Origin of the sequence: Campylobacter sp. RM16192 (genome assembly GCF_004803855.2) — a bacterium.
GTDB lineage: Bacteria > Campylobacterota > Campylobacteria > Campylobacterales > Campylobacteraceae > Campylobacter_A.
In genome coordinates this window covers 170,490-228,160 of sequence record NZ_CP012552.1, presented here as the reverse complement: position 1 = coordinate 228,160, position 57,671 = coordinate 170,490, and the positions used below count along the sequence as shown (strand labels likewise).

Below are 57,671 nucleotides of genomic sequence, written 5' to 3'. Positions count from 1 at the left end.
TTGTCTTTGTTAGTTTTATATGGATATTTTTTGTAACAGATTTTATCGGAATGTTAAGATTTTTAAAAGCAATAAGTACAAATTTAGAAGGCGATCGTCTAAATATTATAGCTGTTTTTGCCATAGCCTTTTTATTTACTTTTATATATTCAAAAATAAATTTAAAATCTTTGCTGTTTACTTTTTTTCAAAAAATCAATCTATTTTTTAGTACAATTTTTTTGGCTATATTTGGATTGATTGTATATTTTTTAATGCCTAGTGGTATGCCAAATTTTATATATCAAGGATTTTAATGAGATCTTTTGCGGTAATATTTATAGCATTTTTTATCGTATTTATGGTCTTATTAAATCCATTTTCAATATATTTTGAAACAAAATATCAAAAGGATTTTTTTTTAAGTAATACAAAAATTGATAAATTTAGCATTTTTATTATAAATTTTATTAATAAACAATTTGATAATATAAATTTTATTAAAGAAAAAACATATTCACCTATTTCAAGGATACAGACTAATTTAGAAGAAAATTTAACACAAAGGAAATCTACAATATCAGAAAAAAATGATCAAAATTTAACTACGATATCCAAAGATGCAAATAAAACACAAATATCAGAAAAAAATAAAACAATATTGCAAAAAAAACCAATTCAACAAAAAAAGGTAAGTCTAGAATCAAACTCAACTATAATTTTAGTAGGAGATTCAATCATGAGAGGTTTTGGATGGGGGTTTGAAAATCTTTTAAAAAATAGACAAATAAAAGTAAAAAATTTAGGAAAGGCAAGTACTGGACTAATTAATAAGAAATTTTATGATTGGCAAAATGAGCTTGATAAAATTTTAGAGGAATACAAAAACGAAAATACTATTTTAATAGCAGCTTTTGGAGCTAATGATACTTACAGCTCTGCTTTCGATAAAAAAATAGAACAATTTGGCACAGAGGATTGGATAAATGGGTATAAAAATAGAGTAGAAGAGATATACCAAGTAGCACAAAAGTACAATACCGACATAGTTTGGATTGGACTGCCCTGTATGAAAAACCAAAAATATAGTGATAAAATACAAAACCTAAATCAAATTTTTAAAAGTATTGCTGATGAAAAAGGAGTGCAATTTATATCTCTAACAGATGCGATATGTAAAAATGGGAAATTTATAAAAATAGACAATAACAAGAAAGTATTAAGAGATGAAGACGGAATACATTTAAGCATGCACGGTTCAATACAAGCTGCAAAATTTGTAATAATTGAGATTTTAAAATAAATGCTAAAGAGGATAATATGACAGAAGAATATTTTAAAAAGTGGGCTTTAGGCTTTAGCGGATGTGATGGTGGAGATATAGGGTCACCTGAGAATCCAAGCACGTGGCTATGTGGCATAGAGTGGGGAATAGGTTTTAACGAAGATGAGTTAGAAAATATTTTTAAAAACAACGAGGAAAGCATACCTAAAGGCTATGAAAACAACGAGGAAAATTTAGCCTATCAATTTAATCAAAAAGCTCTCAAACTTTTAGCGTCTTTAAACGGATATGCCGACATTTTAAAGTTTAACGAGGAAGTAAAACCGTTTGTTATCAATTCAAAAGGTTATTTTAAGCTAAATTTATATCCTTTGGCTTTTAAAAATACTGACTTTGCTCTCTGGAATAAGCAACTTAGCATCGCTACAGGCTTTAAAACCAAGAACGAGTATATACAATGGATACAAGAAAACCGCTTTAAAGAGATGAGAAAAAGGGTAAAAATTTACAAACCAAAATTAATAATATGTGTAGGAATAAGCTATAAAGATGACTTTATAAAAGCGTTTGGCGATGATAATGTAGATATTAAACAAAGCGAAGCCGGAGGAAAGAAATTTTACTACTTTAAAAACAAAGATGGGATTTTGGTTATAATAACGTATTTTCTTGGCAACAGATTTGGCCTAAGCAGTGATTTAATGCTTAAGGAAACAGGCAAAGAGATAGCCAGACTACTAAAGTTTACTTTATAATAGATTCAGGGTTAATAGCCCCTGAATTTACTCTATCCACTTTACGACATCACTCATATCACGGCGATATTTTGGAGGTTGTTCATTTAGTCTATAGCCAAACGGCACGATGATAGCTACGCGGTGCTTAAGCGGGTCAATGCCTAAAATTTTACCTACCTCTTCGCGCTCAAAGCCCTCCATAGGGCAACTATCCACCCCAATACTTGCCGCCGCATTCATCATATTTAAAGCCGCAAAAAGACACTGTTCGTGCGCCCACTGAAAGATAATCTCATCATTATCTTGAAGCTTTTGCGCTAATTTGGTTTTATAAAACTCCTCTTTAGCTGCGCGCTCTTCAGGCGATTTAAAAGGAAATCTATCTATCATCTTATCTATATACTCGCTACCGCTTTTTAGCTCAGAGATCTTTGCAAGGACAACTACAAGATGAGAACAAGTAGTGATTTGAGTTTGCCCCCAAGATTTTTCTTTTATCTTCTCGCGCATAACAGGGTTTTGGACAACTATAAAATCCCATTGCTCAAGCCCAAGAGAGCTAGGACTTAATCTTCCAGCCTCTAAAATAAACTGGAAATCAGAACTTTTTATCTTCTTTTTTTCGTCAAAAATCTTGCAAGCATGACGAAAATTTATAATTTCCAAATAGTTTTTAGAATCCAAATGCTCCATAAAATCTCCTTTTATGATAGTTATTTTATCTATTCTATCTTTTAAAAAGCTTGATTAAAGCGGGCATAATCAAATTTTTATCTATAAAATTTATCAAAGCATCGGCAATCCTGCCTTGATTTATAAATTTAAGCTCGCGAGAGATGTCAAAGCCAGGATCGTTTAACAGCATCCTAAGCTTTGCCTCTTCGAGCCTTAAGCGCTTTTTGTTTTTATCCCTTCCCTCAAGCATAGCGACGACTACACCCAGCTTTTCTCTTGTCATCTTGCTTTCCATGAAGCTACCTTATATATGATAAATGCGGCTATAAAAGCGACAAAAGAGGTCGATAAATACGCTGCAACCTCACCTATTATAGAAACTAAAAGTATATTTAACCCGACAAGGAAAAATATAAATCCTATGATGGCTAATACAGTCGCCGTAACAGTCAGCAAAAAGCCGCTGGCACTCTTAAAAAAAGAGTGCCTTATATCATCAGCCTGAGCCTCGACAAGCTCTACAACAGAGACTATGAACTCAGATATATTTGCCATTATTTTTTGAGCAACCAAGCTAGCACGAAGCCAACTCCAGCAGCTATGGCAACGCTTTTAATAGGATCTTCTTTGATAGTGTCATTTACGCTATCAATGCTATCTTTACCTTTTGCTTTTAGCTCGTCTATATATTTTTTGATCTCTTCGACATCTATCTGATCTAAAATTTTATCCTTGCCAGCCTCAACTTTAGAAACTCCGATATCTTTAATTGATTTTACAATATCTTTTAAATCTGATTTTAGTGGATCAATATCGTTTTTTAAATCCTCTAGGTTAATCTCTTTTGCAGCCATTTCTGCTCCTTGTAAAATAAATTAGGCCTTGCTTTTTATAAAAAAATCCTTAAAATCCACTTTACTATATATTTGATAACAGGTATTAAATATAGTTGAAATTCAAATAAATGACCAAACAAACTTTATAAAATTAAAAAGATTAAATTTCTATCCATAAAGCTTTATAAACTACTCTCAAGTCTAAATGGACTTTACAATACTTATCAATTTTTAAAATTTATCCTAAATTAAATTTATATTATTTGTGTTATTTTTAGTAACAAAACCCACTATAGAACTCATCTCATATCCGACATCTTTTAAGCGTTTAAGCGCTAAATTTGCTTTCTTTTCATCAACTGCAAGCAAGAGTCCGCCTGAAGTTTGAGCATCATAAAGCAATATATCAGCCTCTTTTCCGCTTACAAATTTACTTGCAAATTCGCGGTTTTTATAACTTCCCGCAGGCAAAAGTCCCATACTCGCCATCTCTTTTGCACTCTTTAAGATAGGCACTTTGTCGGCAAAAATTTCAAAGCCTATATCATCTCTTAACATCTCGCTTAAATGCCCCAAAAAGCCAAATCCCGTTATATCGGTAGCCGCAGAAACACAGATTTCACTCATGGCACCCACGGCATAAAAATTTAGCTGAGCCATATAGTTTGCAGCCTCTTTTATCTGATTTAACTCCAGCATATCAGCCTTGATCGCAGTGCTTAACGCACCCATTCCAAGAGGTTTTGTTAAGATTAGCACGTCGCCAGCGCGTGCTGTATTATTCGCCCAAAATTTGCTTGGATGCACGCTTCCCGTTACGCTAATTCCGTAGTACATCTCCTTAGTCGCGATACTGTGTCCGCCCACAAGCGCACCGCCGCACTCGCGCACCTTACTTAGTCCGCCTTGCAAAATTTCGCTTAAAACTTCAGGCTCAAAGTGGCAGCTATCAAAGCCTACGATATTTAGCGCGTTTATAACCTTTGCACCCATAGCAAAGATATCGCTAAGAGAATTTGCCACGGCTATTTGACCGTAAAGATATGGATCATCGACAACTGGAGTGATGAAGTCAAGTGTCTGCACGAGCGCAATCTCATCGCTTAGCTTAAAGACGCTAGCATCTTCGTTCGTATCCACTCGCGTAAGCAAATTCTGGTGCGCCAGATCAAGTCCGCCAATGCTTTTGTGTAGACCCGACGGGTCCAGTTTGGCAGCTCAACCCGCAGCGGATACAAATTTAGTGAGTCTTTTATCGTTATACATCATAGCTTTATCACATCATATTTATCAAGCAGACTCACGACTTCATACGCGTTTGTCATCTCGCCGATACTTAATTTATCAACCAGTTTATAAGCCTCCAAACAGCTTCCGCAACTTAGAATTTTTACGCCTGCTCTTTCAAGCTCTTTTAGAGGAGTAAAGCTGACATGTCCGCGGTCAGTCGTCATTTTAACTGCGTTATTTACGCAAATTACCGCATAAGGCTTCGTTTCAAGCTGAAGAAGAGCGCCTATAAATTTTGACATAAGCCCAACGCCCACGGCTCCGCTTCCTGCGTACTCTTCGTTTATATACACAACTTTGCCTGCCTTGCTAGGCACATTGCAGATAAACTCATCAAAATTTTCGGCTTTTATACTAGCTCCGCTTTTAACGGCTTTTATCGTGGTTTCATTGCCGTTTTCAAAGATGCTAAATTTGATATTTTGACTAGTTAAAAAACGGCTAATGTTCTCTTTTGGAGCTACGGCATTTACTAAAATTTCTAAAATTTCGCCCTCTTTTAGCTCGTTTAAGGCGTTTTTAGTGTTTATAACCGGTTGCGGGCACTCTAAATTTCTACAATCTATTTGCATATTTTTCCTTTTTCTTGTCTCTTCAAACGGACTCTAGTCGACAAACCTTGAAGCTTAAAGGAGATTATATCATTTTAAATTTTAAAGAGTTAAAAGCAGAGTTGAAATTTTCGCAGAAGTGAAATTTTAAAAGTTACGGCGCCTAGATCTACTAAGCGCCTTTTGTGGTTGTTATTTGTTGACGAAGTTTTTCTCAAGCCATTCGATAGCTTTTGCTTCGCTTTCGAATTTTCCGCTCTTTGCAACTTGGTTTTGACCCTCGTAGAAGCGGATTCTGATACCGTCTTGCACGCTATCAACTTTTACTCTTGTGATCTTATCTTTATTAAGATAGACTCTGTCGTTTAGTTTGATATACATATTTTCTCCCTTGTATAAATTTGATTGCTATTTCTCTTCTTTTTTTATAAACAGCTCTTTAAAACGCTTGTTCGCGTACTCTTCGATGTCGGCCTGAAGCTACTTATAAGCGTTAATAAGCTCATAAGCTCTTTCATTTAGCGTGGTTCCTGCGTTATCTCCGCCGCCTTGCTTTGTATTTACAAGATCTTCTTTCATGTTTTTTTGTAAAATTTGCAAGTGATTCCAGCACTTTTTATAGTTCATTCCTAAAATTTCAGCCGCTTTAGAGATAGAGCCAACCTGAGCGATCACCTCAAGCACCTCAGTTTTACCCTTGCCAAAGATTAGCTCGCCTTCGGCATTTTCTATCCAAGTTTTAGTTTTTACTACCATTTTTTTACCCTTTTTCTCTTTAAAACAGCCTAGCTTACAGTATTTTACGTCGATCTTATAATCTTTTAAAGTTGAGCGAATTTTCTTTAACCCAACCCCTTTAGCCACGTCTCTACCGTCAGCGCAAAATATCCTTCTTTTTTCATCCAAAAACGGCTCAAGCTTAGCTAAAACCTCTACACTTCCGCTTTCACAATCAAGCTTTCCAAACTGCCCAAGCTCGCAGTTATCTATCTTAACGCCGATGTTTGAAGCTATTTTGCCGACTTCTTCGATAGGCGTTTTTGTCTTGGCTGAAATTTTAAAAGCCGAACCACAATCAAGTCTGCCGTTTGAATTCAGCAGATCATTTATCAAATTTTCGACCTCTTTACTCATCCTATAGTCCTCTCAAGTCCGCTATAAACATTCATATTTTCACCCCTTGCAAATCCGCAAAGAGTAAGGTTAAATTTACGCGCTATCAGCACTCCAAGGCTAGTCGGAGCCGTGCGCGAAACAAGTGCAGGCAAACCGTGCATAACAGCCTTTGCTACCATTTCAGAGCTTAATCTTCCGCTAACCATCAAAAATGTCTTACTCAGATCAACTCCTGCTAAACAGGCCTTGCCTACTGCTTTATCAATAGTGTTATGCTGAGCGATATCCTCTCCGATAAAGAAAGTATTTTCATCCACATAAAGCTTTGCCGTATGCACACAGCCCGTCATCTCATAAAGCTCGCACTGCGTGTAAAACTGCCCCATCTGCTTTAAAATTTCATCTTTTTTAAATTTGACATCGGCTTTTACGACTCTTGCCGCCATCGCCTCCGGATCGATGTTGGCGGTTTGTCCTCTACCGCATCCGCTTATGATGATAGCTTCTTCATCAAAGCGTTTCATACTCTTTTCATTTACTTTTGCGGATATTTTGACCATAAGTCCGTCATCCTCAAGCCTAACTTCGCTTATATCTTTTGGACTAGCTATTATATTCTCGCTTATAAGATAACCTACGGCAAGTGCTTCTTGATCCACAGGTGTCGCCATCATAACACCGAAGCGTTTGTCGTTGATCTGAATTTCAAGCTTGATCTCACGAACCAAAATATCATCTTTTAAAATTTGCTCATCGCCTTTAAATTTGGTGATTTGCGTAGTATAAATCGGTTGCATCGACTTCCTTTAAATTTTAATAAAACATAGTTATTCTATTAAAATTTACATTTGAATTGTATTAGATTTTAACTTAAATAAAGCATAAAACTTAAACTTATTTTATATCGTAATATTGGGTATCTTGAAGCTATTTGTTATGATTTTTTAGCACATTTCTTAAATTTTAAATTTAAAGGGAATTTGAATCCAAATTCCCCTGTTTATAAATTTTAAATTTGACCTTTACTTTGAAGCTCTTTATACCAATAGCTATGAAGTATAGCCACCTCTTCTTCCTCTTTATAGCCCGTAACCATAGACCAAATCGCTCCGTGAATAGCGATTGCCGCCATGTAAATATGCACAAGGAAGAAAACAGCACACACGATACCTAGGATATTGTGGATGATAGCTGAGAGCCTAAGAACCTCTATCTGGCTCATGCCAAGCATTCCTGCAACGTTTGGAGTTGAGAAGTCTAAGAAATACATCGCAGCTCCTGTTGCTATCATAACTACTCCGCCAGGGATAGCTATCCAATACCATGCCTTTTGTCCCGCGTTAAATTTGCCAGCTGGCACAGGGCGCTTAACCTTTGAAAGGTAGCCACCCACTATCATCATCCATTTGATGTCATAGATCGCAGGAAGCATTCTTTTTGTCCAATATAAAATCATAGGAGGCACAGAAACCGCAAATATTATAGTAGATATGCCGTGTAAATTTTTACAAACCCTAACAAATGTTCCGCCGCCAAAAAGATCACCCCACATCATAATGATACCGGTTGGAACAAGAATTACCCAAGATACTGCCGCAAGAGCATGAGATACACGCTCTATCACTCCGAAGGCGTAAATTTTCTTGCCATCGTGACTAAAGTGTTTTGGACCTATAATTAAAAAGTGCAAAACAAAAGCAAATACAACGGCAGCAATTATTGCAACAACGCCAAACGCGAAATAGTCATTACCTTGAATAAATGTAAAGAGTGGCCCAAAGCCATCTTCATAAGGCTTTATGTTTTCAACCCTGCCTGCAGCCCAAACATTACTTTCGTATTGATTTGTGCCGTCAGGTAAATTTAGAGCAAAAGCGCTTATAACAAACGCAAAAAGAGATAATATTTTTCTCATAATCTATCCTTTGTGTAATAGGCTATCTTCCAAGTTGGGCTCTGCTTGATATCTTTTATACCGTAACCTCTAGCGTTTACCCTGTCTTGATAGATTTGTGCAATTATAGCAGATTCCCCCACAAGTAACGCTTTTGTTGAACACATTGCGGCACATACCGGCACTTTGCCTTCAGAAATTCTGTTTTGGCCATACTCTTCAAACTCATGTTCGCTATTTGTAGCTTCAGGACCGCCTGCACACATAGTACATTTATCCATAGAGCCTTTAACTCCGAATACACCACTTTTTGGAAATTGTGGAGCACCGAAAGGACAAGCATACAAGCAATATCCGCATCCTATGCAAATTTCTTTATCGTGAAGGACGATTCCGTCGTTTCTGATATAAAAACAGTTCACAGGACATACAAGCGAGCATGGAGCATCTTCGCAGTGCATACAAGCAATAGACGTAGAAATTTCTTTGCCCTGAATTCCTTCATTTAATGTGATAACTCTGCGCCTTCTAACGCCTATAGGTAGCTCGTGAGCCTCGTCACAAGCTACTGCGCATCCGTTGCAATCAATACATCTATCATCATCGCAATAAAATTTTAATCTAGTTAAATCGCTCATATTACGCCTTTTCTATGCGGCATAGACCGCCTTTTGTTTCTGGAATTTGAGTTACTATATCATAGCCGTAGTTAGTAACCGTATTTGCACTCTCTCCGGATGCGAAAGGTTTAGTTCCGTCCGGGAAATTTCCAGTCAAATCAACGCCCTGCATAACTCCTGCAAAGTGAAACGGTAAAAATACCATATCAGGAGCCACAGAATGAACTATCCTTGTTTTTACTTTAATTCTAGTTCCCTCAGGAGAGTAAATCCATATCATATCGCCATTTTTAAGCTGATATTTTGCAGCCAAATCAGGATGCACATCAGCAAACATCTCAGGAGTTAAACGCGCTAGATATTTGCTAGCTCTATTTTCCATTCCAGCTCCATTTAGATTTACTAAACGTCCGGTAACCAAATTTACAGGGAAATCTTTAGCAAAATCTGTGCTTTGCTGCAAGCTCTCGTATTTTGTAAATACGCGGTAGTGATTTGGTTTATCTTTAAAGCTTGGGTACTTCTTGGCAAGATCTGTTCTTGGCGAATGTATTGGCTCACGGTGTTGAGGAATTTGATCTGCAAAAGTCCATACTATCGCTCTTGCTCTTGCATTTCCGTAAGGAGCGATACCCTTTTCCATACATTTTTCGGCTATTATACCGCTACTATCGGTAGCCCAGCTTGCGCCCATTTTGGCTCTTTCTTCTTCTGTTAAAGTTATGCCTAAAACTTTTTCGATGTTTTCTTTTGTAATTTGAGGATAACCGCCACTTGCAACTCCACCAACCGGTGCAGACCCCTCTCCTGCTAGCTGATTTACGCCGTTATGCTCTAAACCAAAGCGATTTCTAAAGCCCATACCGCCCTGCATAACAGGTTTATTTATATCATATAAATTAGGGCTTCCAGGATGCTTAGTCGTCCAGCAAGGCCAAGGCAATCCATAATATTCACCCTCAACTGCAGTTCCAGGCTTACCAATAAGAGTTTGATCGTCAAATTTATCCCAATTTTCCTGATGTCTCTTTAATCTCTCTGGAGTCCATCCCGTAAGACCTATACTCTTTACTATGCTTGAAATTTCTCTAGTAGCGGCTTCCGGCCACTCGATCTTACCGTTTTCATCACGAATAGTTCTGGTTAATTCGTCATAAAATCCTATACGTTTAGCAAGTTCAAATAAAATTTCTTGATCAGGTTTGCTCTCATACATTGGCTCGATAGCCTGAGATCTCCACTGCCCTGAGCGGTTTGTGGCTACAACCGTTCCGCTTGTCTCAAACTGAGTAGCAGAAGGAAGCAAGAATATATTATCTTTTTTATTTGTAACAATACCCGCTTCATTTACGAAAGGATCGGCTAGGATGAGAAGCTCAAGATTATCAAGACCCTCTTGTACTTTTGCTTGTTGAGCTGTGGATGTGATACCGTTTCCTATGACAAATAGCGCCTTTAGGCTTGCTCCTGCGTTATCTATAGGATCGTTTCCATTCTTTCCGTCAAGCGGTCCAGCCCACCATCTAGCAAGAGTAAAGCCCGGTTTAAACATCCATTCAGGCTTAACGAAATTTCCTTGCAACCACTCGTAATCAACCTTCCACATCTTGGCAAAATATTTCCAAGAGCCTTCGTTTTTAGCATAATATCCCGGTAAGCTATCAGGAGCATTTGCCATATCGCTTGCGCCTTGAACGTTATCGTGTCCGCGAAGGATGTTGCATCCGCCGCCACTTACGCCCATGTTGCCTAGTATTAGCTGGAGGATAGGAGCTATACGAGTGTTTGAGCTTCCTATAGTGTGCTGAGTTAGTCCCATAGCCCATACAACGGAGCCCGGTTTGTTTTTAACGAAAACTTCGGTTATCTCTTTAAGAATGCTAGCTTTTACGCCCGTTACATCCTCGACCACTTCAGGAGTCCATTTTTTAGCCTCTTCGCGGATTAAGTCTATACCGTAAGTTCTATCTTCTATGAATTTTTTATCTTCCCAGCCGTTTTCAAAGATCAAATTCATCATTCCGTACATAAAAGGAATATCCGTTCCCGGGCGAATTTGAGCGAAATAATCAGCCTTAGCCGCAGTTCTTGTATATCTTGGATCAACCACGATAAGCTTAGCGCCGTTATTTTCCTTAGCTTTTAAGAAATGTCTAAATCCAACAGGGTGATTAACCGCCGGATTTGCGCCTATTATAAATATAGATTTTGCGTTTTGGATATCTCCAAGGTGGTTTGTCATAGCGCCGTAACCCCAAGTATTCGCCACACCGGCGACTGTTGCACTATGTCAAATTCTAGCTTGATGATCTAGGTTGTTCGTTCCAAACATAGCAGCAAATTTGCTTATATAGTAGCTTTGTTCGTTGCTAACTTTGGCAGAACCTAGAAACATCACTTGTTCCGGATTTTCCTCTCTATATTTTTTAAGCTGAGCGCCTATTCTGTCAAACGCTTCAGTATAACTTATGCGTTTCCACTTGCCATTTTCTTTAACCATAGGGTACTTTAAGCGACAATGAGAGCGAATCATATCGATCATATCGCTACCCTTACAGCAATGACCACCTGCACTTACTGGGTGATCTTGAGCAACCTCTTGACGAACCCAAACACCATTTTCAACCTCTGCAATAACTCCACACCCCACAGAACATGCTGTACAGATGCTCTTTACGATTCGAGAATTTGGAAATGGATTCTTTTTCTCTTCACTACTAGCCTCTCTTGTAACTCCGCTTGCGGCAAGTCCGCTAACAGAGCCTATGGCAGTAGCAAGCGATGCCATCTTCAAAAACGATCTACGACCGATTTTGCTTGGCGCAATACCTATATTAGCTTGCGACATCCTAGCCCTTTCTATACCTTATTAAATTTACTTTGCTTGTTGATAGTAAAATTCCCATGTTTTGCTTCTTGTATAAAGCACCTCATTTTTCTTACTTTTCCCACTTTTTAAATTTGATCCCGCAGAATATGCAGCAGTTGCAGCTACAGCTGCTGCACTTCCGGCAAAACCAAGTTTTTTGAGAAATTCACGTCTTGTTTTTTCCATTATTCCTCTCCCTCAAAATTTTTAGCTGTCATTTTTCTAACTCTATTTTTCTCTCTTCTAATCATCTCCGAACGAGATATATTGTCATAAGATTTCTTGCTTGACTCGTCACGAACTGGAGGTTTTGATAACTCATAGCACACTCTTTCAAACTCTATGAAGCTTTGAAGAAGCGTTACTACATCTTTATAAATTTTAGCCTCTTCGTGCATAAATAATTTTTCACAAAATTGATCTATATATGGATTTATTATCTCTTTAAATAGCTGCCCGGCAAGCTCTTCATACTTACTTTCTCCTATGGCAGCTCTATTTACAAATTCGCTCATAAGAGTAAAAACAAATCCGACACTATCTTCATTCTCTTTGAAATTTTTCTCATCCCTCCTAATGTCCGTATGCGCCAATATCTTTCTTATCTTTGCGCATACATTTCCTATCTCAAAACCCTCATCATAGTAAGAGAGGCTATTTCTAAGTGGTTTTGGAGGGGCATGAAATATATTATCGTATTCATCTATTATATTTTGTGGATTTTTCTCATTAAAATTTGAGCTAAGCCTCATTATGGCAGCGGCAGAATTTTCATCAAAGTTAGCAGTAGTCATCAAAGAGAGCATTTTTGAAACGCCATCAAATCTATCCTCTTTAATACTAAAGACAAAAAGTCTTGAAAAAAGCGAATAGTAAAGCGCTCTAGCAGCTGCTATTTCCCTCATACTTGCCATCTTTATTTCCCTTTTAATCTCAAATGTCGAAAGTGTTTATCTAAATTTCGACAATGAAACTATACTACGACTAAGCTTAGCAAATATACTTAAAAAAATATAAGACCAAAAAGTTAATTTTAGCTTAAATATGCCTTAATTGCATAATTAAAACTCCCTATTTTTAGGGCTTTTAGAGCTATTCCTGAAAACAAATTTTTACTATTTTTTATTAGAAACAAATCTCAAAATCAATTTATATTATTATCAAAATAGTATAAATTTTAAAAAACTAGAATTAAGTATGATATTTTTATGAATTTTATTGTTTTGTTTTAGAAATTGCCAAATTTATCTTATCATCCATCTCATAAAATTTATATATCAAATCAACACTTTTATAACTTATGCTTTTTTGGTTCCAAGGCTCTTTTTTTACTTTTTTTAGCTTTTTAATCATTTTTGATAGCTCTTTTTTAATAAGGCTTTTTATAGACATATTCATGCCATGTTCTAAATTTTTAATAAATTTACCGTCTATTTCACTCTCATCTTTTATCATATTTAAAGTAGCATCGAATCCAAACTCTCGAAGTATTTTATAAAGCTCCGCCTTGTCGCTTGCTGGAGCAATACTAGTATCTTTTACGGAGTGATAACTGACGTAAATTGGCTTTGGATACCCACTTTGTATTTTTAAGTGATCCAAATTTAACAAATAACGTATCTCCTCCCTTGCTTCAGAGAAATAGTTTGGCGAATTTTGATTTAAGGTCCAATAAGTCTTATCAGAGCAAAAGATATTAATATTATTAAAAAATAGTGTAGTTGAAAAGCCATAATATTTTTTATAGTCAACCTCTTTGCCAAATCCTATAAAAGAAAAAGGATTGTTTGCATAACAACTATTATCTATCACTCCGTCAATTAACCATGGGGCAATTTTTGCAGCCATGTGAGCTAAATATCCACCATGTGAGCTACCCAGCATAATAATATTAAGATTATCCGTATTTGCTCCAAAAACTTTAAATGGCGGAGAATTTTTAATAAAAAGCAGTGTGTTTATGAGATCTTGAGCTTGCATAATACCAAAATTTTGATATTCATTTTTAGTTGGCTGAATAGTTACGGAAAGTTCCATTAAATAATCATCAGGAAGTTCTCCTTTGGCTTTTTTGTCAGATAGTGTTTGATTAAGACCAAGCAAAATGCTTTGTGTCATTTGATAACTCTCTAAAGAGCTTAGATCTCCACTTAAAGGAATACCTATCTCTTGGCATTTGGCAGCTAAATAGTACTGATCAATTCTATCCATACAAAATACAGAACCGACTTGAGGTCTATTTCCGATACAATGATAATTCACAATTACAACAGCCACACCAAATTCCTTTACAGCAAACTCGGCCAGATGCTGTTTGTAAGATGAATCTGCATCGCCGCCAAGTCCTGACACTACAAATAGCACAGTTTCTATCTCGCACTCGTTATCATAACTTATACGAAATTCCAAAAGTGAATCTCGCTTGATATTAAGCTCTACATCATCACATGAAGCAATTTCATAGCTTTTATTAACTATCATTTTATCTCTTTAATTCCTATCCTTATATTGCTCGTATCCAAATTTTCTAATTGTTTTTATTTCGCCGTTTTCTTTAAGAAGTAGCAGATCAGGCAGTTTGATTCCGTTAAAAGTCGTGTTTTTTACGATAGTGTAGTGGATCTGATCTTCAAATATCACTGTATCGCCGATCTTTAGCTCGCTATCAAATTTATATTCGGCATTGCCGGCGTCAATCCCCACGATATCGCCTGCAAGACAGGTATTGCCGCCAAAGCGATAGCTAAATTTGCCGTTTTTACTCTCGCCGCGCACAGCCGGACGATAAGGCATTAGTATGGTATCAGGCATATGCGCTTCAGCTGATGTGTCTAAGATGGCGATATTTTTCTCGTTTTCAACGATATCTAGCACGCTTGATATCAAAAATCCGCACTGCCAGCCAACTGCCTCTCCGGGCTCCAGATATACTTCAACTCCATATTTTTGACGGAAATTTTTAACTAGTTTTATAAGTAGATCGACGTTATAGTCTTTTCTAGTGATATGGTGTCCGCCGCCGAAATTTATCCACTTCATCTTAGGTATAAACTCGCCAAATTTCTCTTCAAACGCCATAAGTACGGTCTCTAGGCTCTCGGCACTCTCTTCGCAAAGCGCGTGAAAATGAAGCCCCGTGATACCATCAAGCAGATCAGCTCTAAAATTTTTAGCGGTTATTCCAAGACGGCTAAATTTGCCGCACGGATTATACATATCAGTCGGCGCAACCGAACTTTCAGGATTTACTCTAAGTCCGCATATAGCGCCTTTTCCAAGAGCTTTATCCTTAAATTTTTGCCATTGATTAAAGCTATTAAAAACAACATGCTTTGAGATATCTAAAATTTCATCGATATCCTCGTCTTTAAACGCCGGCGAATAGGTATGAATTTCGCCTTTTATGTAATCTTTTGCAAATTTTGCCTCATGCAAGCCGCTGCAAGTAGCTCCGTCAAGATATTCGCTTACGATATCCATCACGCCGCTTAGCGCAAAGCCTTTAAGCGCTACTAGAATCTTCGCGCCGCTTTCATCTTTAACACGTTTTAAAATTTCTAAATTTTTGCGTAAAAGCGCCTCTTCGCAGACATAAGCAGGTGTTTTTATACTATTTATTATTTCTTTCATTTTTTCTCTTTGAGTTATAAATATAAGTTTACTAGTATATCTAAATTTAAAAATTTTAGGCTAAAATGGGATAAATTTTTAAAGGATGTATGATGGTAGAAATTGAGTTTTTAGGACCTATAAAGCTTGATAATATAAAGCTTGAAGCCTCAAATTTATCTGAAGTTAAAGAAAAGCTAAATAAATATACAAATTTTGAATTAAACAAGTGGCTTAAAATTTGTGCTGTAGCTTTAAATGACGAGATAGTTAGCTCTCTTGAGGCACCACTTAAAGACGGCGATAGAATTTCTATTTTGCCACCTGTTTGCGGAGGTTAAGATGGAAATTTACGAAGGAAGCTTGGAAGTAGAAAAGATCACAAACGCTTGGTATAACGAGTTTAAAGATAAAAATTGCGGTGCGTTTATCACATTTGTGGGCATCGTGCGCGAAGAAGGCGGCATAAGTGCGCTTAGCTTTGATATATATGAGCCGATTTTAGCAAAATGGCTAAAAGGCTGGGAAGAAAAAGCGGCAAAAGAAAATGCTCACGTCCTCTTTGCTCACTCAAAAGGCGATGTGGCTGTGCATACAAGCTCGTATGTCGCAGGCGTGGTAAGCCCTCAAAGAAAGGTTGCACTAAAGCTAATCAACGAATTTGTCGAGGACTTTAAAGCAAACGCCCCTATCTGGAAATACGATGTGATAGACGGCGAAAGAATTTATGCCAAAGAGCGAAGCCAAGCGATAAAAGGCGCAGGGCTTTTAGCATAACTTATTATTTTGTCCAAACTATGCCATATACAGCGTAGTTTGGATAAATTTATGCCGATCAGGCAACTTTCTTATGGAAAAATCCAACATATACAGCGAATATAAATCCTATCGCTACCGCCCAAGGTGCTGCCGCAGTTATTCCATTTGGAGAGCTCGCTAATAAAAAGTTATGCGCCACTGCCGCACCAGCCATCATGCCTATAACAAAAATCACAGAGCTTAAATTTCCTGCACCCATTTGAACTAAGTGCTTACCAGGACATCCTTCGCTTAAACTAAAGCAAAGCCCGGCAAGAACCATACCTAAAAAATTCCATATATAGTTATTATGCGCTATAGGCTGAGCCTCGAAGCCAAATTTATACTGCCCAAGAGCCATATTTGCGATAGTTGCAAATACTATTATGCTGATAATTCCACTAAACATCGAAAAGTCTTTGTGAAATAACCTACTAAATGCTCCAACACTACAAAATTTACTCTTATGCATCAAAGCACCAATTATAATACTTAAAACAAGTGAGGCAATTATAGGAGCATGCTGAGATCCAGGACCTTTAGCCGACTCAAATAAAGGCGCATTATCGCCTAGCTTTAGCCCAAGCACTAAAGCCAAAAGCATAATCACTCCTATAATAGTAGGCAAAAATCCCATAGCCGCAGGAAGTCTGTCGCCTTCCGTAAGTGCATATCCGCGTTTTTTAAAGAATATTCCTATACCAACTCCGGCAGCAAGCCCTACAAATCCAGCTATTGCGGTCATATCACCACCGCCTAAACGCAAAAAAGCTCTCCAAGGACATCCTAAAAAAACAAGACATCCTATCATCGCAAAAGCACCTAAGAAAAAGCGAGTAAATGGTGACGAGCCTGTAGTTGCGGCAAATTCCTTAGTCCAAAACATACTGGCAATAAATCCACCTATTATTAGACCTATGATCTCAGGTCTTACATATTGCACGACAGCAGCTCTGTGAAACCCGAGCGCACCAGTTGTATCGCGCAAAAAGCAAGCGGCGCATACACCCATATTTCCAGGATTGCCAAAATATACTAAAATCGCGCCAAGTAGGCCCAAAGCACCGCCGGCAGCGATAAACCACTTATAATTTGAAAAATTCATTGAAGTTCCTTGAATAATTGTAAAATCAACCTGATTTCTTGTGTAAGATTTTACAATTGTGAAAATAAAAAGGTGATAAATTTACTACTTTATTTAAAACAAAAATGATAGAATATGCAAATTTTAAATAATACTCTAATCATACTAAGGATATATAATGAAAGAATGGGCTAAATATGATGACACTTTAAAAATTTTGCGCTCGACGATCATACCTTGGGATAAAGTTCAAAAAGTAGCCATCACCGAAGCACTTGATCGCCATATCGCTACCGATGTCGTTGCGGCAGATAACTACCCACCAAAGCCTACTTCTGCTATGGACGGATACGCGTTTAAATGGAGTGAAAATTTAAGAGAACTAGAGCTCATCACCGACCTTCCGGCAGGCACCGATAAGGGTATTATCGTAGAGAGCTCAAAGTGTATCAAAACCTTTACAGGTTCGCTTATGAGTGAGGGCACAGACACGCTTGTGCCTGTTGAAAACGTCGAAGTTGCAGGCTCTAAAATCATAATAAAAAAGCATGTAAATAAAGGCTTTGCGGTTAGAGAGGTCGGCGAGAGCTACAAAAAAGGCGAAATTCTAATCAAAAAAGGCACCAAAATAGGCTACGCAGAAGTTGCGCTTATGGCTGAGCTTGGGATGTTTCACATAAGCGTATTTGTGCGCCCGCGAGTTGCGATACTAGCAACCGGAAGCGAGATAAGAGATCTTGGCGAGCCACTTTTAAACTCTGCTCAAATTCACAGCTCAAACCACATCGCAATCGCCCAAATGGTGCGCAAAATAGGAGCCGAGCCGATCATCTGCGAGATCGCAAAAGATAACGCCGACACCGTAAAAGAGGCTATCATCAGTGCTTTAAAGAGTGCCGATATCCTAGTAACTACGGGTGGAATTAGCATGGGGGATTACGACTTCGTAAAGGGCGCGCTCGATCAAAACTTTAAGATAATAATAGACGGAGCGGCGATAAAACCAGGCAGACATATAAAAGTCGTAAAAAGCGAGGATAAATACATCTTTGCACTTCCTGGATTTCCGTATTCGGCGATGGTTATGTGCGTGCTTTACGTGCGAGTTTTGATAAACGCTTGGTTTGATCTGCCCGAGCCAAAGATAACAGCGATAATGGATGAAGACTATAAAAAACGCTCGCCGTTTTTGGAATTTACGGCTGTAAATTTAGTAAATCGCGACGGCAAAATTTACGTAAATTTAGACGGCAAAAAGCTTGGAAGCTCGGCTATCGTAAATAACCTCTTAAAAGACGCGGCTCTTTTAATCATCCCAAAAGAGACCGAATTCATCGCAAAAGGTGAAGTAGTCGAAGTTCTAAAGATGGTTTAGGCTGTAAAATCAGCCTAAACCTTAATAAATATCGTCTATTTTTCTTTTTAAGAAAAAAACGCCAAAAATATAGCAAAAACTATCAATGAAACTATTTAAAGCCTACTCATAATCTCTATACTAATGCCATGATTATCTAAAAAGTTAGCATTTGAAAGTTGTAAAATGTCGTTTGATACAGATATAATTGTAAAAAGAATTAAAAATGTTAAAACATACTGAATTGTTTTATCAGAGTTGGATTTTTCTTTTGCTCTCAAAGCATTAAGCATAAATATAAATTTGGACTCAGCATCGTTATAATCAGCTTTTTTCTGATCAAAATTTTCTATTGTTTTTTGATGAAATACACAATTCTCAACGCTGTTTTCGAAAAAAGAATGAAATAGTTTATTTTTTTGCAAAAAATAATTGTTTAGCCGATAGGCCTCTGATAAGTATTTTGATTTATATATTTTATTATCTAAAAATTTTATCTTATACAATAGTTCTATATAAATATTTTAAATTTTATTATATATTGAACTTTCATTCAAAATGTATGAGTCAATATCCAATAAACTAGAAATAGAATTTATATCTTTATCAAGACTATAAACATCCTTATTCCAAAAACAGTAGGTCCACAATCTCAAAAGATTATACGGGCTCAAAACAGCTTCTGAAAAATTTATTTTTTGATCATTAAATCCACGTCTTATTTTATAAAATTTACTACTATCTATAAAAAAATGAGTTCTTTGCAAAAAATAATCTTGTTTGTTGTTGAATTGTACATAATTTTTTTTCGTCTACTTTAATAGAAGGAAATCCATATTTATAGCCTTTGCTAAATTCTATAATTTTATTTTCTTCCAAAACTTTTGAAACCTCAATAACAAGCTCATACAGTTTATCTTTAAAATCTATTTGAAAATCTTCAATAGCAGTATCAATATCATTAGCAAAATCAAAATTTCGTTCAATATAACTTTCTATAGCAGCAAATCAATCGTGATAGAATTTAATGATAAAGCTTTTTATGCCGTATTTTTTTATATATAAATCCTCTACTGTGGACACTATAAATTTTATATATTTTGATTTTTCTTTATATTTATCAAACCAATACTTCTCAAAAAATACTTTATAATATTCTTTTAATTCTGATTGTAATTTTTTTATAAGTTGATTTGCAGTATCAGGATTCAGTACCTAATCTTCAAATAATTCAGTAATACTGTGCGATAAATAGAATCCTCGATTTTCAACTATTAGCAAAGCAGTCCTCCATCTTAATTAGTATTTTAAAAAATATTTTTTATTAATTATAATTTAACCATCTTTCAAGCCTTAATTCCAAACAATCAGACACTACTTTTGCGCTTGCAAAGGCAAAGTGTATGTTATAGCCGCCAAGCATGCCAGTAACGTCTAAAACTTCGCCTATAAAGTATAAATTTCTTTGTTTTTTGCTCTCAAAATTTTGATTTAGCTCGTTTGTTAGCACACCGCCTTTTGTAACCTCTGCTCGCTCAAAGCCAAATGTGCCAGCAGGTGCGAATTTGTACTCTTGCAGCTTTAAAATTTCGGTTTTTTCGGCTTGGCTATATTCATTAAAGCTATTATCGGCTAAATTTATTGACTTCAAAAACTCAAGAGTAAATCGCTTTGGAAGCGGTAAAATCGTAGAAAGCTGCTTTTTTGAGTTTAAATTTTTAAAGCTAAAATTTGGCAAAAAATTTATACTCATCGTGCCCTTTTGCCAAAATAATGAAGCGTTTAAGACCGCTGGTCCGCTAATGCCTTTATGTGTAAACAAAACATCTCCGCTAAATTTTCGCTCGGCTATATTTTTTGCGCTTAAAGAAATTTCGGCATTTAGGCTAACGCCGCTTAAATTTTTAAACCAAAACTCATCTTTTTGAACCGTAAAACCGACTAAAGCGGGAGCTGTTCTAGCTACTTGCATGCCAAAGCTCATAGCTATCTCGTAGCCTATATCACTTGCACCAAGAGCCTTGTAGCTAAGTCCGCCACTTGCGATGACAAGATGTTTGCAGCTGAATTTTTGCCCGTTATGAGTTAAGATTTCAAAGATTTCATTTTGTGAATTTGATAAACCATTATGGGCGTTAGCATCGCTTTTAGTAGGATCTGAAATTTTAGAAACACTTTTTACATCACAGTTGTAAAATATCTTTGCTCCGCTTTGCTGCGACGCTCTTAAAAGCACGCCAAGAACGTCTTTGGCCGAGCTAGCACAAAAAAATTGATTTTGTTTTATCTCTTTAAATTTAAGCTCGCTAAAAAACTCAAGCACTTCGCTAAAGTCTAAATTTAAAAGAGTCTTTGTGACAAATTCTTCATCGCCAAGATAGTTTTGCGCGCTTATATAGCGGTTCGTGACATTGCACTTGCCGCCACCGCTTGCGATGATTTTTTTGCCGGCGGAGGGATTTTTTTCAAGGATAGCTACACTTTTGCCGTGCAAATTTGCTGCCAAAAAGAGCCCGGCAGCTCCTGCACCGATGATTAAGATATCGTAAATTTGATTTGCAGCAGTCATCTTGCCAACCTCTAAAAATTAATATATGGCAAGATGACTAAAAAATTTTTAGAAACTATCTTTTAGCGCGAAAAATTTCTTCTCTTGCTCTGAGTCTAGGTTATGCTTCTCGTCGCGATTTATATAAAGCTTAAAGATTATATTATTGTCTTTGCCGTAAAAATGCAAACTATGTCCAAGCATACCCATAAATTTAGTACTTGCAAAGCCTATATTGGCTATCGCATCTTCTTTTAAATGTCCGCCTAAAAAGCCACTTTTACCGCAGAAATTTAAATATCCTTGAGCTTTTTTAGGGCTTGAAACTTTAACTTTAATCTCTATTATAAATTCAGGAGTATTTTTTATAAAATTCATCTCTCCCCAGCTACTAAGCTCTTCAAAAATTTTTTCCAAATGCTCAGAGCCAATAAGCTTAAACTCGTCCTTGCCTCTATGTTTTAAAACCTCGAACTCGCTAACTCCAAGTTGCTTTGCAGCCTCATAAACAGACATCTTTTGATCTTCAAAAAGCTTGTCAATTTTTTGTTTTAAATCACACATTGTTTATCCTTTAAATAATTTTGGTAATTATATTCAAAATTTAATAAAGAATAAATAAAATATTGCTAAATAAAAATTTAAGCTTTTAAAATCTCTCTGATTCTCTCTTCGGTAATTAGAGTTGAATTGTATTTGACGACAAAATTTGCCGAAGTCTTGTAATACTCTATCAAACCTTTTTCATCTTTAAGTAGTTCAAAGTCTAGACCTTGATCTAATCCAAAATACAAATTTTTAAATATCACAGGATTATCAAGCCATCTTAAAAGCACGAGCCAAATAATACAAAGTGCTATGAAAACAGCACAAAGAACATCTAAATCAAAATATTTTAGCAATACTCCAGCCCCGACTCCGCCTATGAAGCTACCCATAAAACCAGATGAGTTAAATACGCCAAGAGCAGCGCCCTTTTCGTTAGCCTTTGCAAATTTTGAAGCAATTGACTGCATTATAGGCTCATGCATGTTAAAGCCTACGAAAAACAGCACAACACCTATACAAAACACTATCTCGCTATTTGCCAAAGCAAAAAAGAGGTAAGAGGCTATAAATAGCACTATGCCAAGTATCAAAAGGTGCTTACCAAGACCTCTTTTTTCGCCCATTGCGCCACCTAAACCCATTGCGATAAATCCAAAAACCGTCGAAACGGCATAAATCTTCCAAAGCTCATCTTTGCTTCCGCCAAAATTATGAACCAAAGCGATAGGAATGATGAAAAAAGCTACAGACATCAGCATCTTTTGCATAAAATTTGTAGTATTCATAAGAAATAAATTTTTGTTTGAAAGTAGTTTAAAAAACGGAGTCTTCTCCTCTTCATGCCAGGTTTTGCTCTCTTTTGGAACGGCAGTGTATAAAAGGATAATACAAAAAAGACTCAAAGCGGCACTTAGATAAAATAGGCTAGAAAGCCCGAATTTCGCACTCATTACCGGAGCTACGAGCATAGATAGCGCAAAACTTATGCCGATAAATGCGCCCATTATAGCCATTGCCTTGCCTCGCACTTCCTCTTTTGTGCTATCGCTTATCATAGCAGTGGCAACTCCGCCTATAGCGCCGGCTCCTTGAATAAAACGACCCAAAATCATAGTGTAAATATCAGTCGCATTAGCGCAAATCAAAGCTCCAACGATAAATATCAAAAGCCCAAAAAGCAGAGTGATCTTGCGACCAAACCTATCTGAAATATATCCAAAAGGTATCTGAAATATAACCTGAGTAAGCGCGTAAACACCGATCAAAACTCCAACTAAAAATTCGTTCGAGTAGTTAAGCTCCAAGGCATATACGCTAATAACCGGCAAGATGATAAAAATACCAAAAAATCTACTTCCTATAATAAAAGATAGAGGCAAAACACTTTTTAACATATAAATTTTCCTTTTAAAAGAGAGATTGTAGCTTAAAATGGCTAAGATATTTTTAAATTTTAAATAGATTTTAGGTAAAATCACGATTAAAATTTGAAAAAGGCAAACCGTGAAAATATTACTAGCCACATCAAATAAAGGCAAAGTTAAAGAGATAAAAAGCTTCCTAAAAGAGTATGAAATTTACGCTTTAAGTGAGATTTGTGAGCCTTTTGAGATCATTGAGGACGGAAGTAGCTTTAAAGATAATGCACTCATTAAAGCAAGAGCGGTTTATAATAAAATTTGCGAGCTAAATTTGCAAGACGAATTTATAGCTTTAAGCGATGATAGCGGCATTAGCGTTGATGCTCTTGGCGGAAGACCTGGAATTTATTCTGCCAGATTTAGCGAGCCGGCAACAGACGAGGCAAATAGAGCTAAACTGATCTTTGAGCTAAAAGAGCTAGATTTAAGCTCATCGCCAGCGCATTATACAGCTTGTATTGCGGTTGCAAGCAAATTTGGAGAGTTTAGCATGCACGGCTTTATGTACGGAACTGCAATTACGGAAGAAAGAGGCGAAAACGGCTTTGGCTATGACGCGCTATTTATACCAAATGGCCTTAATAAAACCCTTGGAGAGCTTGATGACGATATTAAGCTTGAAATTTCTCACCGATCAAAGGGCTTAGAGCTAGCAAAATTTGTACTAACAAGCATTGAAAAGAAATTTAATCGATCTAAATTTATAAAATCTTCTAATTAAAATCATTTAGATATAAGCTTAATAATTGATTATAAATAAAATTTAAGACCAAAATATTATCTTATATATAAATAATTCTAGCTACCATTTTATTATTAAAATATTACTTTTTTATTTCTAAGGAGGGCAGATGAATGAGTTTTCCAGACGGAATTTCCTAAAAGGCTGTGGGCTAGCAGCTACAATAAGCCTGACAAGCGCAGTATATGCCGATACTTTAAGTACAGATAATACAGTGCTAAAGAAAAAATTTAACTACACACATCTCATATACGATGAAACTTCAGATATAAGCAAGAGCTTTGCAAAGAGCCTAAAAGCTGGCGGAAAAGCTAAGATGTTAAAAGTCGATAACGATATATCAGATATCTATTTTAAGCTTACAAATAGCCTTAAAAAACATCCAAACAGCGTCATAACAGGGCTTAGCAGCTATGAGACGTTCTTTGTTATGCAAAATTTGCTTAAGGATTATGGATTTGTGCTATTTCATAGCGGCACTCACACTATACAAAACGGAGCCATTAAGCATGAGATAAAAACCTCAGCAAGCATGAGCGATAAAATTTCAAAAAGCCTAAAAAGCAAGGAGTGGCAAAGAAATTTGGCTACAAATTTAAGCAGCTTCGTGCTTGAGAAAAACAGTCACAAATTTGAACTGACTACGCCAAATAAAGGCGAGCAAGAAAGCATAATGTGCTCGTGGATAATGGCGTCTAAAAATGTAAAAGGAGCAGTTATATGATACTTCCTGTAGGAGTTGATGAGAAAAATTTCAAAGCGGCAGCTGAGAAATTTAAAAAAGCGATCGGTGCTGAAAATGTATTTACCGAAAGAGAGGATGTCGATCTTTATAGAGATGCGTATTCGCCTGAGTGGGACGAGGAGACAGAAGCGGTGCCTTCTATGGCGGTAGCGCCAAAAACGGTAGAAGAGGTACAAGCGATAGTAAAGATCGCAAACGAGCATAAAATTCCACTTTTTCCTATCTCGACCGGTAAAAATTTAGGCTACGGCTCAAGTGCGCCAAATCGCCGCGGTGACGTTGTAGTAGATCTAAAAAGGATGAATAAGATCATAGAGGTTGACGATAAGAGAAATTTCTGTATCCTAGAGCCCGGAGTTACCTACTTTGAGCTTTATGAATACTGCGAAAAGCACAATCTAAACGTGATGATGGACATACCTGATCCAGGCTGGGGCAGTCCTGTAGGCAACGCGCTAGATCACGGCTGGGGCTACACATACGGCATGTATCGCGACCATTTCGGCGCTCACTGCGGCATGGAGGTAGTGCTTCCAAACGGAGAGCTGATGAGAACGGGCATGGGCGCACTTCCTGGAGCAAAGACTTTTGCCGAGAACAAATACGGTTACGGTGCTTACGTGGATGGGCTATTTGCTCAGTCAAATTTCGGAATCGTAACCAAAATGGGTTTTTGGATGATGCCAAAACCTGAGTATTACGCCCTACTTTCGCTAACTGCGCCGATGAGAGAGGATATCGTCCCGATAGTTGAAAATCTAAACTACCTTGAAGACTCATTTATCGTGGGTTGGCCTCTATATAGAAGCCCGCTAAATCCGCCTTACGGCAAGCCGATGAACCCTGAGTTAAAATCATACCTAACAAGCAAGGGCGGCAAGCCTGATCTTGAGAAAATTCAAGACTATGCGCTAAGAAATAAAATTCCATATTGGCAGATAGATATACCGATTTACGGCAACAAAGAAGCAGTTTATGCCAACATCGAATACGTTAAAAAGCGCTTTAGAAAGATAAAAGGTGCGGAGATAAAGATGGTGCAAGAGTTTGCCCTCCCTATGAGTGCTGAACAAATCAAGCAAATGAAGCATAAAGTAAGTCTTGGTATCCCAAATATGGAGATTTTCTGGCTTAGCACTAGAGGTGAAACTATCGAGCCAAAAGACGGTCACGTCTGGTTTTCGCCTATCATACCGCGCGACGGGCGCGAACTGCTTAAGTGCCAAGAGGTCTATATAGACGTATTTCATGAGATGGGTATGCCTTCGCCGATAACTCCGTTTGCACACCCTAGAAGCTGGATGTATCACGCGTTTTGCTTCATGCTTGGCTTTGGCAACTCTCGAACAGACGTAGAGCACAACAAAAAGATGAGAAAAGTGTATAGAAAGATGGTCGAAGTAGCGGCTGCAAACGGCTGGGGCGACTACCGAGCGGCACCGACATTTCAAGATGACGTTATGAATACTTATTCGTTTAACAACCACATCCTAAGACGCTTCATAGAACAGCTTAAAGATACTATCGATCCAAACGGCATCATAGCTCCGGGACGTGGTGGAATTTGGCCAAAATATGTAAGAGACAGCAGAGAAAAAGGCGGTAAAAAATGAGAAATTTGATAAAGATAACAGCTTGCGTGGCACTTGCGGCTTTAGCTTGTATGGCTGGAAATTTAAATGAAAAGCAAAAAGAGGGAAAGAAAATTTATGACACATGGTGCTTGCCGTGCCATGGCGCAGGAATGCCCGGCACAAACGCTCTTGGCGTGCTTTATAAAGACTCTGGAATTCCTGCAAATTTAGAAGAAAGGACAGATATAACTCCTGAATTTGTGGCACTTTTTGTAAGACAAGGAAAGCATAGCATGCCGTTTTTTAGAAAGACGGAGATAAACGATAAAGAGCTAGTTTCGCTTGGCGAATACCTCTCAAGAAATAGCAAATAACACTCTCAATTCGGTTAAAATTTAGCGGTTTTAACCGAATTTTCTTAATAAATTTAATATAGTTTAATCAAAAGTTTCAAGTGCTAGTATAATATCAAATGTAATGATTTGTTTTTTTTGCAAATTCAGATTTAAAATAAAAGGCTTTTTATGCAAGTTATTGTGAGTGCTATTTTATCGATATTTTGTATAATCTTGCTTGGCTTCGTTTTAAAAAGAAAGTTTTATAAAGTATCTAAATTTTGGGCTATTTTAGATAGTATGACCTACTATATTTTTATGCCATCCATGCTATTTTATAAAATCGCAACAGCCAAGATAAGCACATCAAATGACCTCTCAAACGCACTATTGCTTGTTTTAATTTGCTTTTTTATAGTTGTCTTACTAGCCATATTTATCAATTTTTTTACTAAATTTGAACCTGCCAAATTTACATCTTTCTTTCAAGGCTCAATAAGATATAACACCTATATTTTTTAGGTATAGTAAACGCAATGTACGGAGAAAATGGCATCTTAACCGCTGCCTTTTTAATGACTTTTATAATACCGCTTATAAACGGCAAATTTTCGCTACAAAATACATTTAAAAGCATAGTAAAAAATCCTCTGATTTTAGCCTGTGTTTTGGGTATTTTTGTAAACTTTTTAGGTGTTAGAAGTGAAATTTTTGAACCCTTCAAGCTCATAGGAACGGCTGCTATCACAACAGGTCTTTTATCAGTGGGAGCTGGATTAAAATTTGAACAAATTATACATTTAAGGCTTGATTTTTATTTATCTAGCTTCTTAAAACTTATTTTTTATCCAATGATAGTTTTTATAGGCTCTACAATGATAGATTTATCGCCACAAACTGTGATGGTTTGTATATTTTTTGCCTCTATGCCTACAGCAACGTCAAGCTATATATTAGCAAGTCAAATGGGAGGCGATAAAAATTTAATGTCGGTTATCATCACGCTTCAGACACTTATCTCGATGGTTACGATATGGCTAGTATATATTTTAACTAGTTTGTAAGAAGAATATCCCCTAAGCTACTTGGCTTAGGGGATATAGAATTAGAATTTGTATTTTAGACCTAAAGTTCCGTTGTAGTATTGCTCTTTAGATTTGTATTTTGCACCAAAGTTGATATTTGTACTTAGGTTCTCTGTTAGTTTCATCTCTGCACCAGTTTGTAGTGTAAAGTATGTTGATTTCTTATCATTAGCACCGAAGTTAATATCTGTTGTTGAGCCAACAAATCTTGCAATCATATCTCCTGATTTTTTGTAGATTTCAGATTCAAGACCTGGAGTAATATATAGGTAGTTTCCGTTCTCTACATATTTTCTAAATTCAGCAGCTGCTTTAAGAGCTAGTGTCTTTGATGTATTAGCATTGTATGCTAAAGGTAGTTTTCCACTTTCATCGAATGCTTTGTTTTTAGCATATGCATATTCAACACCTATGATAGGTTTAACAAATGCTGTATCTGATAGAGCTACTACATAACCATAGTCAAATGCTACACTTGCAAATATTGTTTTGTAGTCACCTTTTTGATCATAAGTTTTAAGACCGTCAACAACTTGTCTATCTAGTTTATTTTTAGATGTTCCTATAGATAGTTTAGTATCTATCTCGTGGTTGTCTACAAATGTTCTTGTATATAGACCGATTTGATAGTTGTTAGCTTTGTTCTCTATTAGGTCTCCATCTAGTTTAGATTTAGCATAGGTTAGGAATCCACCAACTATAGTGTTATCGAATGCTTTATCATAACCAAGTGTAAATCCATATAGTTCTGGATTTGCTCCATCTTTTATCTTACCTTTAGCTCCTATGATATTTCCCCATAGGTTGTTATCATAGTTATATCTATCTGTATAACCTTTAACTACTGAAGATAAAGAGTTGCCATTGTCTGCAAATTTCTCTCCTTCTAAATTTTTAACAGCATAAGCTAGAGCTAAGTCTTCATTGAATGGATTGCTTAGTTTAGCAAGACGAGTGTTTGTAGATAGGTTTGAGCTGAATTTTACTATGTCTATGTCTGCTGTTTGGGTCATAGAAGATATGGCTTGTTTGATGGAAACTTCGTTTGCGTTAGCGAAATTTACTACATCTGCTACGTCTTTTCCTGCTAAAGTATTGCCTGCTATTTCATTATCTACAACTATATCAGCTAGTCCTTTTAAAATTTGACCTGATTGTGTTGATGATAGTTTAGAATCAGGTTTTTTAGTAATCATGTTTGCTCTGATTTTAGCTAAATCAAGATAGTTAGCTTTAGCATCTATTAGAAATTTTTTTGTTGTAGATATGTTTTCTACGTAACCATTTAATGGTTGCAATTGTCCTTCTGCATCTTTTAGTGATTTTAGTACAGAATGCTCATCTGCGTCATTAGCTCCTATAATATTATCTAGTTTTACTTTTTTTGTAGCTTCATTATCACTTGAGGCAAGAATTGCATCTATAGCCTCTTTTGTTAATGGTTTATTTCCATCCTCTTTGTTTTTAACAATAGCTCCACTATCAATAGCCTGTTTTAGAAGGTCTGCTCTCTCTTTTAAATTTTCTGCGGTATCATCCTTGGCTTTTGCTGCAGTTAGTTTTTCAGATAAATTTTTAATATTTAAAACTTGTTTTTCTACGCCTTCTGGTGTTTTGTCAAGTAGTTTTACCGCTGGATTATTAAATGCTTTTACAGCATCTTCAAATGTTTTTTTTGCATTGTTAAAATCTTTTATAGCACCGCTATTTTCGTCTCCTAGAGCTTGTTGCCCTTTTTTTACATAGTTATCTGCAACACCATCCGCGACAAAACTAGCTAATATTTCGCTTTTTTTATCTTCAGCAGCTTTTGTATCATTAGCAGAATGACCAAGATTAACATTAGCTATAGCTGCATTTGCTGTTGCTATAACTTTTCTAGCACCATCTCCATTAGTTGCACCAACTATAGGAGCTAGTCTGTCGGCTATTTCGACTCTTTTATCTTCAGTAACTTTTATAGCTTCCAAATCTGCTTTAGTTAAGACTTTATCACCTTCTTTTATAACTACACCATTATCTATTGCTGTTTTAAGATTTGCGATAGCAGTTGTAACTTCGACAACCGACTTGGTTGATGTAAGTTTTGTATAATCATTTTCAAAACCTGTTGATTTTCCAAGATCGTTCAATTTTTCCACTTGAATTTGTACTTTAGTTGCTGAATTACTTTTTATAGATACTGCTGTGCCTTTATTTAATTCTGCTATTTTTGCATCTAATTCTTTTTGAGCATCTGTAATAGCTTTATCTTTTTCAGCCATTATTCTATCTTGATTTTTTACTAGGTAATCAGCATGTGAGTTTTTTACATTATTTGCATCCTGTACCAATGCAGTTTCATATTCATTCGTAGCTTGTTTTACATTCTCGCCTATTTCAAATATAAGACCTCCTGTAAGTTTTCCTTTGTCATCTCTAACTTCTATAATTTTTTTTATCTCTTTTTTTGCTTCCTCAATGTTACTTTCATCGGTTGCTTTTTGTTGTTTGACATTGTTTGCTATATCTTGCAATGCAGAATTTGCACCTTCTGAGTTTAAGGTAATATCCAGTTCGTCACTGTCTAATGCAATTTTAAAACTGTCTGTTTTTCCATTGGTTGTTATTGTTATTTCTGGCTCTGTTGAACTATCTACTTCTAAAACTTCTAATGTTACAGTTTGATTATTAATTGTCACAGTTCCGGTTGATTTAAAGCTGTTTCCTAAATCAATATCCAAGTCGTCAGAATTTGCAACTCTTGAAGCTTTTAAAATCTCCTTTATAGCCTCTTTAAAACTTTCTGGAACATCAGCTTTCTTATTTACTGTTTCAAATTTACTTATGTCATTAAAAAGATTTGGAAGTTTTTCTTTTATAATATTGGCTAAATTATATTTTGCCTCTGACTTTTTTATCTCAAGCCATTTATCATCAAGATTTGCATAAGCACCTGAACTAAGCGCGACACTCATAAGTGCGACGCAAGCAATTTTTGAAAATTTCATACGAACCCCTTTTTTAAAAGTTTAAAATAAGCTTTATTTTACATTCTATTAACTTAATTATAACTTATATAACAAAAGTTTAAGATTATTTTTATTTTCTTGATTTTCATCGTAGTTATAATATAATTGTCAAAAACATAAATTTAAAAGAAAGGGAAAAATATGAAACATATCTTAATTATCGGAGCCGGCGGAGTAAGCCAAGTGGCAACCGTAAAATGCGCGATGAATAGCGATGTATTTACCACTATCACGCTTGCAAGCCGTACAAAAAGCAAGTGTGATGCGATAGCCAAATTTATAAAAGAGCGCCTTGGAATAACGATAAACACGGTTCAGATCGACGCTGATGACACAGATGCGGTTGTAGAGCTCATCAAGCAAACGGGGGCTGATTTACTGCTAAACGTGGCGCTTCCGTATCAGGATTTGACACTTATGGACGCGTGCGTAAAAGCCGGAATTCCTTATATAGACACAGCAAACTACGAGCATCCTGACACTGCGAAATTTGAATACAAGCTTCAATGGGCAAAGGACGGCGACTTCAAAAACGCAGACACGATGGCTTTACTTGGAAGCGGCTTTGATCCAGGTGTAACAAACGTATTTTGCGCATATGCACAGCAAAATTTGTTCGATGAAATTCACGAGATCGATATCCTAGACTGCAACGCAGGCGATCATGGATATCCGTTTGCCACAAATTTTAACCCTGAGATAAACCTGCGCGAGGTTAGCTCAAAGGGTCGCTACTGGGAAAACGGCGAGTGGATAGAAACCAAGCCAATGGAGATCATGTTTCAGTGGGATTACCCAAAAATAGGTGTGAAAGATAGCTACCTGCTATATCACGAAGAGCTTGAGAGCTTGGTTAAAAATATCAAAGGAATTAAGAGAATTCGCTTCTTTATGACCTTTGGACAAAGCTACTTAACGCACATGAAATGCCTTGAAAACGTCGGCATGCTTCGCATAGACGAGGTCGAGCATAACGGCATGAAAATAGTGCCTATACAGTTTCTTAAAACCCTACTTCCGGACCCTGCGAGCCTTGGTCCAAGAACTAAAGGCAAGACAAATATAGGCTGCGTGATCCGCGGTATCAAAGACGGCAAAGAGCGCCAAGTATATATCTATAATGTCTGCGATCACGAGGCATGCTATGCTGAAACCGGTGCGCAAGCTGTTAGCTACACGACAGGCGTTCCTGCGATGATAGGCTCGATGATGGTAGCTAAGGGAATTTGGAATGGCAAAGGTGTCTTTAACATGGAAGAATTTGACGCTAAGCCTTTCATGGACGAGCTTATGAAGCAAGGCTTGCCGTGGGAGATCATCGAGATGAAACCAGGCGAGAGATACGAGGTAGTAAGAAAGATCTAAATTTCAATTCGTCGATAATTCTTTGCTAGAAATTATCGACGAATTTCCTACATAAATTTAATTAGAATTTATACTTCAATCCTATGCTTCCGTTATAAAATTGCTCTTTTGATTTAGCTTTTACGCCAAAATTTAGATTTGTACTTAAACTTTCAGTTATTTTAAAATCTGCACCTGTTTGAAGTGTGAAATATGTTGATTTTTTATCGTTATTTTTAAAGATAATATCTTTATTTGATCCTACAAATCTTACTATATTATCATCAACACTCTTATAAAGTTCTCTTTCCACTCCAGGCGCTACATACAAGTAACTTCCGTCATTAACATACTTTCTAAATTCGCCCGATGCTCTTAAATTTAAGACTTTAGATCTATTTGCATTGTATGACAAAGGCAAATCTCCGCTTTCGTTAAACGCTTTATTTTTTACAAAAGAGTATCCAAAACCTATCGTAGGCTTGATAAACATAGTATCGCTAAGCTTTGTCACATATCCGTAGTCCAAAGAGAAAGACGCTAAGTATGAGTTGTATCTGCCAGTTTGATCAAGAGTGTCTAGGCCTACTTTAACGCTTCTATCTAGCTTATTTTTAGCTATTCCCATAGAAATTTTGACGTCTATCTCGTGGTTATCTATATAGGCTCTTGAGTAAACGCCTATTTGATAGTTGTCCGCCTTGTTTTCAACCATGCTAAAATCAACTTTTGACTTAGCATAAGTAATAAAACCACCAAATATAACATTATCAAAGGCTTTATCATATCCTAAAGTAAATCCGTAAAGCTCAGGATTGCCGCCGTCTTTTACTTTGCCTTTTGCTCCTATGATGTTGCCCCACAAGTTATTGTCATAATTAAATCTATCTGTATAATATTTAACCACAGAAGCCATAGAGTCGCCGTTATCTGCAAACATCTCTCCGCTTAAATTTTTAACGGCATATGCAAGAGCAAGATCACCCTTAAAAGGATTGCTTAGCTTAGCAAGACGAGTATTTGTCGATAAGTCTGAGCTAAAATTTATAATATCCGTTTGTAATCCTTTATTTAACGACTCTAAAGTTTGGTTGATAGATGTAGCATTTGATCTTACAAATTCTGAAATTTCCTCAGCTGTTCCTTGTGATATGATAGCATTTACTACATCATTTCCTTTAAACTCAAGCAATGCTCTTAAAACATCCTTTTGTTCAGCGCTAAGTTCATTTCCTGAAAACAACTTTTGTTTTTTTGCATCCCTAAGTTCTTTTTCTATCTTATCTATCTTCTCTTGTTGCTTTTTAATCTTTTCATTTAAAGTATCTATCTCACCATCTAATCTCTGTATCTCTTGTTCGGCCTTTTGTATTATTTGTTGTTTTTCTGGTTCTAATTGGTTTAGCTCTTGCTGCGCTTGAGTAAGTTGAGTCTCAAATTGGCTTTTCTCTTTTTTAGTTTCTTCTAGGGCTTCTTGCTTCTTCTGTAATTGATTTGAAAGGTTTCCAGCAATATCATTTTCGGTTGCTTTTTTACCCTCCTCTATACCTTTTTTTTTACTCTTTTCTGCCTCTATTTTTTTTTCAAACTCTTTTTTTGAAGATTCGTCAATAGCAGATTGCTTTTCTTGCTCTAGCCTTTCAATCTCTGTATTTATTTCTTCAATTTTTTTATTTGCACGTTCAATTTCCTCTTGAGCTGATGTAATTGCATTTTGAAGTCCAGCTTCTTCCCTAGTAAGTTTATCTACTTCTTGTTCTTTATTTTTAATATTTCTATCTAAAACCTCAACTTTATCCCTTTTATCTTTAAGTTCTTTCTCGGCGTTTGCCTTTTCTTGTTCTTTTTGATTTTTTTGGTTTTTCAAACCCTCAAGAAGCTTATTATTTTCACCTTGCTCTTTTTTGGCTTCATTTTTTTCTTTTTCTGATTTTGCTATATCATCGTCTAAATTTACAGCCTGTATCTGCGGTATATCTTTTAAATCATAATCCGCAGCAAAAGAGGTTGAGCTTAAAGCCACCCCCGCCAATACCCCACAAACAACTTTTGAAATTTCCATATAAATATCCTTGTTATTTAAAAATAATTTAAAATTATATATTAAAAAAATTAAATTTTACTTATATAGAATCACGTATATATCGTATAAATTCGAGTTTCTAGCAGAAAAAATTATTTTAATATTTATAAACAAATACTTATTTTAACATTTATAAAATATAAACAATAACAAGAAAAAAAATCAAATTTCAAAACAAAAATTATTTATTAGTATTAAGTTTTTGCAGCTTCTCTCTTAAAAGATTAAAAATTTCATATTTTGATTTTTCGTATTTATCTAAGATTATTGCGTCGTTTTCGCCGATTGGTTGAATAAGTCCATCGGCAGCATCTCTATCAAGCTTGCCTCTTTTAAATTTCACATTTAAAACCTGTATATCTCGCTTCTTGTCTATTACACGAGTGCTGATCTCATCAATATCTTTAAAATAAAATTTATGCTGTTTAGAACCCTTTTTCACGCCAAATCCGTCATCAAAAATTTCTATAAAGCTCTCTTGAACTATCTTTTTCACGCAAAAAACCGCACATATAAAGCTTATAACCATCGTAAAAATTCCAGATCCACTAAGCTCATAATAAAGATAGCCTACTAAACCTGCCAAAAATAGCAAAATAGACATCACAAGCGAGCCTATAGCACCCTTTTTATTCTCCTTTATCTGCATAATCTTCCTTTTTGTTTCACAAATTTTGCGCTCAAAAGCCAAAATTTAAAAATGATTATATCAAAATGGCTTTACGAATTGAAAATTTACAAAAACGCTCTAGATTTAAAAGTAAAAATACAATTTAGCCCATTTGCAAGAATTTAAATTAATAAAAGAAATTGATTATCTGCGTGGCTATCTTTTCTTCTATAAACGGCATAATATAGCTTGGCGAATATACGTTTTTGTCGCTTTGTACATCAAGTATAGTGCGCTGTTCACGCTCTTTTGTAGTGATTGAGACACTAACAGTGGCTTTATATATGTAGTGGCGAGTGTCGTAATAATCATCATAAAAAGGATCGCCAAAAACAACACCAATGCCTGCTGAAGTCCTGCGCCCAAACGAGCCAAATCCGTAGCCTAAATTTATAAAGACATTCGGATCTTTGCGCTCAATTCGCTCAAGCATCATAAAATCCCCAAGTATAACTATATCAGCAAGCTTTTTATCAGCTACTGGCACGAAGCCTTTGTTCATAAATTTCTTTTTAACCGTCTCTTCAAGAGTGTTTTGATGACCCGATGAGTTTTTAAAATTTATAAAAACTGTTCTATTTGCGTCTAAATTTGTGATAAATACTGGCGCACTAGAGTTTAAGTATAATTTTGGCGTGCTACTTGTACTGCAAGCTACAAAGAAAAAAGCTATAAATAAAAGGAGTAAAATTTGAAAATACCTCATCGCAAATCCTTTTTACTTAATCATTTTAAGCAAATTATAGCTCGCTGCGATTAATCAAAGATAAAATATTTTAAAAGATAAAAGAGAGGGAAAGGGGGCAAATTTGCCCCCTTAAATTTAGATAGAAAAGCCTGTATTGCGAAGTGTGACACGTTTGCGATACACGTTTGCAACTTCGGTTGCATCTCCAACCAAAAGAGCATTTGTCGCACAAACAGCCGCACACATAGGCACTTTACCCTCTGCGATACGGTTTTGTCCGTATAGTTCGCGCTCATCATGTGAATTTGTAGGAGCCGGTCCGCCTGCACACATAGTACATTTATCCATAGCGCCCTTGATACCAAAAGCCCCGTCTCTTGGGAACTGTGGTGCGCCAAAAGGACAAGCGTATAAGCAGTATCCGCATCCGATACATTTGTTTTTATCGTGAAGAACGATACCGTCCTCACGGATATAAAAGCAATCCACAGGACAAACCTGCTCGCAAGGTGCGTCCGTGCAGTGTTGGCATGCGATGGTTGTTGAAACCTCTTTGCCTTCAACGCCGTCGTATAGCGTGATAACCTTACGGCGATATACACCTACAGGAACCTCGTGAGCAGAAGAGCAAGCAACTTGACATCCAAAGCAACTAATACATCTATCGTTATCAACGAAAAATTTCATTCTTGCCATTACCTACTCCTTACTTCGCTATTTCATCTAAGAAATTGGTTTTAAAGCCCATATCATCAGCTTTTTCCAGTCTACATAAGCCTGCGTTATACTCTGAAATTTGAGTTACCGGGTCAAATCCGTAGTTTGTTATGATATTTGAAGGCTCACCAGTAGTATAAGGCTTAGTTCCCTCAGGATAGCGGTGACTTAAATCCACACCTTGCATAACTCCTGCGAAGTTATAAGGCAAACAAATTCTATCAGGCGTAACGCTATGATTGTGATAGCATCTTACTTTAATCTTTGTGCCTTGAGGCGAATGAATCCACATCATATCCTTATCTTGGATACCATATTTAAGAGCTAGCTCCGGATTAACATAGGCAAACATCTCAGGCGTAATAGCCGCTAGATATTTACTTGTTCTCTCTAGCATTCCGGCACCGCTCAAGTTTACTAGGCGCATTGAGCTGATAATAGTTGGGAAGTTCTTGCTCCAATCTTGCTCTTGTTGTTCTGATTTAAATTTAACCGCAACACGGAAATTCTTCTTTTGATCATCAATAGCAGGATATTTTTGAACCAAATCCCATCTTGGCGAGTGTAGAGGCTCGCGATGTTTTGGAATTTTATCGATAAATTCCCATACAAATGCACGCGCTCTTGCATTACCAAATGGAGCAACGCCTGCCTCACGGCATTTTTGATTAATAATACCGCTATAATCCATCATCCAGTTGGCACCCATCTTAGATTTTTCTTCCTCTGTTAGAGTGATGCCAAGAACTGTTTCGATATTCTCTTTTGTAATTTGAGGATATCCGCCTTTTACCTTAGAACCCTTTAACTGAACAGCTTCAGAAGCTATTTGACTAACCCCATTATGCTCTAAACCAAAGCGATTTCTAAATCCGCATCCGCCCTCTACATAAGGCTTACTTAGGTCGTAAAGTATTGGTGTTCCAGGATGTTGCTTATCCCAACATGGCCACGGCAAGCTGTAATACTCGCCCTTAACTTCTCCGCCTATACCTATCAAGGTATCAGGGTCGAAATTCTCCCAGTTTTGTTGATGTTTTCTTAAGCGCTCAGGTTGCCATCCTTGAAGGCCGATAGATTGCCCCATTCTAGCAAGCTCTTTTGTAGCATCGTCAGGCCATATAAAGCTATCTTTTACCACCTCAAGATTATCATTCATTCTAAGAGATTTTGTATACTCATCATAAAATCCCCATTTTTTTGCAAATTCAAACATAACCTCTTGGTCTGGCTTACTCTCGTATAGCGGATCTACGACCTTTGTTCTCCATTGCGCAGCACGGTTAGTCGCAACAACTATACCTTCGTTTTCAAACTGAGTCGCAACAGGAAGGATGTAAATTCCATCTTTTCTATCACTAAGAATAGCAACTTCGTTTACAAAAGGCTCTGCTATAACAAGCATATCTAGTTTATCGATAGCCTCTTGAATTTTAGATAGGTGAGCCATAGAGGTAATTCCCGTTCCTTGAACCCAAAGAACTTTTAGCTCGCCGCTTGTAAAGGTATCTTCCTCTTTTAAAACACCTTGCCACCATTTAGATAGCGACCAACCTTTTTCATTTCTCCAGTTTCTATCTTCAGGGTTTTTAGGATCGTGATAGAAGTACTCCTCAAATTTCGTTCCTTTAACAGGAGCGCCGCCTTGTTTAGGCTCTTTAGTTGAAACAGCAAAGCGTTTTACGAAATCATCAAATTCTACGCCCCAGCCTTTACAGAAGTGCTTCCAAGCCGCATCTCCAAGACCATAATATGTAGGAAGAGAATCCGCCAAATTACCCATATCTGTAGCACCTTGAACGTTGTCATGTCCACGAATGATTTGACATCCGCCGCCAGATTTTCCTGCGTTACCAAGCACTAATTGAAGAATAGGGAAAATTCTCGTATTAGAACTACCTATTGAGTGCTGAGTAAGTCCCAATGACCAAGCAACAGCGGCAGGTTTTGTAGTAGCAAAGATTCTAGTTACTTGAATTAATTGTTCAGCAGGTACTCCAGTAACATCTTCAACAACCTCAGGTGTCCAGTGCTCTGCCTCTTTACGGATTTCATCCATTCCGTAAGTTCTATCGCCTATATACTCTTTATCTTCCCATCCGTTTTTAAATATAAGATGTAGCATACCGTAAGCAAACGCTATATCGGTTCCCGGTCTTACTCTCACATAGTGATCGGCTTTGGCAGCTGTTTTAGTAAAGATCGGATCAACAACTATTAATTTTGCATTATTTCTATCTTTAGCTTGAAGGAAGTGCTTCATACCTCCAACAGGGTTTGCAACAGCAGAGTTTGCTCCCACAACCATAATAGCTTTAGAATTCGATGCAATATCTCCAAAGTGGTTTGTCATAGCGCCATAACCCCAAGTATTCGCCGCTCCGGCGACTGATGCGCTGTGTCAAATACGTGCAACGTGATCTATATTGTTTGTGCCCCAAAATGCCGCAAATTTTCTAAAATAGAAAGATTGCTCGTTGCTAAATTTTGCCGAACCTAAAAACTCAACACAGTCAGGTCCATGTTTTTTACGAATTTCAAGCATCTTATCGCCGATTTCGTTAACAGCTGTCTCCCAGCTAATGCGCTCCCATTTGCCGTTAACTTTCTTCATCGGATATTTGATGCGTTGTTTACTCTTTGTAAGATCGATCTGATCGATTCCTTTGCAGCAGTGGCTACCTTGTGATATCGGGTGATACATAGCCATATCTTGGCGTATCCAAACCCCATCTTTAACCTCTGCTTCTATACCACAGCCGGCCGAGCAGATCGAACAAATTGTTCTAACCCTCTTTGAGCCCTCAAAAGGATTTTTAATCTCCTCATTGGTGACCCCTCTTATTGTTTCGTTCTTTCCGAAAGCTACAGTGCTACCCGCTCCAAGGGCTGCAAGCTTAAGGAAAGAGCGTCTTCCTATACGTGCATCACTCATAGTTTTCTCCCTTAATAAGCGATCTTATAGTAATATTCCCATTCTTTGCTCGTTTTATAGAGCACCTCTTTTTTATTTGATTTTCCTACAACTACACCATTGGAGTCTGATTTTAGACTACCACCGGTACTAGCGGTAGCAACTGAAGTAGCAACTACACCTGCTCCAACAGCCCCCATCTTTAGGGATTTTTTAAGAAATTCTCGTCTTGATCCCTCCATTTCCCTCTCCTTTCATTAAAGAATTTAAAAGCAAAATATAACATTCAAATTTGGCATATTTCTATATAAAAATATCTCCAAATAAAAAGCTTTTCGTAGCAAAAGCCCTAAAAAACTTTTTATGCAAATTTAGCATATCTTATAATTATAAATCGTAAAGAAGTTGTATTAAGTATTATTCTTAAAATATATTTAAAAATATAAAAAAATAATTACACTTATAAATACAAAATTACTTGTATAAAATTTTAAAAATCTATTTGATAATTTTAAATTTATTTGTAGTTTTAGTTATTTTATAGAAGATGTATAAAAAGGCTTTGAAAAATCAAAGCCTTTAAAATTGAGATTTTACTTTTTTAGTTCTTCCAAATTAATTATAAAAGGCACGCTTCTAACGCCTGCGGCAAGATACTTAGTGCGAAGCTCATCCATCTTTTTTACCTCATCTTCGCTTACAGCTTTTTGATCTACAGTATAATCAGGTGCGAAATATTTTCTTAGAGCCTTGATCTTTTCGCTATCGCTTTTTGCAGCTGCTACGTCTTTATATACTAAGAAGCTTTTTTGAAGGGCTGTTGTGTCATGCACCGGAGTTAATATAATTTGCACATTAGACTCTTTTAAAGTGCTCTCTATCTTATCAAGTTCAGCTCTACAGTATGGACACTCAGGGTCAGAAAAAACTACTATAGTAGGTTTTTTGCTGTCATTTCCTAAGGAGATGATATTTTTCTTATCCTCTTTATTATAAACTGCGGCTAAATTTTTAACAGTTATCTTTTGTTGGAAATCTCTAGAGTATGATTTGTGCTCTTTTAGATCGAAAATTTCAGGAAATAAAAAATCACCTTTTGTAAATACTACATCATGCTGAGAGTTTTTGCCATCACTTATAGTTACGGTAACTACCTCTATATCTGATTTATCAGATACTTTTTGGCGATCGCTTACTGTAATACTTACGCCTTGTTTTCCGCCTATCATAGCGTTATAAAATTCCATTATCTGAGCATCGCTCGCACCAAAAGCCGCACTAGCAGCAACCAAAGAGACTACAACAATTTTTTTCATTTTTTTACCTTTTTTTTAAAAATTTCGAGGATTATAATAATTTTTTTTAAACGGATATGAAATCACCCTTTGATGACCCTATCATTGCCATTTTTAATGATATCAGGCATTGTGTCCAGGTATTCAAGATAGGCTATTACGTACTTTCTGCTCAAATTTAGACGCTCTTTTGCATTTACTACATTTACAAAACCTTCTGTTTTAATGATCTCTCTTAATTTTTCACAAGCCTCGTTTAAAGCCTTTGTGGTTACAAAAAGATTATGCACCAGCCTTACAACCCGCCTTATTCCGGTTAATTTTTTAAGCGCATTATCGCCCGTTACCCTATCTATTTCAAGCTCATCGTATATATTATAAGGTGCATCTGGAGCCAAATTTGCACTCTCTAAAATTTTATAAATTCTCTCCTCTATCTTTACCTTTAGTTCCGTTATATCAATGCCTATCTTTGTATATACGCCATCATTTTGAGCTATCAGATTCGCACTTTTTAGCTCATCTATAGCCCTTTGGCACAGCTCCTCGCTTGCCCAATTTAGCTTTAAAGCTACGGATGCGGCTGAAAATATCGCATATTGATTTTTTTCTATCATAAATTTTATTACGGCTTTTACTCTATCTATAGCGCTTAAATCATAAATATTTAGAGCGTTTTCATCTACGTATGAATTTGGAATTTGCCTTGCTGCTTTTAAAGCCTCTTCATGATTAAGACCGAATCTTTGATACGAAGATATGATACCAAAGCCGTTTTTATGCGAATTTTTAAGTATATTAAATGCGTTTACAAAGTCCTTTTTGAACAAGAAATTTAAAAACTCGATTTTCAATTGTTTTTTAAGCGGTTCATTTATAGGATTTAAAACCCTTCCACCGCCTATCACACGAGAATTGGCTATCAAAACAAAAGGTTCATCAAATTTTAAAAACATATCTTTATCAAATTTAAATGTCACGAAATAGCTATCGTTTTTCTGAGTTAAAATCAGCACTTTAGCGCTAATTGATCTAGCTCCAACACAAAAAGTAACGCTTTCATTATGTATTAAATTTTTTGCAGTTACAATACAATCAGCCTCTTTAAAACCTCTAAAAAATCCTTTTTTACTTAGTAACTGACCCTTTTTAAGCTCGCTTAGCTCAATTCCGGTTAAATTTAATGCCACACGGTTACTTTGATGGGCTACATCTACGAATTGATCATGGATCTGAACGCTTCTAACCTGCACCTCTTTGTTTGCACCGTAGTTAAATAACCTCTCGTTTTTTCTAACACTTCCTTCTATCACGGTTCCGGTTACGACATTTCCGATACCCTTTACACTAAATACCCTATCTATGTAGTAGCGAAAAACACCATCTTCGCTAAGTTTTTTGGCTTGTAAAGTAAAAAGATAGTTTCTAAGCTCGTCAATACTGGATTTATCTTTTATACTGACTCTAAAAATTTCTAAAATTTCAAGATTTTGATAGCTTTTTATAGCCTCTCTTATCTCATTCTCTCTTTGGTCTAAAAGCTCTTTAGAAACCAAATCACTCTTTGTTATCGCGACTATCAAAGACTTTACGCTAAGTAAATTTAAAATTTGTAAATGCTCTAAGCTTTGAGGCATAAGCCCATCATCTGCCGCCACGACAAACAAGCAAGCGTCAAATCCATATGCGCCACTTATCATAGTTTTAACCAGGCTTTCATGACCGGGCACATCAATAAAAGCGATATTTGAATCGCCTCTGCTTAAATTTGAGAAGCTAAGATCTATCGTGATGCCACGCTTCTTCTCCTCTTCAAGTCTATCTCCTTCAAAGCCGTTTAGCTCCTTTATAAGGGCTGTCTTACCATGATCTATATGCCCGGCTGTTCCTATTATCAAGCTATTCATTCGCTTCTCCTATCTCGTTTATTACTTCTATGAGCTCCTTTAAATCGCTATCCAAAACACTTCTTAAATCAAGTAAAAATTCTCCATTTTCGATGCGACCGATCACATTTTTCTCTCTAAATTTCAATTCATTTAAATTTGCATCACCTCTTAAAGCTAAGGCCACACTAGGAATAGCCTTATTTGGCATAGTTCCTCCGCCTACAAAAGTCTTAGTATCTACTACTTTTAGTGGGGATTTTAAATTTTCATTGATTTTATTCGCCAACTCTTTAAGCTCGTCAATGCTTTTATAAAGATGTTTTAAAGTGGTTATAAGCTCAAATTCACGGTTTATATACGCCTTTACACTCTCGCTTAAAATTGAAATTATCACCTTATCTACGCGAAGCATTCGTAAAAGTTGGTTTTTCTTAAGCTTTTCTATCAGATCTTTTTTACCTAAAATTATTCCGCACTGTACAGAGCCAAATAGCTTATCTCCACTAAAGCTAACAAGCGAGACGCCATTTTTAGCCAGGCTTGCCAAACTAATCTCTCCATGTTCAAGTCCATAAGGCAAAGCCCCTATATATCCGCTTCCAAGATCGTAATAATCTAATATCTCATGTTTTCTAGCTAAATTTGAAAGCTCGCTCATATCCACTTCTTCGCTAAAGCCTACAATATCAAAATTTGAGCGATGCACTTTTAAAATCATTTTGGAGTTTTCGCCAATAGCACCTTCATAGTCATCTATATTTGTCTTATTTGTAGTGCCGATCTCTTTTAAAATTGCTCCCGAATTTAGCATCACTTCAGGCACTCTAAAACCGCCTCCGATTTCGACCAGTTCGCCCCTACTGATAATGGCTTCGCCGTTTTTTGCAAAGGTATTTAGCACCAAAAATACCGCACTTGCATTGTTGTTTACTACAATAGCATCTTCAAAACCAAATAAATTCGCCAAAAGTGATCCGACATAGTCATAACGATTAGATCTAGCACCTTTATCAAGGCTATATTCTAAATTTGAATATGAGCATATAATATCTTTGGCTCTATTTAAAATTTCTTGATCTATAACGCTTCTTCCAAGGTTTGTATGCACTATGACACCGGTTGCATTTATCACTTTTTGAAGTGATGATCTTTGAAATTTTTCATATCTTTTTAGGATATTTTTTATAATTTTTTTAAATTCGGCGCATGGTTTGCCAAGTGAAATTTGAGCTCTTTGAAACTCTATCTCATCTCTTGCAAACTCAGTTACAAAAGACGAAATTTTATCTTTAAACTCTGGACATTTTAATATCTTATCAATCTGCGGAAGCTTCTTAAATTCGCTCATAAAGCACTCTCCAAGCAATTTTGTTTTACTGCACAAATTGTATCATAAACTAAAACAATCTTTAGCTTTAATATAAAAAATAGATTAAAAAATTCAGTACCTATTAATGGCATAAATAATAAAATGCAGTAGTTTTTGATAATGGGAGAACAAAAAATGAAAGAATTTGGCTTTTATAACGATTTTGACGATACCATTATGCTAAATGAGCAGATTGATATATCAAAAGAGGGCGAATACCTTGTATCAAATTCGCCAAAACTAAAGGCAAATATAGTAGCTAACGAAATAAATTTTTACTTAAAAAATAGCGAAGATAGCGTGCTTGATAAGGCTAAAAATACGCTTTTACTATATGAAGCCAGAGCCAATGCATTTGATCTAGCCAGAGATGTGGACCATGAAAAAACCGTCGGTAAAAACGTAGTATTAGTAAGCAACATAGGACGTGAAAATTTAGCTAATCTACTTAGAGAAAACGGATTTAAGGTTATTGAACTTACACACTTTGAAGTAAAATTTTTATATGGTGCGGCTGGCGAACTAAGCGTCATAGTACTTCGTGCAAACGATGAATTTGAGATAGATTGCGACTTTTTGCTCGTTGAAAACGCAAGAGATTATATGCTAAAACAGAGTGGCTGTTATGAAATCGCTAATATGAGCGATGAAGATGCTTTAAATTTACTAAACGAAAAAAGTCCAAGATTTCAATACAAAACCCATATAAGCTACGACTCGACAATCTGTCAATACCATGAAAGAAGGCAAGAAATTTGCGGTAGGTGTGCTGAAATATGCCCTACAGTTGCAATACTAAAAGAAGATGAGACAAAACACCTTGTATTCTCTCATATAGACTGTTTGGGCTGTGGAGGATGTATTAGTGTATGCCCTAGTGGAGCGCTTGATTATTCGCATATGCCTAGAAATTCGTTTGTCAATACTGCAAAGATGTACAAAGGTAAAATTCCGCTTATAATTCCAAAGAAAATGGATTTAGAAAAATTAAGTCTAAAACTACCTCAAAACGTACTTCCATTTGCAATAGAGGGAGAGAAATGGCTTCATGAATCTCACTTTATGACTCTTTTGCAAGAGAGCGGTTCTAGTGTGATCTTTTATACGGACTTTGTAAGCAAAGGCACAAAGGATGCGATCTTAATCGTCAATCAAATTTATAACATCAAATTTAACCGCCAAGCAATTGAAGTAGCGATGAATGAAAGCGAACTAAAAGATGCCCTACAAAGAGCCTCTTTAATAGATGGTTCGCAACATTCAATGAGCGAATACGCTATGCCTAAACGCGAAATTTTTGCAAAACGCTTAGAGTGGTTTGTCGGAGGCGAAAATTTAGGAGTGGTAAAAACCGGAGAAAATATCAGCTACGGAACAGTAGAGATAAACCGCGATAGCTGTACTTTATGTCTAAGCTGTGTCGGAGCGTGTAACGTAAGCGCGTTAGTAGCAGATAGTAAAACAAACTCGATAATGTTTAACCCAAGCATTTGCACCAACTGCGGATATTGCGAGTTAAGCTGCGCAGAGAAAGATACGATAGTATTAAAACGAGGTCAAATAGAACTTACGCCCGAATACTTCGTATACAACGAACTTGCTAAAGATGAATTGTTCGCATGTATAGAGTGTGGCAAAGAGTTTGCAACCAAAAAAGCTGTCGAAAAAATCGCTGCGATTATGTCGCCTAAATTTGCAAACGATCCGGTTAAGCTAAAAACTCTATATTGCTGCTCTGATTGCAAGGCAAAAGTAATGGTAAAAGCACAAATCGAAGCTATGCACAAGGATATATTAAATGGATAAAAATATAACAAAAGCGCGCGCATACCTTTATGAATTTTTATCGTTTCCTCTATTTTTCCATGAAAATGATGAGAAATTTAAAATATGGAAAAGTCAACTTGAGTATTTAGCGCAAAATCCATTAACAGAAGAGATGAATCAGGCGTTTAAAAATTTACAAGCATTTGATTTTGATGCTTTTTTAAAAGAACAAAACGAGGTTTTATTTGATCTCGCCTACTCAAACATACCTCTTAACGCCTCATTTTACGAGGACGGAAGAGATGATGGAGCGGCCAGGCTTAGAACTATAGAGTGCCTGAAACTCAGTCCTTATCGCCGCAATAGTGAGATTTGCAAAGATAGTGAAGATTTTATCGGATTTGTATTTCTCATTATGGCTACATTTTTAAACGACGAGATTAATGGTGCGAAAAACATTAGCAAAAAACTATTTAAAGAGGTTGTAAATAACTTTGCAGATGAGTTTGCTTCACTTTTGCAAAAGCATAAAAGTGCAAATTTTTTCAACTCTTACGCTAAGCTAGTGGAGATTTTAATACAAATCGATAGAGTTTTATTGGCAGTTGAAGCGCCTATTAAACCCGAAGGCGATAGTGTTGCCGTAGCATCTATGAAAAAAGAGCCGTTCCAAAGCAAGATGCCAACAGCAAAAACAAAGCTTAGATGGGAAGAGTTTACTCCTGTTATTCAAGATGAGCTCTAAGCAATTTATCTCAAATTTAAGTGTTAAATTGCTTAAATTTGAGTAATCTAGCCTCTTTAGAAAATATTTTAAGTGCTTTTTGCTCTTTTTTATCTATCTTGTAGCTTATAAATTTCAAATACCATCTGATATCTTCGCCTTTAATACCTCTGCTATCAGCATACTGCTTTAATATATAGTTTGGTATTTTGATGTTTTGTTTTAGAAAATTTTGAGATAAATTTTTATAAAGTTGATAATCTTTTGTGCAAGAAAATCGACCAAAAACAAATGGTAAATTTGTGCGCTCTTTCCACTCTTTAGACAAATCATAAAATTTATCTCGGCCCTCATTTAGATATGCTTTTAACGCCCTATCTCCTATAATAATCTCGCCTTTTATATCTAAAATTTTAGCCAATAAATTTGATGAAGCAGAAGCGGGATCGGACTTTGAAATAGAATTTTTACGGACTAAGACGCTTTTTACCTCATCTTTTGCGACAATTCCGAAATTTAGCTTTTTATATCGTTTTTTAAAACTTTCCACACTAGAAACTACTGCAGCATCGATACGGCGTGCACGCAAGTCTTTATTTAGCTTACTTGGAACACCCTTTTTAAACTCAATTGTTTTTTTAGAGTAACTTGTTAAAGTGGAGCGTTTTAAAAATATATGAAAAGGAAGCAAGTTAAGATAGTCAATCTTACCAAATATCAAAATACTTCCTAATTTAAGAGGACAAGAAACTCTGGCATATCAAATTTGCTTGCCTTTAAGTAGTTCAATATATCTTTGAGAGCAATTTGCAATGTCATCGTCATTCATGCGATAAACTCCTCCACTTACAAATATGCCCTTAAAATTCATGCCACAATAGCCTGCAGTTATCTTAATAGGAATTAAAATTTCATCCAAACTAAACTTTATTTTGCCCTCTTTTGAATATTCAGACTCGGAACTTCCAAGACTAACAGCTACGTAAAAATCTTTATTTTTAAGCTTATCTCCGGTGCTTCCATAAGCCCAGCCATAAGTAAAAACTTCATCCATATATGCTTTTAGCATAGCAGGAACATTTAACCAAAACATCGGAAATTGAAATACGATTCTATCGGTACTTTGAAGGATCTTTTGCTCGGCTACCACGTCAATTTTGCTTGTATCATGCCCATAAAGCTCTTCTAGATGCCTTGTTTCTATATTATCAATGCTTTTGGCTGCTTCAAAAAGAGCCTTATTTATCCTAGAATTTTTATAATACGGATGCGACATAATCACAACGGTTTTCATATCTATTCCTATAAATTTATTTTAGCTACAAAGATATTATTTAGGCTCTTCTAAGACGATCATCTCCCCTTCTTCACTTTGGAAAAGAGCAAAGTTCCCCTTTATATGGACACTAATTTTACTATTTTTTAATAATATCCCTGTAGCGCTTTTTTGCCTTTTTAAACTATACGATCTATCATCACTATCTATCATAGAGGCGGTCTGCCAACCATCTTCGCTAGTTACTTTCATGGCATAGAGCATACTTGAATACTCTTTTGTTTCTGCATTTTTTGACATTTTTGGCTCAGAAGTTGTTGCACAACCAAACATAAAAAAGACCAAGAGCAAACAGGTAAAATATTTTTTCATTTTATAACTTCCTTTATAGTGTATTAAAAACTCTATCGCCCGCATCGCCAAGACCAGGAACTATATAGTTTTTCTCATTAAGCTTCTCATCTATTGCCGCCGTATAAACCTCTATTTCTGGATAAATTTCGCTAAATCTCTTTAGACCCTCAGGAGCTGCGATAATAGATATAAATTTGATATTTTTTACTCCGTTTTGTTTTAGAAATTTAACCGCATCTATCGCAGTTCCGCCAGTAGCAAACATAGGATCAATTATAATAGCGGTTCTATTTGTGGCATCTTGAGGGAGTTTGGCGTAAAAAAACTCAGCTTCGGCTGTCTTTTCGTTTCTTTGAAAGCCCAAAAATCCAACACTAGCATCCGGAATTATCTTAAATACGCTATCAAGCATACCAAGAGCCGCCCTTAAAATAGGGCATATCATAATTTTAGTAGCAAGCTTTTTAGCTGTAATATTTGCAACCGGAGTTGCTACGGTTACATCGCGTAACTTTAGATCTCTGGTCGCCTCAAAAATCATCAAATAGCTTATCTCGTCAACTAGCATTCTAAACTGAAAAGGCTCTGTGTTTTTATCCCTTAAAATCGCCAATTTGTGCTCTATTAAGGGATGAGAAATCAATTTGATGTTTTTCATATTAAAAGCCTTTTTCAAGTGTTTCTATATAGGCTTTTATGTCAAAATCTTTTACTCTAGCCACTCCATCTTCTACCGCAGCTTGCGCTACTGCCGGAGCTACAGCTGTAAGCACGCGTTTGTCAAAAGGCTTTGGTATGATATAGTCTTTACCAAATTTTAGCTCATCTACTCCAAAAGCCTTGCAAACCTCAGCAGGCACAGGCTCTTTAGCTAATTTCGCAAGAGCTTTTGCTGCAGCCATTTTCATATTTTCTGTTATCTTTTTGGCTCTGACATCAAGCGCTCCACGGAAAATAAAAGGAAAGCCAAGTACATTATTTACTTGGTTTGGATAATCACTTCTACCAGTTCCCATCATCACATCATCTCTTACCTCTTTAACCTCTTCAGGAAAAATCTCAGGCGTAGGATTTGCAAGTGCGAAGATTATAGGCTCAGGATTCATCGTTTTTACCATCTCTTTAGTTAAAACTCCTGGCTTACTAAGACCTAAAAACATATCAGCGCCCTTCATAGCATCACCTAGAGTTCTTTCGTTTGTATTTACCGCGAATTCCAATTTTTCAGGAGTTAGATCATCTCTTTCTTTATGAAGCACACCCTTGCTATCAACCATAACTATATTTTTAGCACCAAGCAGCCTATACATTCTGGCGCATGCTATACCGGCGGCTCCTGAACCGCTTACCACGATCTTTATCTTTGTTATATCTTTACCTGAAATTTCAATCGCATTAATAAGCCCTGCACTAGTTATCATGGCTGTTCCGTGCTGATCATCATGCATTACAGGGATATCTACAGCTTCTTGAAGTTTTCTTTCTATTTCAAAGCATTTAGGGGCTTTGATATCTTCTAAATTGATACCACCGAAAGTAGGGGCTATAGCTTTACAAATTTCAACTATCTTCCCAGGATCTTTCTCGTCTATCTCGATATCAAAAGCATCTACGTTTGCAAATTTTTTAAATAAAACAGACTTGCCTTCCATTACAGGCTTGCCAGCTACCGCTCCGATATCGCCTAGTCCTAAAACAGCTGTACCATCAGTAATAACAGCAACTAAATTAGCCTTATTTGTGTATTTATACGCAAGTTCGTTATCTTTACTTATCTCTTTGCAAGGCTCTGCAACACCCGGTGTATAGGCCTTAGATAGATCCTCTGCTGTCGCGCAAGGAGTCTTTACCTTTATCTCTATCTTTCCACCTATATGATAATCAAGCGATTCTTCTTTTGTTACGTGCGCCATTTTTATTCCTTTATTATGTTTTTTATTCTATTTTTAACCTCATCGCTTCCAAGCACTTCAAGCACTTCAAAAATCGATGGTGATACGCTTGAACCAGTTAAACTGACCCTTAGCGCTTGAGCTAGATCTTTTAGCTTAATTCCATTTGCTTCAAGAAATTTATTAGTAAGCTCTTCATATCCCTTGGCATCCAAATTTTCATTTAAAATTTCACTAAATTTAGCCAAAATTTTCAAGCTTGTTTCGTTAATAAATTTAGCATAAGCTTTCTCGTCATAAACCTTAGGAGTATTTATTATCACTCTTGCACTATCGCTCATCTCAACCAAAGTTTTCGAGCGTTCACGAAGCGAGTTTAAAAGCACTTCGCCCTTTGGCATGGATTTAAAATCAACCCCAAATTCCATCATCTCTTTTGCAAGTCTATCGTAAGGCAAGGTCTTGATATAATGGGCATTTAGCCAGTCTAATTTTTGAGCATTATATGTACTTGAGCTCTTGTTTATATCATGAGGATCAAAATATTTTAACATATCCTCCATGCTAAAAATTTCATCATCGCCGTGGCTCCAGCCAAGCCTAACAAGGAAATTTAAAAGCGCTTCAGGCAGATAGCCCATGCGTTTATACTCCATCACATCGGTTGCTCCGTGGCGTTTGCTTAGCTTCTTACCATCTTCGCCGTTTATCATAGCAACGTGAAAAAATTTAGGCTGTTTAAACCCAAGAGCATCGTATAACACGATTTGCTTTGGAGTATTGGATAGGTGATCATCGCCTCTTATTACATGAGTTACACCCATTAAAGCATCATCGACAACAACGGTAAAATTATAAGTAGGAGTGCCGTCACTTCTAGCTATTATAAAATCATCCAATATATCTTCAACTCTAAATTTCACTTCGCCCTTTATACCGTCATCTATCAAAATTTCGCCGTCAAGCGGAGCTTTGATACGTATTACAGGATCTATGCCCTCAGGTGGAGTGCCTGTAAAATCACGATATCTATTATCATATTTTGGTCTTTCTTTTCTTGCTTCTTGCTGAGCTCGTAGCTCGTCAAGCTCCTCTTTACTCATATAGCATTTATAGGCATGTCCTGAGTCTAGAAGCTTTTGCACGAAAGCCTTATATATGTCAAATCTTTTAGATTGGTAGGTAACTTCACCATCGTGATCCAAGCTACACCAATCAAACGCTTCTTTAATCGCGATTGTGGCCTCTTCTGAATTTCTTTTTAAATCGGTATCTTCTATGCGGAGTAAAAATTTGCCGCCATTTTTTCTAGCATACAAATAACTATAAAGCGCTGTTCTAAGCCCTCCGATATGCAGGTATCCTGTAGGCGAGGGGGCAAATCTTGTAACTATCATCATTTTGCCTTATCTAACTTAAATATTAAAATGTTATAATGCCGACAATTATATTTACTTTAGACTTAAATAAAGGTTTCATATGTCAAAAAAGATCTTTTTTTTAACTTTTTTATTGAGCTTAAATTTCGCCTTTGCCCAGATGGTAAATGGCATTGTGGCAATAGTTGAGAGCGAACCTATAACTCTTCACGAACTCTATAAGACTTCACAAATTTTAAAAATAGATGAGAAAAATGCTTTAAATTTCTTAATTAAAGATAGGCTTGAAAAAGCCCAGATAAAAGCACTAAAAATAGAAGCAACGGGCTTTGAAATTAGTGAAAAAATAGAAAAAATCGCCCAAGAAAGCGGACTAAGTGTATCACAACTAAGAAATAATATAATTTCACAAGGCATGGATTATACGAAATTCAAAGAAGATGTTGCAAATGGCATAAAGCAAGAAAAGCTATATCAAAATATCTTTAGAGATGCCAGAATAAACATTACACCAGAGGCTGCAAAAGCATATTTCGAGCAAAATCAGCATATGTTTTTACAATTTGACCAGATAAAAATGACCAGATATATATCACAAAACAGGCAATCTATGGAGATGATACAAGCATCACCTATGAGCATACGCCAAGATGTACATACAGAAAATTTAGAGCTGAAAAGCGAACAATTACCACCTCAACTAAGAGCTGTTTTAAACAGAACTCCAAATGGATCTTTCACTCAAATTTTCCAAACTCCTAGCGGATTTGAGATGTTTTTGGTTAATTTAAAATCAGGTGAAGCTCTACCAAATTTTCAAGATATTCAAAACGAGGTCATGTCAACTATCTACAAATTTGAACAAGACCGCGTAGTGGCTGAATACTTTAATAAACTAAGAGCAAAAGCAGACATAAAATATTTAAGATAATAATAAGTAAGCGTTATCGCGCTTACTTATTATGATATATTAACCTTTGTTACGTGATCAAAAATAGGGTCTTTTAAGATAAAATCAAAACTCTTTCTATCCACCCAGCCAACACACTTATCGCTATCATACAGCTTTAGCAAAAATTCCGCCATCTGTTCGCTTGTGTGATAGTTTTTGTAATTTTTAGCATAATCGTACTCATCAGCATCTATGGCAACTTGCTTAAATTCGCTCTGTGTCGTTGCGGGAGCTAAAATTTTAGCACTCATTTTTGCATTATTTGATTTAAGCTGTCTATAAAGCGCTTCCGTAAATGCACTTACATAAAATTTTGTCGCACAATATACCCCAAAGCTATCAACCATACTATATCCGCAAGCAGAGGATACATTTATAAGCTGAGTGCCATCAATGCTTTGATAATCTTTTACGAAAAGAGTTGAAAATATAGTAAGAGCTTTGATATTTAGATCAAGCATCTGCTCTGTTTTCTCTAAATTTTGGCTACCTATAAGCGCGCTATCGCCAAAGCCTGCATTATTAATCCATGTTTTAATCTCATAAATTTTTAACTCATCATAAATTTTATATACATTTTCTATATTTGAAAGATCGCAAATTTTGATGATTACATCGATTGTAGGAGCAAATTTTAAAATCTCATTTTTTAAGTTCTCTAGTCTTTGAGCTCTTCTGGCTATCAAAATTAAATTTTCGCCACGCTTTGCAAATGCCTTTGCGGCTTCAAGTCCTATACCAGAGCTAGCACCAGTAATAAGAGTGTATTTTTTCATAAATTCTCCTCTAAATTTTTATATAAATTTAGCCTAAATTTTATAAATTGAGCTGAAATGCAGATAAGAAGCTATTTTGGCAGAGTATAAAACCCTGCCAAAATTTTAATGTCTTGATAAGTAGTTTGTGTCGTAGTTATTATTTATAAAGTCTTTGTTTTCCATCATTGCTAGATGAAAATCGCGAGTCGTCTTTATGCCTTGTATAACAAGCTGCTCAAGCGCAACTCTCATCTTATGAATCGCCTTATTTCTATCCTCGTCCCACACGATAAGCTTACCTATCATGCTATCATAGAAAGGAGGTATAGAGTAATCTTGATAGATATGGCTATCCATGCGCACATTTCGTCCACCTGGGCAGACATATTTTGTTATCTTTCCAGGACAAGGGGTGAAGCTATTTGGATCTTCGGCAGTGATTCTGCACTCTATAGAGTGTCCTTTTAGTTTTATACTGTCTTGACTTGGTAAAACACCACCCTCGGCAACCCTTATCATAAGCTCTATAATATCGATTCCACTTACCATTTCGCTAACGCAGTGCTCAACTTGAAGGCGTGTATTCATCTCGATGAAATAAAAATTTAGATCCTTATCTACTAAAAACTCAAATGTTCCAGCACCCTCATAACCTATCGCTTTGGCCGCTTTAATAGCTGTCTCATGAAGTCTAGAGCGAGTATCATCATCAAGCAGTATAGCAGGACTCTCTTCGATCAACTTTTGGTGTCTGCGCTGCATAGAGCAGTCTCTCTCGCCTATGTGAATTACGTTTCCATGGCTATCACCTACTACTTGAACCTCGATATGGCGCGGATTTAAGATATATTTTTCCATATACATCGTTCCGTCGCCAAAAGCACTCATAGCTTCGCTCTCGGCAGACCAAAATGCCTTTTCTATATCCTCTTCTTTTTCTACCACACGCATACCGCGTCCGCCACCACCTGCGGCAGCTTTTAAAATAACAGGATAGCCGATTTTTTTAGCAAGCTCTTTAGCCGCTTTTACATCAGCTACAGCTCCGTCAGAACCAGGTATTACCGGAACGCCAGCTCTTTGCATCATCTGCTTTGCCTTGCTTTTATCACTCATTAGAGCCATAGCCTCTACACTAGGGCCTATAAATTTGAGGTTGTGATGTGAGCAAATTTCAACGAAATTTTGATTTTCACTCAAAAAACCATATCCAGGAAATATTGCATCAGCTTCGCTTATCTCGGCTGCGGAAATAATAGCGGGAATATTTAGATAGCTATCGCTTGAACGAGGATTTCCTATACAAATAGCAGCATCAGCGTATTTGACGTAAAGCGCATCCCTATCTGCAGTAGAGTAAACAACGATCGCCTCTTTGCCCATCTCTTTGATTGTTCGCAAGGCTCTTAGTGCTATTTCACCACGGTTTGCGATTAAAACTCTTTTGATCTCCATTAAATTTTCTCCACTCCAAATAAAGACATTCCAAATTCTACAGGTTGTCCATCAGACACTAGAGCCTCTGTGATAACGCAATCAAATTCCGCTTCGATCTCATTCATGATTTTCATAGCTTCAATAATGCCTATAACTTCGCCTCTCCTTACTTTTTGTCCAACTTTTACAAAAGGAGCTGCTCCAGGACTTGGGGCCATATAAAACGTTCCTACCATAGGCGATTTTATACTTTCTTTAGTGCTTGAAGCTTGTTTAACCTCTGAGCTTACAACAACATTAACAGGAGTCGGTGCAGGAGCTGGGGCTTGAGGTGCTGGTTTAGGAAGTTCGCAACAATCGGCGAATTTTTCAAGTTCGATCTCAAAATCGCCATCTTTTATCTTGATCTTATTCATATCCATTTCGTTGAAAAATTCGATCAACTCTTTGATGTCATCTTTTTTCATAAACTTCTCCTATAAAATTTTAAATAGTAGCTTATTGTATCAAAAAATTACTAAAAGTTTTTTCTGCGATCTAAAAAATTGATAAATCCGAACATAAAAATACTTAGGACGACTAAAATCAAGCTCAAAATAAGCGCAAGCTCGTTTTCTCCGTCATAAACGGCGTTAAATATAGCAAGTGAGATGGTGTCGGTTTTGCCTACAATATTGCCTCCAAGCATCAAAGTAATGCCGACCTCTCCAAGTCCTCTTCCAAGGGCCAATATAAGTGCCGAGACAACGCTTTTAAAAACATTGGGCAAAATTATAAAAATAGCTATCTCAAGCCTATTTTTTCCAAGGCTTTGTGCAGCCTCTATAATACTTTTTGGGAAATTTTCAAGCACAGCCATAATAGGCTAACAAACAAAGGAAGTCCAGCCAAAAAAGAGGCTATGACAAGAGCGTAAAAGCTAAATACTATATCTAAATTTAGAACACTTCCTATGACGCCGTTTCTGCCAAGTAGATAGAGTAGTAAAAATCCCGTAGCTATAGGCGGAAATATAAGCGGAAACATAACTAAAGCATCAAAAATAGCTTTTAATCTACCTTTATAAAAAGCCAAAAAATAAGCTACAGGAAGCCTTAAAACGACCAGCAAAATAAAGCTTACTAAAATCGTTTTAGCGCTTAAAAGTAACGGGTGAAAGAGCCAATTTAAATCGCTCAAATTTGATTACTTTAGTCCGAATTTACTAAAAATCGCCTTTGAACGCTCATTGCCAAGCTCTTTTATAAATTTATCGCAAGCAGCGTTATTTTCGCATGCTTTTAACTTTGCAGCACTAATATAAACAGGGCTATAAAGGCTTTCGTCTACATATATTATAGAACCAAACTCACTCTTTCTAGCCTCAGCTTCTGTTGAGTTTATAAATCCAGCATCAACTTCGTTATTTAGCACGTAAGCCACAACTTGAGGCACGCCCGCAACTGCAAGCATTTTTGAGCCCACGTCTTTTTCTAAGTTCGAATTTTTAAGAAATCCTGTCGTGCGGATACCGTAAATCGCCTTTTTAGCATCAGGCATCGCGATACGCTCGAATTTCACGATATCTTTGATGTCGTTTATAGTTTTTCCCTTTGGTGTCACAAGAGCTAAAGTGCCTTTTCCTAGGCGCTCATAGCCCTTTATCTCAAGTCCGCTTTTGTTTAAAAACGCCTCATCGCCCACTATCACAGCCATCTTGCCTTCTGCGGCTTGGATAGTGATCTGCTTGATGTTTGCAAATGCACCTTCCACGCTAAGACCATCTTTTTTAAGATTTTCAATAACCGCAGTAACCGGCTTTTTATATCCACCACCGGCACCTACGAGTAAACTATTCGCACCAAGCGCAAAAACTGCAACCAGGCTTAAAAGAGCTATCTTTTTTATTGCATATTCCTTTTATTAAAATATCCAGCGATAATATAAAATATAATCTTATATACTAATTAAAACGCATTTTCTAAAATTTAAATCCGTCCAGCTCAGACAAATGATGATAAAATACAAAAAAGGAAAAGCATGAAGATAGCCATAAACGGACTTAGCGGTTTTGTAGGCGGTTACATAAGTAAATTTTTAGCAAACAAAGGTCATGAGATAGTGCCTATAAAAAGAGCTTTGTATAACGATACGCAAAGGCTTAAAGAAGCTATTGAAGGTGCCGATGTTATCATAAATTTAGCAGGCGCAAACATCTCTAAAAAATGGAGCGAAGAGTATAAAAAAGAGCTTTATTCAAGCAGGATTGATACAACTAAGAATTTAGTAAAAGCCATGAGTCTTCTAAAAAATCCGCCAAAAATTTTCATCTCAACTTCGGCTGTTGGGATATATAAAAGTGGTAAAGAACACGACGAGAGATCGGATAGATATGACGAGGGATTTTTAGGAAGGCTTGCCAGAGAGTGGGAAAAAGAAGCAAATAAGGCAAAAGAATTTGGTGTTAAAACCGCGATATTTCGCCTTAGCGTAGTGCTTGGTAGTGGCGGCGCGCTAGAAAAAATGCTTCCTGTTTTTAAATTTGGACTTGGCGGGATTTTAGGAGACGGCAACCAAGGATTTTCATGGATAAGCATAAACGATCTTGCAAGAGCGTATGAATTTGTGATAAATAGCCAAAAAGAGGGCATCTACAACTTATCTTCGCCAAATCCCGTAACAAATAAAATTTTTACCGCTTCACTCGCTAAAGCGCTAAATCGCCCTGCTTTTTTCAAAGTGCCAAATTTCGCACTCAAGCTTAAATTTGGCGAAGGAGCCGTGATACTGCTTGAAGGACAGAAAGCCTATCCTGCAAATTTGCTTGCACAAGGGTTTAAATTCGAGCATGAAAACATAAGCGAAGCTCTGGAAAATTTGATTTACTAGAGCGAATTTAACGATAGCTAAAAGAAGTTGTGATAAAATCCAAAGAAACTAAAAAGGAAGCTATAAATGGGTCTAAAAAGCGATAGATGGATACGCGAAAAGAGTTTAAATGACAAAATGATCGTGCCTTTTTGCGAAGAGCAGATAGGCAAAGGTGTCGTTAGCTACGGCGTTAGCAGCTACGGGTATGATATACGCGTCGGAAATGAGTTTAAAATTTTTACAAACATAGGCGGCACCGTAGTTGATCCCAAAAATTTCGACGAGAAAAACGTAGTTGATTTTGTGGGCGATGTCTGCATAGTTCCGCCAAATTCGTTTGCGCTGGCTCGAACGGTTGAGTACTTCAATATGCCTGATAACGTGCTTGCAATCTGTCTTGGCAAGAGCACTTACGCGCGATGCGGTATCATCGTAAATGTCACGCCTTTTGAGCCTGGATTTAAGGGGCATATCACGATTGAGATTTCAAACACGACTCCGCTTCCGGCTAAAATTTATGCAAATGAAGGTATCGCGCAAGTGCTATTTATCGAAGGTGATGAGCCTTGCGAAGTGACATATGCTGATAAAAAAGGCAAATACCAA

At 36.5% G+C, this 57,671-nt stretch carries 58 protein-coding genes and 2 pseudogenes (2 of these 60 cut by a window edge); 18 read left to right on the top strand and 42 right to left on the bottom strand.

Features of this window, described 5'->3' with window-relative positions:
- The 3 genes in view from CDOMC_RS01185 to CDOMC_RS01175 are tightly spaced (at most 17 nt apart) and all read left to right on the top strand, a layout consistent with a single transcriptional unit that may run on beyond the window.
- On the top strand, nt 1–296 hold the final stretch of the coding sequence (locus tag CDOMC_RS01185; protein ID WP_172127226.1) for an MBOAT family O-acyltransferase. Its footprint begins 1,042 nt before the window's first position; 296 of the gene's 1,338 nt are visible here — the last part of the coding sequence; the start codon falls outside the window, past its left edge; the stop codon is at nt 294–296.
- Nucleotides 296–1,282 carry a DUF459 domain-containing protein gene (locus tag CDOMC_RS01180; RefSeq protein ID WP_172127224.1) on the top strand — a complete coding sequence of 329 codons (987 nt, stop codon included), beginning with the start codon at nt 296–298 and terminating at the stop codon, nt 1,280–1,282. The genes CDOMC_RS01185 and CDOMC_RS01180 overlap by 1 nt, the downstream gene beginning before the upstream one ends.
- A 17-nt stretch (nt 1,283–1,299) precedes the next feature.
- Entirely contained in the window at nt 1,300–2,019 is a 720-nt protein-coding gene (locus CDOMC_RS01175) for a hypothetical protein (RefSeq protein WP_172127222.1), read from the top strand.
- Between the two features lie 27 nt (nt 2,020–2,046).
- On the opposite strand, the gene CDOMC_RS01170 is transcribed toward CDOMC_RS01175, so the two are convergent.
- The 16 genes and pseudogenes from CDOMC_RS01170 to nspC all read right to left on the bottom strand — a co-directional run bounded on the left by CDOMC_RS01170 (nt 2,047) and on the right by nspC (nt 15,482).
- Nucleotides 2,047–2,694: an NAD(P)H-dependent oxidoreductase gene (locus CDOMC_RS01170; RefSeq protein WP_172127220.1), complete on the bottom strand. Its 648-nt coding sequence runs from the start codon at nt 2,692–2,694 to the stop codon at nt 2,047–2,049.
- Between the two features lie 34 nt (nt 2,695–2,728).
- Nucleotides 2,729–2,971, bottom strand: a complete 243-nt coding sequence (locus CDOMC_RS01165) for a hypothetical protein (RefSeq protein WP_172127218.1) — start codon at nt 2,969–2,971, stop codon at nt 2,729–2,731.
- The gene (locus tag CDOMC_RS01160; protein ID WP_172127216.1) at nt 2,956–3,231 is read right to left on the bottom strand and encodes a hypothetical protein; all 276 of its coding nucleotides are present in this window, start codon (nt 3,229–3,231) and stop codon (nt 2,956–2,958) included. Before CDOMC_RS01160 ends, CDOMC_RS01165 begins: the two co-directional genes overlap by 16 nt.
- Nucleotides 3,231–3,530, bottom strand: coding sequence for a DUF883 family protein (locus tag CDOMC_RS01155; RefSeq protein WP_172127214.1), 300 nt, complete (start codon nt 3,528–3,530; stop codon nt 3,231–3,233). Before CDOMC_RS01155 ends, CDOMC_RS01160 begins: the two co-directional genes overlap by 1 nt.
- A 225-nt stretch (nt 3,531–3,755) precedes the next feature.
- Entirely contained in the window at nt 3,756–4,778 is a 1,023-nt protein-coding gene (selD, locus tag CDOMC_RS01150) for a selenide, water dikinase SelD (RefSeq protein WP_172127212.1), read from the bottom strand.
- The gene (yedF, locus tag CDOMC_RS01145) at nt 4,778–5,374 is read right to left on the bottom strand and encodes a sulfurtransferase-like selenium metabolism protein YedF (RefSeq protein WP_172127210.1); all 597 of its coding nucleotides are present in this window, start codon (nt 5,372–5,374) and stop codon (nt 4,778–4,780) included. The genes selD and yedF overlap by 1 nt, the downstream gene beginning before the upstream one ends.
- Nucleotides 5,375–5,545: 171 nt before the next feature.
- Nucleotides 5,546–5,734 carry a sodium-dependent tyrosine transporter gene (locus CDOMC_RS01140; protein WP_172127208.1) on the bottom strand — a complete coding sequence of 63 codons (189 nt, stop codon included), beginning with the start codon at nt 5,732–5,734 and terminating at the stop codon, nt 5,546–5,548.
- A 102-nt stretch (nt 5,735–5,836) separates the two neighbouring features.
- A pseudogene (locus tag CDOMC_RS01135) lies at nt 5,837–6,487 on the bottom strand (winged helix-turn-helix domain-containing protein); the annotation flags it as partial.
- A complete protein-coding gene (gene fdhD, locus CDOMC_RS01130) occupies nt 6,484–7,266 on the bottom strand; it encodes a formate dehydrogenase accessory sulfurtransferase FdhD (protein ID WP_172127206.1) in 783 nt (260 codons plus the stop codon). The gene fdhD and the pseudogene CDOMC_RS01135, both read right to left, overlap by 4 nt.
- A 212-nt stretch (nt 7,267–7,478) precedes the next feature.
- Nucleotides 7,479–8,384, bottom strand: a complete 906-nt coding sequence (locus tag CDOMC_RS01125) for a formate dehydrogenase subunit gamma (RefSeq protein ID WP_172127204.1) — start codon at nt 8,382–8,384, stop codon at nt 7,479–7,481.
- Entirely contained in the window at nt 8,381–9,001 is a 621-nt protein-coding gene (gene fdh3B / locus CDOMC_RS01120) for a formate dehydrogenase FDH3 subunit beta (RefSeq protein WP_169975630.1), read from the bottom strand. Before fdh3B (CDOMC_RS01120) ends, CDOMC_RS01125 begins: the two co-directional genes overlap by 4 nt.
- A gap of 1 nt (nt 9,002) precedes the next feature.
- A complete protein-coding gene (locus CDOMC_RS01115) occupies nt 9,003–11,831 on the bottom strand; it encodes a formate dehydrogenase subunit alpha (RefSeq protein WP_236861324.1) in 2,829 nt (942 codons plus the stop codon).
- A 27-nt stretch (nt 11,832–11,858) separates the two neighbouring features.
- Entirely contained in the window at nt 11,859–12,038 is a 180-nt protein-coding gene (locus CDOMC_RS01105) for a twin-arginine translocation signal domain-containing protein (protein WP_169975626.1), read from the bottom strand.
- Nucleotides 12,038–12,766, bottom strand: coding sequence for a TorD/DmsD family molecular chaperone (locus CDOMC_RS01100; RefSeq protein WP_172127202.1), 729 nt, complete (start codon nt 12,764–12,766; stop codon nt 12,038–12,040). Before CDOMC_RS01100 ends, CDOMC_RS01105 begins: the two co-directional genes overlap by 1 nt.
- Before the next feature lie 301 nt (nt 12,767–13,067).
- Nucleotides 13,068–14,333, bottom strand: coding sequence for a DUF2920 family protein (locus CDOMC_RS01095; protein ID WP_172127200.1), 1,266 nt, complete (start codon nt 14,331–14,333; stop codon nt 13,068–13,070).
- A gap of 9 nt (nt 14,334–14,342) precedes the next feature.
- Nucleotides 14,343–15,482 (bottom strand): carboxynorspermidine decarboxylase, encoded by a 1,140-nt coding sequence (nspC, locus tag CDOMC_RS01090; RefSeq protein WP_172127198.1) that lies wholly within the window; start codon nt 15,480–15,482, stop codon nt 14,343–14,345.
- 92 nt (nt 15,483–15,574) lie between these two features.
- On the opposite strand from nspC, the gene CDOMC_RS01085 reads away from it, so the two are divergent.
- Together CDOMC_RS01085 and CDOMC_RS01080 are read left to right on the top strand one after the other, a co-directional pair.
- Nucleotides 15,575–15,802 carry a MoaD/ThiS family protein gene (locus CDOMC_RS01085; protein ID WP_172127196.1) on the top strand — a complete coding sequence of 76 codons (228 nt, stop codon included), beginning with the start codon at nt 15,575–15,577 and terminating at the stop codon, nt 15,800–15,802.
- Nucleotide 15,803: 1 nt separating this feature from the next.
- Entirely contained in the window at nt 15,804–16,238 is a 435-nt protein-coding gene (locus tag CDOMC_RS01080; RefSeq protein ID WP_172127194.1) for a molybdopterin synthase catalytic subunit, read from the top strand.
- Nucleotides 16,239–16,296: 58 nt separating this feature from the next.
- On the opposite strand, the gene yedE is transcribed toward CDOMC_RS01080, so the two are convergent.
- Nucleotides 16,297–17,364, bottom strand: a complete 1,068-nt coding sequence (gene yedE / locus CDOMC_RS01075; protein WP_172127192.1) for a YedE family putative selenium transporter — start codon at nt 17,362–17,364, stop codon at nt 16,297–16,299.
- Between the two features lie 157 nt (nt 17,365–17,521).
- Here yedE and CDOMC_RS01070 point away from each other — a divergent pair, with 157 nt between their 5' ends.
- Nucleotides 17,522–18,718, top strand: a complete 1,197-nt coding sequence (locus CDOMC_RS01070) for a molybdopterin molybdotransferase MoeA (protein WP_172127190.1) — start codon at nt 17,522–17,524, stop codon at nt 18,716–18,718.
- Between the two features lie 95 nt (nt 18,719–18,813).
- Here the strand turns inward: CDOMC_RS01070 and CDOMC_RS01065 are convergent, their stop codons facing one another.
- From CDOMC_RS01065 to CDOMC_RS01050, 4 genes are all read right to left on the bottom strand, one after another.
- Nucleotides 18,814–19,203: a hypothetical protein gene (locus CDOMC_RS01065; protein WP_172127188.1), complete on the bottom strand. Its 390-nt coding sequence runs from the start codon at nt 19,201–19,203 to the stop codon at nt 18,814–18,816.
- An 818-nt stretch (nt 19,204–20,021) separates the two neighbouring features.
- Nucleotides 20,022–21,266, bottom strand: coding sequence for an NAD(P)/FAD-dependent oxidoreductase (locus CDOMC_RS01060; RefSeq protein ID WP_172127186.1), 1,245 nt, complete (start codon nt 21,264–21,266; stop codon nt 20,022–20,024).
- A 48-nt stretch (nt 21,267–21,314) separates the two neighbouring features.
- Nucleotides 21,315–21,809: a heme utilization cystosolic carrier protein HutX gene (gene hutX, locus CDOMC_RS01055; RefSeq protein WP_172127184.1), complete on the bottom strand. Its 495-nt coding sequence runs from the start codon at nt 21,807–21,809 to the stop codon at nt 21,315–21,317.
- A gap of 77 nt (nt 21,810–21,886) precedes the next feature.
- Nucleotides 21,887–23,188, bottom strand: a complete 1,302-nt coding sequence (locus CDOMC_RS01050; protein WP_172127182.1) for an MFS transporter — start codon at nt 23,186–23,188, stop codon at nt 21,887–21,889.
- Between the two features lie 109 nt (nt 23,189–23,297).
- On the opposite strand from CDOMC_RS01050, the gene CDOMC_RS01045 reads away from it, so the two are divergent.
- The 6 genes from CDOMC_RS01045 (at nt 23,298) to CDOMC_RS01020 (ending at nt 27,675) form a co-directional block, all read left to right on the top strand.
- Nucleotides 23,298–23,936, top strand: a complete 639-nt coding sequence (locus tag CDOMC_RS01045) for a non-canonical purine NTP pyrophosphatase (protein WP_172127180.1) — start codon at nt 23,298–23,300, stop codon at nt 23,934–23,936.
- Nucleotides 23,937–24,066: 130 nt separating this feature from the next.
- Entirely contained in the window at nt 24,067–24,681 is a 615-nt protein-coding gene (locus tag CDOMC_RS01040) for a hypothetical protein (RefSeq protein WP_172127178.1), read from the top strand.
- Nucleotides 24,678–26,315: an FAD-binding oxidoreductase gene (locus CDOMC_RS01035; protein WP_172127176.1), complete on the top strand. Its 1,638-nt coding sequence runs from the start codon at nt 24,678–24,680 to the stop codon at nt 26,313–26,315. Before CDOMC_RS01040 ends, CDOMC_RS01035 begins: the two co-directional genes overlap by 4 nt.
- Nucleotides 26,312–26,650: a c-type cytochrome gene (locus CDOMC_RS01030; RefSeq protein WP_172127174.1), complete on the top strand. Its 339-nt coding sequence runs from the start codon at nt 26,312–26,314 to the stop codon at nt 26,648–26,650. Before CDOMC_RS01035 ends, CDOMC_RS01030 begins: the two co-directional genes overlap by 4 nt.
- A gap of 150 nt (nt 26,651–26,800) precedes the next feature.
- Nucleotides 26,801–27,133 (top strand): hypothetical protein, encoded by a 333-nt coding sequence (locus CDOMC_RS01025; RefSeq protein WP_172127172.1) that lies wholly within the window; start codon nt 26,801–26,803, stop codon nt 27,131–27,133.
- A 53-nt stretch (nt 27,134–27,186) separates the two neighbouring features.
- Nucleotides 27,187–27,675, top strand: a complete 489-nt coding sequence (locus CDOMC_RS01020) for an AEC family transporter (RefSeq protein ID WP_218975680.1) — start codon at nt 27,187–27,189, stop codon at nt 27,673–27,675.
- A 41-nt stretch (nt 27,676–27,716) separates the two neighbouring features.
- Here the strand turns inward: CDOMC_RS01020 and CDOMC_RS01015 are convergent, their stop codons facing one another.
- A complete protein-coding gene (locus CDOMC_RS01015; RefSeq protein ID WP_172127168.1) occupies nt 27,717–30,686 on the bottom strand; it encodes an autotransporter outer membrane beta-barrel domain-containing protein in 2,970 nt (989 codons plus the stop codon).
- Nucleotides 30,687–30,848: 162 nt separating this feature from the next.
- On the opposite strand from CDOMC_RS01015, the gene CDOMC_RS01010 reads away from it, so the two are divergent.
- Nucleotides 30,849–32,072 carry a saccharopine dehydrogenase family protein gene (locus tag CDOMC_RS01010; protein WP_172127166.1) on the top strand — a complete coding sequence of 408 codons (1,224 nt, stop codon included), beginning with the start codon at nt 30,849–30,851 and terminating at the stop codon, nt 32,070–32,072.
- A 61-nt stretch (nt 32,073–32,133) separates the two neighbouring features.
- Here CDOMC_RS01010 and CDOMC_RS01005 read toward each other — a convergent pair whose 3' ends face one another.
- The 9 genes from CDOMC_RS01005 to selA all read right to left on the bottom strand — a co-directional run bounded on the left by CDOMC_RS01005 (nt 32,134) and on the right by selA (nt 43,655).
- Nucleotides 32,134–34,113, bottom strand: a complete 1,980-nt coding sequence (locus CDOMC_RS01005) for an autotransporter domain-containing protein (protein WP_172127164.1) — start codon at nt 34,111–34,113, stop codon at nt 32,134–32,136.
- A gap of 202 nt (nt 34,114–34,315) precedes the next feature.
- Nucleotides 34,316–34,783, bottom strand: a complete 468-nt coding sequence (locus CDOMC_RS01000; protein WP_172127162.1) for a molybdate transport repressor — start codon at nt 34,781–34,783, stop codon at nt 34,316–34,318.
- Between the two features lie 148 nt (nt 34,784–34,931).
- Nucleotides 34,932–35,510, bottom strand: coding sequence for a complement resistance protein TraT (gene traT / locus CDOMC_RS00995; RefSeq protein WP_172127160.1), 579 nt, complete (start codon nt 35,508–35,510; stop codon nt 34,932–34,934).
- Between the two features lie 117 nt (nt 35,511–35,627).
- A complete protein-coding gene (gene fdh3B / locus CDOMC_RS00990; RefSeq protein WP_172127158.1) occupies nt 35,628–36,188 on the bottom strand; it encodes a formate dehydrogenase FDH3 subunit beta in 561 nt (186 codons plus the stop codon).
- A 10-nt stretch (nt 36,189–36,198) separates the two neighbouring features.
- Nucleotides 36,199–39,144 carry a formate dehydrogenase subunit alpha gene (locus CDOMC_RS00985; RefSeq protein ID WP_236861323.1) on the bottom strand — a complete coding sequence of 982 codons (2,946 nt, stop codon included), beginning with the start codon at nt 39,142–39,144 and terminating at the stop codon, nt 36,199–36,201.
- 11 nt (nt 39,145–39,155) lie between these two features.
- Complete coding sequence (locus CDOMC_RS00975; RefSeq protein WP_170019796.1) at nt 39,156–39,365, bottom strand: twin-arginine translocation signal domain-containing protein; 210 nt, start codon at nt 39,363–39,365, stop codon at nt 39,156–39,158.
- 351 nt (nt 39,366–39,716) lie between these two features.
- On the bottom strand, nt 39,717–40,439 hold the full coding sequence (locus tag CDOMC_RS00970; RefSeq protein WP_172127152.1) for a thioredoxin fold domain-containing protein: 723 nt from the start codon (nt 40,437–40,439) through the stop codon (nt 39,717–39,719).
- Between the two features lie 62 nt (nt 40,440–40,501).
- A complete protein-coding gene (selB, locus tag CDOMC_RS00965; RefSeq protein WP_172127150.1) occupies nt 40,502–42,325 on the bottom strand; it encodes a selenocysteine-specific translation elongation factor in 1,824 nt (607 codons plus the stop codon).
- Nucleotides 42,318–43,655 (bottom strand): L-seryl-tRNA(Sec) selenium transferase, encoded by a 1,338-nt coding sequence (gene selA / locus CDOMC_RS00960; RefSeq protein WP_172127148.1) that lies wholly within the window; start codon nt 43,653–43,655, stop codon nt 42,318–42,320. Before selA ends, selB begins: the two co-directional genes overlap by 8 nt.
- A 156-nt stretch (nt 43,656–43,811) precedes the next feature.
- On the opposite strand from selA, the gene CDOMC_RS00955 reads away from it, so the two are divergent.
- Complete coding sequence (locus CDOMC_RS00955; RefSeq protein ID WP_172127146.1) at nt 43,812–45,482, top strand: 4Fe-4S dicluster domain-containing protein; 1,671 nt, start codon at nt 43,812–43,814, stop codon at nt 45,480–45,482.
- Entirely contained in the window at nt 45,475–46,188 is a 714-nt protein-coding gene (locus CDOMC_RS00950; RefSeq protein ID WP_172127144.1) for a TorD/DmsD family molecular chaperone, read from the top strand. Before CDOMC_RS00955 ends, CDOMC_RS00950 begins: the two co-directional genes overlap by 8 nt.
- 16 nt (nt 46,189–46,204) lie before the next feature.
- Here the strand turns inward: CDOMC_RS00950 and CDOMC_RS00945 are convergent, their stop codons facing one another.
- From CDOMC_RS00945 to gltX, 6 genes are read right to left on the bottom strand one after another with little or no spacing between them, the layout of a single operon-like run.
- Complete coding sequence (locus CDOMC_RS00945) at nt 46,205–46,888, bottom strand: MqnA/MqnD/SBP family protein (RefSeq protein WP_172127142.1); 684 nt, start codon at nt 46,886–46,888, stop codon at nt 46,205–46,207.
- Nucleotides 46,889–46,927: 39 nt separating this feature from the next.
- Nucleotides 46,928–47,461, bottom strand: a complete 534-nt coding sequence (locus tag CDOMC_RS00940) for an NAD(P)H-dependent oxidoreductase (RefSeq protein WP_172127140.1) — start codon at nt 47,459–47,461, stop codon at nt 46,928–46,930.
- A gap of 36 nt (nt 47,462–47,497) precedes the next feature.
- On the bottom strand, nt 47,498–47,815 hold the full coding sequence (locus CDOMC_RS00935) for a hypothetical protein (protein ID WP_172127138.1): 318 nt from the start codon (nt 47,813–47,815) through the stop codon (nt 47,498–47,500).
- A 13-nt stretch (nt 47,816–47,828) separates the two neighbouring features.
- Nucleotides 47,829–48,455, bottom strand: coding sequence for a uracil phosphoribosyltransferase (gene upp / locus CDOMC_RS00930; protein ID WP_172127136.1), 627 nt, complete (start codon nt 48,453–48,455; stop codon nt 47,829–47,831).
- A gap of 1 nt (nt 48,456) precedes the next feature.
- Complete coding sequence (locus CDOMC_RS00925; protein ID WP_172127134.1) at nt 48,457–49,710, bottom strand: malic enzyme-like NAD(P)-binding protein; 1,254 nt, start codon at nt 49,708–49,710, stop codon at nt 48,457–48,459.
- Between the two features lie 2 nt (nt 49,711–49,712).
- Nucleotides 49,713–51,086, bottom strand: coding sequence for a glutamate--tRNA ligase (gene gltX, locus CDOMC_RS00920; protein ID WP_172127132.1), 1,374 nt, complete (start codon nt 51,084–51,086; stop codon nt 49,713–49,715).
- A gap of 82 nt (nt 51,087–51,168) precedes the next feature.
- Here gltX and CDOMC_RS00915 point away from each other — a divergent pair, with 82 nt between their 5' ends.
- On the top strand, nt 51,169–51,999 hold the full coding sequence (locus CDOMC_RS00915) for a peptidylprolyl isomerase (RefSeq protein WP_172127130.1): 831 nt from the start codon (nt 51,169–51,171) through the stop codon (nt 51,997–51,999).
- A 29-nt stretch (nt 52,000–52,028) separates the two neighbouring features.
- On the opposite strand, the gene CDOMC_RS00910 is transcribed toward CDOMC_RS00915, so the two are convergent.
- The 5 genes and pseudogenes from CDOMC_RS00910 to modA all read right to left on the bottom strand — a co-directional run bounded on the left by CDOMC_RS00910 (nt 52,029) and on the right by modA (nt 56,078).
- Nucleotides 52,029–52,796 carry an SDR family NAD(P)-dependent oxidoreductase gene (locus CDOMC_RS00910; protein ID WP_172127128.1) on the bottom strand — a complete coding sequence of 256 codons (768 nt, stop codon included), beginning with the start codon at nt 52,794–52,796 and terminating at the stop codon, nt 52,029–52,031.
- Between the two features lie 105 nt (nt 52,797–52,901).
- Complete coding sequence (locus CDOMC_RS00905) at nt 52,902–54,233, bottom strand: acetyl-CoA carboxylase biotin carboxylase subunit (protein WP_172127126.1); 1,332 nt, start codon at nt 54,231–54,233, stop codon at nt 52,902–52,904.
- Nucleotides 54,233–54,682, bottom strand: a complete 450-nt coding sequence (gene accB / locus CDOMC_RS00900; RefSeq protein ID WP_172127124.1) for an acetyl-CoA carboxylase biotin carboxyl carrier protein — start codon at nt 54,680–54,682, stop codon at nt 54,233–54,235. The genes CDOMC_RS00905 and accB overlap by 1 nt, the downstream gene beginning before the upstream one ends.
- A gap of 50 nt (nt 54,683–54,732) precedes the next feature.
- Nucleotides 54,733–55,394, bottom strand: a pseudogene (locus CDOMC_RS00895) (molybdate ABC transporter permease subunit).
- 6 nt (nt 55,395–55,400) lie between these two features.
- A complete protein-coding gene (gene modA / locus CDOMC_RS00890; protein WP_236861358.1) occupies nt 55,401–56,078 on the bottom strand; it encodes a molybdate ABC transporter substrate-binding protein in 678 nt (225 codons plus the stop codon).
- Nucleotides 56,079–56,234: 156 nt separating this feature from the next.
- Here modA and CDOMC_RS00885 point away from each other — a divergent pair, with 156 nt between their 5' ends.
- The gene (locus CDOMC_RS00885) at nt 56,235–57,083 is read left to right on the top strand and encodes a TIGR01777 family oxidoreductase (RefSeq protein ID WP_172127122.1); all 849 of its coding nucleotides are present in this window, start codon (nt 56,235–56,237) and stop codon (nt 57,081–57,083) included.
- A gap of 66 nt (nt 57,084–57,149) precedes the next feature.
- Nucleotides 57,150–57,671: the 5' portion of a dCTP deaminase gene (gene dcd, locus CDOMC_RS00880; RefSeq protein ID WP_172127120.1), read on the top strand. 39 nt of this gene lie beyond the right edge of the window; 522 of the gene's 561 nt are visible here — the first part of the coding sequence; it begins with the start codon at nt 57,150–57,152; the stop codon falls past the right edge of the window.

What these genes read in the sequence shown, in the direction of transcription:
- CDOMC_RS01180 (WP_172127224.1), top strand. Translation starts at nt 296, where the DNA reads ATGAGATCTTTTGCGGTAATATTTATAGCATTTTTTATCGTATTTATG.
- CDOMC_RS01175 (WP_172127222.1), top strand. Translation starts at nt 1,300, where the DNA reads ATGACAGAAGAATATTTTAAAAAGTGGGCTTTAGGCTTTAGCGGATGT.
- CDOMC_RS01170 (WP_172127220.1), bottom strand. Translation starts at nt 2,694, where the DNA reads ATGGAGCATTTGGATTCTAAAAACTATTTGGAAATTATAAATTTTCGT.
- CDOMC_RS01165 (WP_172127218.1), bottom strand. Translation starts at nt 2,971, where the DNA reads ATGGAAAGCAAGATGACAAGAGAAAAGCTGGGTGTAGTCGTCGCTATG.
- CDOMC_RS01160 (WP_172127216.1), bottom strand. Translation starts at nt 3,231, where the DNA reads ATGGCAAATATATCTGAGTTCATAGTCTCTGTTGTAGAGCTTGTCGAG.
- CDOMC_RS01155 (WP_172127214.1), bottom strand. Translation starts at nt 3,530, where the DNA reads ATGGCTGCAAAAGAGATTAACCTAGAGGATTTAAAAAACGATATTGAT.
- yedF (WP_172127210.1), bottom strand. Translation starts at nt 5,374, where the DNA reads ATGCAAATAGATTGTAGAAATTTAGAGTGCCCGCAACCGGTTATAAAC.
- CDOMC_RS01140 (WP_172127208.1), bottom strand. Translation starts at nt 5,734, where the DNA reads ATGTATATCAAACTAAACGACAGAGTCTATCTTAATAAAGATAAGATC.
- fdhD (WP_172127206.1), bottom strand. Translation starts at nt 7,266, where the DNA reads ATGCAACCGATTTATACTACGCAAATCACCAAATTTAAAGGCGATGAG.
- CDOMC_RS01125 (WP_172127204.1), bottom strand. Translation starts at nt 8,384, where the DNA reads ATGAGAAAAATATTATCTCTTTTTGCGTTTGTTATAAGCGCTTTTGCT.
- fdh3B (WP_169975630.1), bottom strand. Translation starts at nt 9,001, where the DNA reads ATGAGCGATTTAACTAGATTAAAATTTTATTGCGATGATGATAGATGT.
- CDOMC_RS01105 (WP_169975626.1), bottom strand. Translation starts at nt 12,038, where the DNA reads ATGGAAAAAACAAGACGTGAATTTCTCAAAAAACTTGGTTTTGCCGGA.
- CDOMC_RS01100 (WP_172127202.1), bottom strand. Translation starts at nt 12,766, where the DNA reads ATGGCAAGTATGAGGGAAATAGCAGCTGCTAGAGCGCTTTACTATTCG.
- CDOMC_RS01095 (WP_172127200.1), bottom strand. Translation starts at nt 14,333, where the DNA reads ATGATAGTTAATAAAAGCTATGAAATTGCTTCATGTGATGATGTAGAG.
- nspC (WP_172127198.1), bottom strand. Translation starts at nt 15,482, where the DNA reads ATGAAAGAAATAATAAATAGTATAAAAACACCTGCTTATGTCTGCGAA.
- CDOMC_RS01085 (WP_172127196.1), top strand. Translation starts at nt 15,575, where the DNA reads ATGGTAGAAATTGAGTTTTTAGGACCTATAAAGCTTGATAATATAAAG.
- CDOMC_RS01080 (WP_172127194.1), top strand. Translation starts at nt 15,804, where the DNA reads ATGGAAATTTACGAAGGAAGCTTGGAAGTAGAAAAGATCACAAACGCT.
- yedE (WP_172127192.1), bottom strand. Translation starts at nt 17,364, where the DNA reads ATGAATTTTTCAAATTATAAGTGGTTTATCGCTGCCGGCGGTGCTTTG.
- CDOMC_RS01070 (WP_172127190.1), top strand. Translation starts at nt 17,522, where the DNA reads ATGAAAGAATGGGCTAAATATGATGACACTTTAAAAATTTTGCGCTCG.
- CDOMC_RS01060 (WP_172127186.1), bottom strand. Translation starts at nt 21,266, where the DNA reads ATGACTGCTGCAAATCAAATTTACGATATCTTAATCATCGGTGCAGGA.
- hutX (WP_172127184.1), bottom strand. Translation starts at nt 21,809, where the DNA reads ATGTGTGATTTAAAACAAAAAATTGACAAGCTTTTTGAAGATCAAAAG.
- CDOMC_RS01050 (WP_172127182.1), bottom strand. Translation starts at nt 23,188, where the DNA reads ATGTTAAAAAGTGTTTTGCCTCTATCTTTTATTATAGGAAGTAGATTT.
- CDOMC_RS01040 (WP_172127178.1), top strand. Translation starts at nt 24,067, where the DNA reads ATGAATGAGTTTTCCAGACGGAATTTCCTAAAAGGCTGTGGGCTAGCA.
- CDOMC_RS01035 (WP_172127176.1), top strand. Translation starts at nt 24,678, where the DNA reads ATGATACTTCCTGTAGGAGTTGATGAGAAAAATTTCAAAGCGGCAGCT.
- CDOMC_RS01030 (WP_172127174.1), top strand. Translation starts at nt 26,312, where the DNA reads ATGAGAAATTTGATAAAGATAACAGCTTGCGTGGCACTTGCGGCTTTA.
- CDOMC_RS01025 (WP_172127172.1), top strand. Translation starts at nt 26,801, where the DNA reads ATGCAAGTTATTGTGAGTGCTATTTTATCGATATTTTGTATAATCTTG.
- CDOMC_RS01020 (WP_218975680.1), top strand. Translation starts at nt 27,187, where the DNA reads ATGACTTTTATAATACCGCTTATAAACGGCAAATTTTCGCTACAAAAT.
- CDOMC_RS01015 (WP_172127168.1), bottom strand. Translation starts at nt 30,686, where the DNA reads ATGAAATTTTCAAAAATTGCTTGCGTCGCACTTATGAGTGTCGCGCTT.
- CDOMC_RS01010 (WP_172127166.1), top strand. Translation starts at nt 30,849, where the DNA reads ATGAAACATATCTTAATTATCGGAGCCGGCGGAGTAAGCCAAGTGGCA.
- CDOMC_RS01005 (WP_172127164.1), bottom strand. Translation starts at nt 34,113, where the DNA reads ATGGAAATTTCAAAAGTTGTTTGTGGGGTATTGGCGGGGGTGGCTTTA.
- CDOMC_RS01000 (WP_172127162.1), bottom strand. Translation starts at nt 34,783, where the DNA reads ATGCAGATAAAGGAGAATAAAAAGGGTGCTATAGGCTCGCTTGTGATG.
- traT (WP_172127160.1), bottom strand. Translation starts at nt 35,510, where the DNA reads ATGAGGTATTTTCAAATTTTACTCCTTTTATTTATAGCTTTTTTCTTT.
- fdh3B (WP_172127158.1), bottom strand. Translation starts at nt 36,188, where the DNA reads ATGGCAAGAATGAAATTTTTCGTTGATAACGATAGATGTATTAGTTGC.
- CDOMC_RS00975 (WP_170019796.1), bottom strand. Translation starts at nt 39,365, where the DNA reads ATGGAGGGATCAAGACGAGAATTTCTTAAAAAATCCCTAAAGATGGGG.
- CDOMC_RS00970 (WP_172127152.1), bottom strand. Translation starts at nt 40,439, where the DNA reads ATGAAAAAAATTGTTGTAGTCTCTTTGGTTGCTGCTAGTGCGGCTTTT.
- selB (WP_172127150.1), bottom strand. Translation starts at nt 42,325, where the DNA reads ATGAATAGCTTGATAATAGGAACAGCCGGGCATATAGATCATGGTAAG.
- selA (WP_172127148.1), bottom strand. Translation starts at nt 43,655, where the DNA reads ATGAGCGAATTTAAGAAGCTTCCGCAGATTGATAAGATATTAAAATGT.
- CDOMC_RS00955 (WP_172127146.1), top strand. Translation starts at nt 43,812, where the DNA reads ATGAAAGAATTTGGCTTTTATAACGATTTTGACGATACCATTATGCTA.
- CDOMC_RS00950 (WP_172127144.1), top strand. Translation starts at nt 45,475, where the DNA reads ATGGATAAAAATATAACAAAAGCGCGCGCATACCTTTATGAATTTTTA.
- CDOMC_RS00940 (WP_172127140.1), bottom strand. Translation starts at nt 47,461, where the DNA reads ATGAAAACCGTTGTGATTATGTCGCATCCGTATTATAAAAATTCTAGG.
- CDOMC_RS00935 (WP_172127138.1), bottom strand. Translation starts at nt 47,815, where the DNA reads ATGAAAAAATATTTTACCTGTTTGCTCTTGGTCTTTTTTATGTTTGGT.
- upp (WP_172127136.1), bottom strand. Translation starts at nt 48,455, where the DNA reads ATGAAAAACATCAAATTGATTTCTCATCCCTTAATAGAGCACAAATTG.
- CDOMC_RS00925 (WP_172127134.1), bottom strand. Translation starts at nt 49,710, where the DNA reads ATGGCGCACGTAACAAAAGAAGAATCGCTTGATTATCATATAGGTGGA.
- gltX (WP_172127132.1), bottom strand. Translation starts at nt 51,086, where the DNA reads ATGATAGTTACAAGATTTGCCCCCTCGCCTACAGGATACCTGCATATC.
- CDOMC_RS00915 (WP_172127130.1), top strand. Translation starts at nt 51,169, where the DNA reads ATGTCAAAAAAGATCTTTTTTTTAACTTTTTTATTGAGCTTAAATTTC.
- CDOMC_RS00910 (WP_172127128.1), bottom strand. Translation starts at nt 52,796, where the DNA reads ATGAAAAAATACACTCTTATTACTGGTGCTAGCTCTGGTATAGGACTT.
- CDOMC_RS00905 (WP_172127126.1), bottom strand. Translation starts at nt 54,233, where the DNA reads ATGGAGATCAAAAGAGTTTTAATCGCAAACCGTGGTGAAATAGCACTA.
- accB (WP_172127124.1), bottom strand. Translation starts at nt 54,682, where the DNA reads ATGAAAAAAGATGACATCAAAGAGTTGATCGAATTTTTCAACGAAATG.
- CDOMC_RS00885 (WP_172127122.1), top strand. Translation starts at nt 56,235, where the DNA reads ATGAAGATAGCCATAAACGGACTTAGCGGTTTTGTAGGCGGTTACATA.